This window comes from Nostoc linckia z4, from assembly GCF_002608075.1.
Lineage (GTDB): Bacteria > Cyanobacteriota > Cyanobacteriia > Cyanobacteriales > Nostocaceae > Nostoc > Nostoc linckia.
On the sequence record NZ_LAHA01000042.1, the window covers coordinates 1 to 57,671 of the forward strand.

General features: G+C 38.9%; 37 protein-coding genes, 1 pseudogene and 1 CRISPR repeat array (1 of these 39 running past the window's edge). Of the genes and pseudogenes, 24 read left to right on the forward strand and 14 right to left on the reverse strand.

What is annotated here, in order from left to right:
• Positions 1-58 precede the first annotated feature (58 nt).
• Entirely contained in the window at positions 59-2,101 is a 2,043-nt protein-coding gene (locus VF06_RS26420; protein WP_099072689.1) for a tetratricopeptide repeat protein, read from the reverse strand.
• 518 nt (positions 2,102-2,619) lie between these two features.
• Here VF06_RS26420 and VF06_RS26425 point away from each other — a divergent pair.
• From VF06_RS26425 to VF06_RS26435, 3 genes are all read left to right on the forward strand, one after another.
• On the forward strand, positions 2,620-2,880 hold the full coding sequence (locus VF06_RS26425; RefSeq protein WP_099072688.1) for a hypothetical protein: 261 nt from the start codon (positions 2,620-2,622) through the stop codon (positions 2,878-2,880).
• A 432-nt stretch (positions 2,881-3,312) separates the two neighbouring features.
• Positions 3,313-3,705 (forward strand): VanZ family protein, encoded by a 393-nt coding sequence (locus VF06_RS26430; protein WP_099072687.1) that lies wholly within the window; start codon positions 3,313-3,315, stop codon positions 3,703-3,705.
• 142 nt (positions 3,706-3,847) lie between these two features.
• The gene (locus tag VF06_RS26435) at positions 3,848-4,504 is read left to right on the forward strand and encodes a class I SAM-dependent methyltransferase (RefSeq protein ID WP_099072686.1); all 657 of its coding nucleotides are present in this window, start codon (positions 3,848-3,850) and stop codon (positions 4,502-4,504) included.
• 430 nt (positions 4,505-4,934) lie between these two features.
• Positions 4,935-5,350: direct repeats of the CRISPR family, unit length 36 nt; unit sequence GCCGCTTCTCTTCTGAGAAGTGGAATTAATGGAAAC.
• A 3-nt stretch (positions 5,351-5,353) separates the two neighbouring features.
• On the opposite strand, the pseudogene VF06_RS26440 reads toward VF06_RS26435, so the two are convergent.
• A pseudogene (locus VF06_RS26440) lies at positions 5,354-6,286 on the reverse strand (1-aminocyclopropane-1-carboxylate deaminase/D-cysteine desulfhydrase); the annotation flags it as partial.
• A 509-nt stretch (positions 6,287-6,795) separates the two neighbouring features.
• Positions 6,796-7,263 carry a hypothetical protein gene (locus VF06_RS26445; RefSeq protein WP_099072685.1) on the reverse strand — a complete coding sequence of 156 codons (468 nt, stop codon included), beginning with the start codon at positions 7,261-7,263 and terminating at the stop codon, positions 6,796-6,798.
• A 776-nt stretch (positions 7,264-8,039) separates the two neighbouring features.
• On the opposite strand from VF06_RS26445, the gene VF06_RS26450 reads away from it, so the two are divergent.
• Together VF06_RS26450 and VF06_RS26455 are read left to right on the forward strand one after the other, a co-directional pair.
• Entirely contained in the window at positions 8,040-8,447 is a 408-nt protein-coding gene (locus tag VF06_RS26450; protein ID WP_099072684.1) for a DUF2267 domain-containing protein, read from the forward strand.
• Between the two features lie 32 nt (positions 8,448-8,479).
• Entirely contained in the window at positions 8,480-9,142 is a 663-nt protein-coding gene (locus tag VF06_RS26455) for a phosphoribosyltransferase (RefSeq protein WP_099072683.1), read from the forward strand.
• On the opposite strand, the gene VF06_RS41270 is transcribed toward VF06_RS26455, so the two are convergent.
• Positions 9,132-9,314, reverse strand: a complete 183-nt coding sequence (locus tag VF06_RS41270; RefSeq protein WP_180267940.1) for a hypothetical protein — start codon at positions 9,312-9,314, stop codon at positions 9,132-9,134. The two genes, VF06_RS26455 and VF06_RS41270, sit on opposite strands and share 11 nt — an antisense overlap.
• 31 nt (positions 9,315-9,345) lie before the next feature.
• Between VF06_RS41270 and VF06_RS26460 the strand changes: the two genes are divergently transcribed.
• The 5 genes from VF06_RS26460 (at position 9,346) to VF06_RS26480 (ending at position 13,926) form a co-directional block, all read left to right on the forward strand.
• Positions 9,346-9,975: an HPF/RaiA family ribosome-associated protein gene (locus VF06_RS26460; protein ID WP_099076453.1), complete on the forward strand. Its 630-nt coding sequence runs from the start codon at positions 9,346-9,348 to the stop codon at positions 9,973-9,975.
• Between the two features lie 4 nt (positions 9,976-9,979).
• On the forward strand, positions 9,980-10,189 hold the full coding sequence (locus VF06_RS26465; protein ID WP_099076454.1) for a hypothetical protein: 210 nt from the start codon (positions 9,980-9,982) through the stop codon (positions 10,187-10,189).
• Positions 10,170-10,460, forward strand: coding sequence for a hypothetical protein (locus VF06_RS26470; protein ID WP_180268979.1), 291 nt, complete (start codon positions 10,170-10,172; stop codon positions 10,458-10,460). Before VF06_RS26465 ends, VF06_RS26470 begins: the two co-directional genes overlap by 20 nt.
• Positions 10,461-10,580: 120 nt before the next feature.
• On the forward strand, positions 10,581-13,166 hold the full coding sequence (locus VF06_RS26475; protein ID WP_099068006.1) for a GAF domain-containing protein: 2,586 nt from the start codon (positions 10,581-10,583) through the stop codon (positions 13,164-13,166).
• 250 nt (positions 13,167-13,416) lie between these two features.
• Positions 13,417-13,926, forward strand: coding sequence for a hypothetical protein (locus VF06_RS26480; RefSeq protein WP_099073047.1), 510 nt, complete (start codon positions 13,417-13,419; stop codon positions 13,924-13,926).
• A gap of 63 nt (positions 13,927-13,989) precedes the next feature.
• Here VF06_RS26480 and VF06_RS26485 read toward each other — a convergent pair whose 3' ends face one another.
• From VF06_RS26485 to VF06_RS26495, 3 genes are all read right to left on the reverse strand, one after another.
• Entirely contained in the window at positions 13,990-19,794 is a 5,805-nt protein-coding gene (locus VF06_RS26485; RefSeq protein WP_099069807.1) for a trifunctional serine/threonine-protein kinase/ATP-binding protein/sensor histidine kinase, read from the reverse strand.
• Between the two features lie 75 nt (positions 19,795-19,869).
• A complete protein-coding gene (locus VF06_RS26490) occupies positions 19,870-25,659 on the reverse strand; it encodes a trifunctional serine/threonine-protein kinase/ATP-binding protein/sensor histidine kinase (protein ID WP_099069808.1) in 5,790 nt (1,929 codons plus the stop codon).
• A gap of 73 nt (positions 25,660-25,732) precedes the next feature.
• On the reverse strand, positions 25,733-31,648 hold the full coding sequence (locus tag VF06_RS26495; protein ID WP_099069809.1) for a trifunctional serine/threonine-protein kinase/ATP-binding protein/sensor histidine kinase: 5,916 nt from the start codon (positions 31,646-31,648) through the stop codon (positions 25,733-25,735).
• 644 nt (positions 31,649-32,292) lie between these two features.
• On the opposite strand from VF06_RS26495, the gene VF06_RS42935 reads away from it, so the two are divergent.
• The 3 genes from VF06_RS42935 (at position 32,293) to VF06_RS26505 (ending at position 34,709) form a co-directional block, all read left to right on the forward strand.
• Positions 32,293-32,427 carry a hypothetical protein gene (locus VF06_RS42935; protein ID WP_257207601.1) on the forward strand — a complete coding sequence of 45 codons (135 nt, stop codon included), beginning with the start codon at positions 32,293-32,295 and terminating at the stop codon, positions 32,425-32,427.
• Between the two features lie 724 nt (positions 32,428-33,151).
• A complete protein-coding gene (locus VF06_RS26500) occupies positions 33,152-34,261 on the forward strand; it encodes a response regulator (protein WP_099069810.1) in 1,110 nt (369 codons plus the stop codon).
• Between the two features lie 58 nt (positions 34,262-34,319).
• Positions 34,320-34,709 (forward strand): response regulator, encoded by a 390-nt coding sequence (locus VF06_RS26505; protein ID WP_099069811.1) that lies wholly within the window; start codon positions 34,320-34,322, stop codon positions 34,707-34,709.
• 143 nt (positions 34,710-34,852) lie between these two features.
• Here the strand turns inward: VF06_RS26505 and VF06_RS26510 are convergent, their stop codons facing one another.
• Positions 34,853-35,332, reverse strand: coding sequence for a YbjN domain-containing protein (locus VF06_RS26510; RefSeq protein ID WP_099069812.1), 480 nt, complete (start codon positions 35,330-35,332; stop codon positions 34,853-34,855).
• A gap of 196 nt (positions 35,333-35,528) precedes the next feature.
• On the opposite strand from VF06_RS26510, the gene VF06_RS26515 reads away from it, so the two are divergent.
• The 4 genes from VF06_RS26515 to VF06_RS26530 all read left to right on the forward strand — a co-directional run bounded on the left by VF06_RS26515 (position 35,529) and on the right by VF06_RS26530 (position 38,682).
• The gene (locus VF06_RS26515; protein WP_099069813.1) at positions 35,529-36,584 is read left to right on the forward strand and encodes an aromatic ring-hydroxylating dioxygenase subunit alpha; all 1,056 of its coding nucleotides are present in this window, start codon (positions 35,529-35,531) and stop codon (positions 36,582-36,584) included.
• 21 nt (positions 36,585-36,605) lie between these two features.
• Positions 36,606-36,950: a type II toxin-antitoxin system RelE/ParE family toxin gene (locus tag VF06_RS26520; protein ID WP_099069814.1), complete on the forward strand. Its 345-nt coding sequence runs from the start codon at positions 36,606-36,608 to the stop codon at positions 36,948-36,950.
• Positions 36,922-37,221: a helix-turn-helix domain-containing transcriptional regulator gene (locus tag VF06_RS26525; protein ID WP_099069815.1), complete on the forward strand. Its 300-nt coding sequence runs from the start codon at positions 36,922-36,924 to the stop codon at positions 37,219-37,221. Before VF06_RS26520 ends, VF06_RS26525 begins: the two co-directional genes overlap by 29 nt.
• Before the next feature lie 324 nt (positions 37,222-37,545).
• Positions 37,546-38,682, forward strand: a complete 1,137-nt coding sequence (locus VF06_RS26530) for a serine/threonine-protein kinase (protein WP_099069816.1) — start codon at positions 37,546-37,548, stop codon at positions 38,680-38,682.
• Between the two features lie 104 nt (positions 38,683-38,786).
• Here the strand turns inward: VF06_RS26530 and VF06_RS26535 are convergent, their stop codons facing one another.
• Positions 38,787-40,199 (reverse strand): hypothetical protein, encoded by a 1,413-nt coding sequence (locus VF06_RS26535; protein ID WP_099069817.1) that lies wholly within the window; start codon positions 40,197-40,199, stop codon positions 38,787-38,789.
• 232 nt (positions 40,200-40,431) lie between these two features.
• Positions 40,432-42,513, reverse strand: a complete 2,082-nt coding sequence (locus VF06_RS26540; RefSeq protein WP_099069818.1) for a cation:proton antiporter domain-containing protein — start codon at positions 42,511-42,513, stop codon at positions 40,432-40,434.
• A gap of 604 nt (positions 42,514-43,117) precedes the next feature.
• Here VF06_RS26540 and bchM point away from each other — a divergent pair.
• Positions 43,118-43,804, forward strand: coding sequence for a magnesium protoporphyrin IX methyltransferase (gene bchM, locus VF06_RS26545; RefSeq protein ID WP_099069819.1), 687 nt, complete (start codon positions 43,118-43,120; stop codon positions 43,802-43,804).
• A gap of 55 nt (positions 43,805-43,859) precedes the next feature.
• Here bchM and VF06_RS26550 read toward each other — a convergent pair whose 3' ends face one another.
• Together VF06_RS26550 and VF06_RS26555 are read right to left on the reverse strand one after the other, a co-directional pair.
• Positions 43,860-45,332, reverse strand: a complete 1,473-nt coding sequence (locus VF06_RS26550) for an AAA family ATPase (RefSeq protein ID WP_099069820.1) — start codon at positions 45,330-45,332, stop codon at positions 43,860-43,862.
• A gap of 186 nt (positions 45,333-45,518) precedes the next feature.
• On the reverse strand, positions 45,519-48,539 hold the full coding sequence (locus tag VF06_RS26555) for an ABC transporter substrate-binding protein (protein ID WP_180267418.1): 3,021 nt from the start codon (positions 48,537-48,539) through the stop codon (positions 45,519-45,521).
• 369 nt (positions 48,540-48,908) lie between these two features.
• On the opposite strand from VF06_RS26555, the gene VF06_RS26560 reads away from it, so the two are divergent.
• From VF06_RS26560 to VF06_RS26575, 4 genes are all read left to right on the forward strand, one after another.
• Entirely contained in the window at positions 48,909-49,388 is a 480-nt protein-coding gene (locus VF06_RS26560) for a hypothetical protein (protein ID WP_099069822.1), read from the forward strand.
• Positions 49,389-49,488: 100 nt separating this feature from the next.
• The gene (locus tag VF06_RS26565) at positions 49,489-49,869 is read left to right on the forward strand and encodes a DUF423 domain-containing protein (RefSeq protein ID WP_099069823.1); all 381 of its coding nucleotides are present in this window, start codon (positions 49,489-49,491) and stop codon (positions 49,867-49,869) included.
• 269 nt (positions 49,870-50,138) lie between these two features.
• A complete protein-coding gene (locus tag VF06_RS26570; RefSeq protein ID WP_099069824.1) occupies positions 50,139-51,029 on the forward strand; it encodes a phosphate/phosphite/phosphonate ABC transporter substrate-binding protein in 891 nt (296 codons plus the stop codon).
• Between the two features lie 19 nt (positions 51,030-51,048).
• Positions 51,049-52,917 (forward strand): sensor histidine kinase, encoded by a 1,869-nt coding sequence (locus VF06_RS26575; RefSeq protein ID WP_099069825.1) that lies wholly within the window; start codon positions 51,049-51,051, stop codon positions 52,915-52,917.
• Here the strand turns inward: VF06_RS26575 and VF06_RS26580 are convergent, their stop codons facing one another.
• Both VF06_RS26580 and VF06_RS26585 read right to left on the reverse strand, forming a co-directional pair.
• Positions 52,918-54,378, reverse strand: a complete 1,461-nt coding sequence (locus VF06_RS26580; protein ID WP_099069826.1) for an ABC transporter substrate-binding protein — start codon at positions 54,376-54,378, stop codon at positions 52,918-52,920.
• Positions 54,379-54,422: 44 nt separating this feature from the next.
• On the reverse strand, positions 54,423-55,799 hold the full coding sequence (locus tag VF06_RS26585; RefSeq protein WP_099069827.1) for a serine/threonine-protein kinase: 1,377 nt from the start codon (positions 55,797-55,799) through the stop codon (positions 54,423-54,425).
• Positions 55,800-56,066: 267 nt separating this feature from the next.
• Between VF06_RS26585 and VF06_RS39550 the strand changes: the two genes are divergently transcribed.
• Both VF06_RS39550 and typA read left to right on the forward strand, forming a co-directional pair.
• Complete coding sequence (locus VF06_RS39550; protein ID WP_143861766.1) at positions 56,067-56,234, forward strand: histidine kinase; 168 nt, start codon at positions 56,067-56,069, stop codon at positions 56,232-56,234.
• Positions 56,235-56,440: 206 nt separating this feature from the next.
• Positions 56,441-57,671, forward strand: partial view of a translational GTPase TypA gene (gene typA / locus VF06_RS26590; RefSeq protein WP_096537843.1) — the 5' portion only. Its footprint extends 560 nt past the window's final position; 1,231 of the gene's 1,791 nt are visible here — the first part of the coding sequence; its start codon is at positions 56,441-56,443; the stop codon falls past the right edge of the window.

Here is a 57,671-nt window from a genome sequence, read left to right on the forward strand (position 1 = left end):
CTTGCCTTGCCCTGAGCGAAGCCGTTCGCGTAGCGTCTCGCAGAGAAGGGATGCCCAATCAACCCTTTAACGAAATTAATTGCTGAAAACGTTGGTCTTGGGCGATATCATCAAAATCTAGGTCGGTTGCGGCTTCTTGTTTGTATCTGGGATTTATTTCGATTGCTTGTTGCAGGCTTGTTAAAGATAGTTCTATTTGTCTTTGGAGTGCGTAACAAGCTGCTTTGTTGTAGTAGGCTCTGGCATAATCTGGTTTAATTTCTAAGGCTTTATTAAAACTGACGATCGCTTCGTCGTCGCGTCCTAATCTCACTAGGGTATAGCCGTATTTGTCCCAAATTTTAGGAGAATTGGGTTGCAGTTCTAGGGCTTTTTCTAAGGATGGAATTGCTTGTTCGTATTGTTCTAAGGCTATTAGAGAAAGACTACGATTTAGCCAAGCAACTGCATCGTCTGGTTTGATTTGTGTGGCTTTATCAAATGAGTCAAAGGCTTGTTGATGTTGTTGTAAATAACCAAAGGCAACGCCGCGATCGCACCACGCTTGATGATATTCTGGTTGAATTTCAATGGCGCGATCGTAGCAAGCGATAGCATCTTTGTAGCGTTTTAATCTTGCAAGAGTTAAACCGCATTTTAACCAAATAATTGGGTCATCAGGTTGTGTTTTTACTGCTTGGTTGTAAATGACGATGGCATCTTGATAAAGTTTTTCAGAAAATAGTGCATCTGCCTGTTTTATATATTCTTCAGCCGTGAATTTTGGTTGTTGTGGCTGTTCTTGGTTTATTTCTTCAACTTCCTGAGAAATGGATGTTGATGTCATTTCTGTTAATTTTTGCAGAATGATATCTTTTCTTTGTTGGGCATCTGATTGCAATTCTGATAATTGAGAAACAAACTCTGTTTCTAACTTTTCTAACTTTTCTAAAAGCAGAATTTTTTGTTGTTGGGCGTTGATTTGTAATTCTGAAAATTGGGAACTAAATTCATAGCCAGATTTTTGTAAATTCTCAATAATTGATTCTTGAGATTTTTGGGTTTCTACTTCTAATTGAGATAGGCGATCGCTAAATTCTGATTGTAATACTATTAAGCTTTCTAGAATTTGGTTTTTTTGCTCTTGAGCATCTGTTTGGAGTTGCGATATTTGAAACTTCAATTCATTATCTAACTTTTCCCAAGCCACATTTTTTTGCTGTTGAATATCTATTTCTAAGTTGGATAATTGAGAAACAAATTCTGACTGCAATTTAGTTAAACTTTCAAGAATTATATCCTTTTGCTGTTGAGTATCAGATTGCCATCCAGATAATTGAGATGTAAATTCAGATTTGGATAATTCTAAATCTGCTGCTGCTAATTCTTGCTGTTGTTGGATAACCGATTTGAAATTGGATAGTTCTTCAGACAAACTACTTGCCAATTTTTCCATATTTTCCAGCGCTAAATCTTTTCCTTGTTGAGCTTCCAATTCTAAATTAGATAGCGCCACAGCAAATTTTGACTCTAAAGATAATATATTTTCTTGAGATTTTTGAATTTCTGATTCTAAGCGATTTAATATCTGTGTTTTAATTAAATTTATTTCAGATGTCACAAGAGACACATTTTCTGATTGATTTTTAACTTTTTTTTGCAGAGCAGTGGTTTCTTCTTCTAAGTCGTAATTAATTTTTTGAACTTCTTGAATCAAGTTTTCTGTATCTTGCTTAACAGTAATTAATTGATTTTGTAATTTTTCCACTCCGTCTAATTGTTGCATTGCGCGCTCAACAATTTCACGGATAATGGCTCGTCGCAATAGCCAAAGTAAAGCAATAATCGCTAAGGGAAATAAACTTAATATAACTAGCCAGATATTGATTAAAATAGTTGTACGGCTAAAAGCACTCTTCAAATCAGATTGAACTTGCTTTTCAGCTCGTAATCGCGTTAATTCTTCGCGTTCCTGATTTGATAACACCGCAGCAGGAGTTGTGGCTGGTTTGGATAATGGCGCAGATTGTCCACTGGCAATACTAACAGATAGTAGTAAAGGTGAGAAGATAATAGCGCTTTTTACAAATAAAGCGAAAATAGCTTGATTTTTCGTCTTCATAACAACCATCTCAATCTTTTGGTCAATTCTTGAAGCGGCGTGCCTCTCTCCAATCTATAACAAAATTAAGTAGTAATCTGGTGAAATATACTAAAGGATAGGCATTAAGTCGATTCTGTCATACCTGATATCTCAGTAACTACCTCTTTTGGGATATTTAATTTTTTACAATATCTACTGACAACTGATACAGTTTTTTATGAGGCTGCGCCAAATACTAGATTTTTTCAACGCATAGGCGCTTCTCTACGAAACGCTACGCCAAGGCCTTAGGTACGCTGAAGTTAGGGACTTCCAAGTAAAAAAATATTCCAGAGAAGACTGTTAACGGGGAGATGGGGAAAGGGGAAAGGGGAAAGGGGAAACTTCCAAGTAAAAAATATTCCAGAGAAGACAGCCTAAATCGGAATAATTTATTTTTTGGAGTTCCCTTAGTTCACTCTATCTACACACAAAAATTAAACTGGATTACTATAATATTTTCGGAATTCTTCTTTAATTAAAAAAGGCGGTAGAAAATGGGTCGCATTAATCCTTTTACACTGCAAATGCAGATTACCCGAATGTTTGAGCAGGGACAATCATTCTTTGCCACAACCAAAGTGCAAGAATGGTTGAAAGAACGCCAACACAATCCACTAGATTATGATATTATTTTCCATCAAAAACCTGCGCCTCCTGGTTCCAAACAAGTGATAGCTGTGGAAATTGAATTACGCCGCAAAGATGGACAACCAGTAGATCCTTGGTTGCAAGAACAAGCCAACCTTCATGCGTGAGACAATTTTGAATTTGAGATTTTGGATTTTCGATTGTGAACAAAATGTAGGGTGTGTCAAGACTAAAATAGTGGATTAATAAACTCTTGTGGGGTGGGCATCCTGCCCGCCCGGACGGGTGAGGACACCCATCCCACAATAAAATCTATTGCAATATTTAAGACTTGTTACGCCACTACATTAATTTGATTTTCACTGAATTCTGACTTCTGACTCCTGAATTCTGTTTGATAATTTTTTAATTTTTAAAATTCACAGTATCTTAACAGAATTTACGAAAATCAAGAATTATAAATTGCGGAAAGCTTTTTGTTGAATTTGTAGTAGTTATGTAAGAATTTAGAATGATTCAAAAATCTCATCTGTGATGAATGATGTGATTTTCAAGCTGATTAATTCTGAATTTTAACATTACTTTGGCAAATAATAAAAATGAAATCTAATCGATTTTGGGTTTTTGCGTTTTGGTTTTACTTTGGGATTTTAATGTCCATTTCCATATCAGCCTACCTAAAAATTATTCCAGTTGAACTTTCTCAATTTCCGTATTTCGATACAATAATGCATTTTTTGTTGTTGGGAATTGCTGCATACTTGGGACACCTAGCATTAAATAAACGTAAAATTGAGATATTTAATATTTCACTGCCATTGACACCATTTCTTGTCATCTTTTTTTGTATCGTTGACGAAATCATTCAATTATTGACACCCCATCGCAGTTTTGATTTAGTTGATTTAGCTGCTGATTTATTTGGTGTTGTATTATTTACTTTTTTGGCAGAAATACAAAATCTGCATAAATCTCAAAAGAATCAAATTTGAAAAGTAGTGAATATTTATCTAAAATCACCCAATCAGGTGAATCGCTTGGGTGAAGTTAAACAAAAGTAAATATAATATCTTGAGGCTATAAATGGTTAAACGATACACCAATTTGTAGCCTTAAAAATTAGGAAGTGGATAAATGAGTGTAAACCAAATTTGTGGAGAATTATCAAATCAAATTTATGTAAATTTAGGTAAATTTTTTTTGAGACGGATGATGGCTGGACATAGCAGCACCTATGATAAAAAATTAGGCGATCGCAAATTTTCACTTTTTGCTAATCTCCAAGGTAAAGTATTAGAAATTAATCCGCGAAATGGCTCTAATTTACCCTACTATCCTAACAATATCGATTTAATAGCTATTGAACCAAGCTTACAAATGCATTCCTCTCTGCGAAAACAAGCAAAAAAACTTGGTTTGAATATCGATATCCGCTTTGGTAATGCTGAATGGCTAAATGTTGAAGATAATAGCGTTGATACCGTTGTTGCTACCTTTGTTTTGTCTTCTGTGCCGAATATCAACTATACATTACAGGCAATTTTAAGAGTACTAAAACCAGGCGGGCGCTTGTTATTTATTGAACATATCCCTGCACCCCAAGGAAGTTTTTTGCGAAAAATACAAAATACAATTAGTCCGATTTGGAAAACTTTAGCTGATATTTCTCATCGAGATAGGGAAATTGATGTTGCTTTAGAAAATGCTGGTTTTACTAGTGTTAGTTATGAGCAGTTTCAACTGGGATTGTTTATGATGAGTCAGCATATTATTGGTGTAGCTACAAAATGAACAAGTAAGTTTTTAATAATTATTTTTTGGTAATATAAAGTTAATTTTTCAATATTACATGGGGAAAAATCGAACCGCAAAGTACGCAAAGAGATAAGAGTTGAAGTAGGTAGCTATGATTAAACAAGTTGCAAGTGGCAAGTATAGTTTTGTAATGGGGATTTTAACGCCACAACAAAATTTGCTGGTTATAAAACTGGGGGACTTAAACCCCCAGAATTTGTTAAATCTCAGAAATTATTGTTTCTGTGCGGCGGGGTCGAGTCTATGGTGCAAATGCTGATTCTCTCGTTAACCCGGCCGATATCCTTCTACACAAGGGTTTCAGAGTTTTTCGCCTCTGCTTTTTCTCTGGAAACAGCCTTCGGTTTCTACCCCGTCGCAAATGGCGTCTGGACATTAGGTGGTGTCAGGGTTTAAATTAATAGGGGCCGCTTCTCTTCTGAGAAGTGGAATTAATGGAAACTTGTTCCATCTGAATGCTGATAGAACCTATATCTTGTAAGTTGCCGCTTCTCTTCTGAGAAGTGGAATTAATGGAAACATATTTGAAGGTAGAGATTTTGTTGGAAGTAAACATTTACGCCGCTTCTCTTCTGAGAAGTGGAATTAATGGAAACTTTTTAGTCGTTTCAGTTGTTAGTCGCTCTTGCTTCTTGCCGCTTCTCTTCTGAGAAGTGGAATTAATGGAAACTTAGAAGCCGTTGAACGATACAAGGTAGATATAGGCCGCTTCTCTTCTGAGAAGTGGAATTAATGGAAACAGGACTCATCTTGTCTAAAAAGCCAGTTCCATTTTTTACAACTACAGCCGCTTGTCTTCTAAGAAGTGGAATTAATGGAAACCAGCAATCTTTGTTCCATACCAACATTACCCTGCAAGCCACCTGTGTGTACCAGCAGCAAACTTTTGCCTTTAGCAAAAAAACCCTGCTGTAATAAATCCATCACGCCATAAAACATTTTGGCAGTATATACATAATCAAGAGGTACATTGTGCGCCGAGCTAAATTCTTGGCTGAATCGTAGCAACTCCTGATTGACTTTTGCATAGCCGCCGAAGTGATAATCACACATTAATTCCCAACAAGCGGGAGAATTATATGGACTCGGTAAACCAGAGGCGAGGTAATTTGTCAAGAGATTTTCTATTTCTTTTCCTAGAAAATTGCCATTTTTCAACACCGGAAAAGCGATCGCTTTTTGTCTTTGATTTAAAGAAAGTGCAATTCCAGCCAGCGTTGTTGCAGTACCGCAGGCTAGGCAAATATAATCAAAGGCGTAGCCAGCGGTAGACATCCCTTGATTAATTATCTCTGTACAACCGCGCACGCCGTTTAAATTATTACCACCTTCAGGAATGATAAACACCTCACCAAAACGCTGTTGCAGAGATTCATGTAACTCTGCTGTGTTGCGTTGTCGATACATCTGGCGCGAAAGATACACAAGTTCCATACCCTGCTGTACAGCAAAACTCAGCGTTGGATTCAATGGTAAATTTTCCTCGCCACGAATTACGCCGATGGTATGAAATCCCAAAAGATTAGCGGCGGCTGCGGTTGCATAAATGTGATTAGAATAAGCGCCGCCAAAGGTAAGCAGTTTAGTGAAATTTTTTTGCTTTGCTTCTAATAAATTATATTTCAACTTATACCATTTATTCCCATTAACCCACGGGTGCATAACATCAAGGCGTAGCACACACAAATTAACACCAGCTTCACGGGTAATTTTGCTGTTGATTTGTTGAATAAATGGAGGAATAAATATTAATGACATCAGATACAGCAAATTGCAACTTTGTGAGGTACAGGTAATTGTAAGGGTGAACGGCTGTACCCTGCGGGAAGGCGAGCCTACGCCCTTACGCTTGTATTTGTATCATTTAAGTAGATGGACATAAATAAATATAATATGTTCTGTCATTATGTTCTGTCATTGCGAGCGAAGCGAAGCAATCCCAGAGACTTTGCGATTGCTTCGCTTCGCTCTCTACGAGACGCTACGCGAACGCAATGACATCTTAGATTTAATCATGACTATCTACTTATAAAGTGAAATGGTATGACACCTTTCATTGAAGGATTTTTCGTCATTCCACCCGATGTAGAGACGTAGCAATGCTACGTCTCTACTTTTGCGCCTTCAACCAAAATATACGATTTTCCTTTGCGTCCTTGCACCTTTGCGTGAGATTATCCTTAAGCGAACCCCATAGCCCTACTTGCTGTTTCCTATGTTTTTGAACAAAGTTAGGCACTAATTACTTGTTGTTCGGGTTCGACTAACTAATTATTAACTACATCAAATCTAATGGTAGTAGATGCCCAATCTTTGAAATCGGGTGCTAACCAGACTAGCTTGCAGAGAATTTCGTCATTAACCCACAATACCAAGGGAAACTTAAACTGTTTGCGAAACTCATCTCGCATGATGTTAGTGCTAATGATTAATTGATTAATTGCCTCTACAGATTCTAAGCCCCGTACCATTAAAGCTTCGGGTTGAGTAGCACCAATTTTATTGGCAATAGGAGTGTATAACGTATCTGTTGCTGGTGTCAGCTGGATTTCGGGAATGTCGGTTGATGAAAATTCTGTTAACCAATTCAGGACTTGCTGCTGTCTTTCAATGCTGTTACAACACGCTAAAATCAGTGAAAACTCTCCAGCTGCAACCATCATCGCCCTTGCCAATCTTTTGCTAGTTGCTGTGCTGTTAACTGTAGTGTTTTCCGAACTAGTTAAGCCGATCATTTATAAAATCCTGCTTTCAAATTAAAAATAGCGGATCGTTATTCAGTTATTCTACCCTATTGATTTTTACTCAAAAATGTTAAAGGATAATTTTTACTATCTTTATGGGAATAATTTTAACATAATTTTATACTGGCTTCAAATAATTAGAGTATTGTGAACTATTGCAAATTTACAATTCAGAATTAATGTGAAGACAACATCAATAATTTGATTCAAGAAAACCAGAAAAGCCTAAAATGAGGACTTTCATCATTACTTTATCCTCTATAAATTTTCGTATCTGTGAGTAATTAAGTAATTTTATATTTAAATTTTGTTAAAATATATACTCAACATAAGTCTAATAACAAGTATTGGCAAGTGGGAGAAAATTCATCGCAATTTCGGGAGCATAGTTAGCCGTGTTCTTTAGTTTTTAGCTTATTCAAAGAGAAAAATCTTCCTCCATTGGTTCATAAGACTTCTTGCAGAAGTCGGGAAAAGGGGGTGCATGTTTGGTATTTTCCCTTTCCCCGGTTGGTGAGCTTGCCTGTCCTGAGCTTTGTCGTTGGCGTTGGCGAAGCCTCTCGTAGAGAAGGGTCGAACTATTAACCTTTTCCCAGACCACAAGGGAAGTTCATACTGCTTATCCGAACCGTATTGAGTGTCATCCTTTTGATAGAACTATAAATTGAAGATGTCGCCCCATTAGTCAGAGGACACGGTATTTTTCGCTTTCTAAGATTGGTTCAGAACGTCAGACCATAACAAGTCATGTACGATCTGGAGGAAAAATGCAACACGATGAGTTTATTGGACAGGTGCAAAATCGTGCCCGTCTGAGTTCGCGTGGTGACGCAGAACTGGCAACCCGCGCGACTCTAGAGACGCTAGCAGAAAGGTTAGCTGGAGATGAGCCTTTTAATGCTGCTGCCCAGCTGCCAAGAGGCATTGCAGAATACATGCGACATGAATATGCAGGTGCTGGAGAACGCTTTTCTATTAATGAATTTTTTGAGCGAGTAAGTCAAAGAGAAAGTGTGCAGCTGCCAGATGCTGTTCATCATGCCCGTGTAGTTATTGAGGTATTGAGTGAAGCCATTAGCACAGGCGAAATCGATGATATTCGCTCTCAACTGCCATCAGAATTCGATCCGTTGTTTGAGGCAGGCAGTAAAGGACGAATGCGGATAAATACTTAAAATTTTTGTCAATTCATTAGGAGTGTTACACCATGCTATTTAAAAACAGGAGGTTTGCAGGCCAAGTTTTAGCTCAGGAGTTAGCTGCTTATGTTAATCGTTCAGATGTTGTGGTTTTAGGGTTACCAAGAGGTGGCGTACCCGTAGCCTTTGAGGTTGCTCAAGCCTTAAATGCTCCCTTGGATGTTTTGGTAGTACGTAAATTGGGTGTACCCGATAGAGAAGAATTAGCAATGGGAGCGATCGCTCCTGGTGGTGTGCGGATACTCAATACAAATATTATCAACATGGTGAACATCTCCGACGAAGTAATCGCCAGGGTAGCAGTGCAAGAAGAACGAGAGTTACAGCGTCGAGAAAACCTTTATCGAGGACAGCGTCCTTTTCCAGACTTACACGGACGCACCGTCATCTTAGTAGATGATGGCTTAGCCACAGGTGCAACCATGTGGGCTGCCGTTGTGGCTGTGCGAAAACATCAACCAGCTGCCATTGTCATTGCTGTGCCCGTAGCCGCAGCTGAAACTTGTCAACAGTTAGAAACTGAAGTAGATCAAATCGCTTGCGTCTCTTCACCCAGCCCTTTCTACAGTGTTGGTCTTTGGTACGAAAACTTTCCTCAAACTACAGATGAAGAAGTCCGAGAATTACTCACAACAGCAACAAAGAATGGTCAAGCCTTGTTTACTGGGTGACTGTTGACTGTTGACTGTTGACTGTTGACTGTTGACTGTTGACTTGTGAGTTATTATTCTCCTCTGCCCCATCTCCCCATACTTCGGCTCCGCTCAGTACAAGTCTCCCCATCTCCCCATCTCCCCCATCTCCCCCATCTCCCCATCTCCCCCATCTCCCCCATCTCCCCATCTCCCCCACCTCCCTCATCCCCACTCTGACAATGAAAGTTACACCAGAAATTACCTATCGCAATCTAGAGAAAACTGATGCGATCGCTGCTTTAATTAATCAAAAAATAGCCAAACTAGAACATATTTGCAATTACATTAATAGTTGCCATATTGCAATTGAAAAGATACATCATCGTCCCCGCAGTGGTTCTCCTTATAGAGTCAGAATTGATATCACCGTACCTCCTGGGCACGAATTGGTAGCAGAAAGTAATCCCAGCGATGGCAAGCAGTATCAGCCGCTGAATGTAGTAATTAGAGATGCCTTTGACGCAGCTTGTGGACAACTTGTCAAACTCACCCAACGCCAACATGAAAGCGATAAAGCCTTGAGCAGTGAAGCAGCCCAGGATACAACGGCGCTTGTTACCAAGTTATTTCGCGATCGCGGTTATGGCTTTCTTAAAGCCTTAGACGGCCAGGAAATCTACTTCCACCGCAATAGCGTCCTACATGATGACTTTCAACGCCTAGAAATTGGTACTGGTGTGTATTTTTCCGTAGAAGAAGGTGAAGAAGGACTCCAAGCAACCACAGTCAAAATTGTTGACAAACCAGGGGTGCGTGCTGGCAAATCTGAACAAACTCTAATTAAATTACCGTTGGACTGGAGGGAATAGAGGTGTGAGCCTACAAGTCTATGAATTAAAACAAACAGCATCGCAACTCCTAGCTGCCATGCTATCCAATCCCCACATTTACCCCCAAATCAGCAACGAGGGAGGCTACGGAAAAATGGAACAACAGTTAATTATCGTCGCTGTTGAAATGGCTGAAAGCTTGATCGAGCATATTGAAAATGTTCATCCTGGGAGTGGGGAGATGGGGGGATGAGGGAGATGGGGAGATGGGGAGATGGGGGAGACAGGGGAGATGGGGAGATGGGGAGACTTGTACTGAGCGGAGCCGAAGTATGGGGAGATGGGGAGATGGGGGAGACAAGGGAGACAAGGGAGACAAGGAGAGAAGTCTGAGCGGAGGTTTCCGACCATCAGAACTTCGGAGAGAAAGATTGCTACCTTGTCTACCTTGTCTCCCTTGTCCTCTTCCCATCCCCAATGCCCAATGCCCAATGCCCAATGCCCCATACCCAATGACAGGATGACGCTGGCTGAACAAGCGATTAAACTATGGATAATATCAAATGTTGCTTTTAGCACCTCTTACATAAATTTAATCGCATTGTTAAATCTAACATCTCATTCTGTTATATCTAATACTAATTATGTCAGTGTATCAAGGAAGTTGTGGGGAGACCGCCGATGTGATGATTGGCGTTCACAACCAAGAAAACGCCGAATCACCAGCAAATTCCGCTCCTGTAGGCGCTCTTGCCACAAGACAAGGAACTTTTTCTACGTTTCTTGCTCCCTTGACTCAAGATACTTTTAAACAGGTTGTTAAGGATGTCGAGCAAAAATTACAAATTGTGCATCAAACCCTATCCATGCTGGATTCTCAGGGGTTTGAAAACATCTTGCAAGAAATGTTGCATTCGATTACCTTAAAAACCGGGGAATTACTGGGGGCTGACCGGACGACAATATTTTTATTAGATGAGGAAAAACAAGAACTCTGGTCAATTGTAGCTGAGGGGGAGGGCGATCGCTCTTTAGAAATTCGCATCCCCGCCAATAAAGGTATCGGCGGTGAGGTGGCTACTTTTAAGCAAGTTATCAATATTCCCTTTGATTTTTATGACGATCCGCGATCGCATTTTGCCCAAGCCCAAGAAAAAAGAACTGGCTATCGCACTTATACAATGCTGGCTTTGCCGTTATTAAACGAACACGGGCAATTAGTGGCAGTAGTACAATTACTGAATAAATTAAAATCTGGTAGTAATCCCAATGCCCCGCTTGCAGAGCGCATTGATACCAATGGTTTTATCTGTGCTGACGAACAGTTATTTCAAGAATTCGCTCCTTCGATTCGACTGATTTTAGAATCATCCCGCTCTTTTTATGTAGCTACGCAAAAACAAAGGGCAGTGGCGGCGTTGATGAAAGCCATCAAGTCCCTTTCTCAAAGCAGTCTTGATTTAGAAGATACCCTCAAGCGGGTAATGGATGAAGCCAAGGAATTAATGAATGCCGATCGCAGTACGCTATGGTTAATAGACCGCGATCGTCATGAATTGTGGACAAAAATCACTCAAGATGACGGTTCTACTAAGGAGTTACGCGTCCCCATCGGTAAAGGATTTGCAGGGATAGTAGCCGCATCCGGTAAAAAGTTGAATATTGCCTTTGATTTATACGACGATCCCGACTCGGAGACAGCCAAACAACTCGACCAGCAAAATGGCTATCGCACCTGTAGTTTACTTTGTATGCCAGTATTTAACGCCGACCAAGAATTAATCGGTGTTACCCAATTAGTAAATAAAAAGAAATCAGGGGATTTTCCGGCTTACGATCCTGCTTTTTGGCCGAAGGCTCCCGAATGCTTCCAAGCTAGTTTTGACCGCAATGATGAAGAGTTCATGGAAGCTTTTAATATTCAAGCAGGAGTAGCATTACATAACGCTCAGTTGTTTGCCACCGTCAAGCAACAAGAACAAATGCAACGAGACATTCTCCGCAGTCTTTCCAATGGAGTAGTTTCTACTGATAAATCTGGGTTGATTATCGCCGCCAATGAAAGCGCTAAACGTTTGCTGGGATTAGAACCAGAAGACCGTTTAGAAGGTAAATCAGTTAATGATGTCATCGCCATTAAAGAAAGCGACTTTAGCAAGTGGTGTCAGGATGCTTTACATGGAACTGACTCGAAACGCCGCCAGCAGTATTATCCCGATCGCACTCTTTTAAGTGCTGGTACCGAACAGCATAGTATTAATTTATCGATTAATACCATTGCTGATGCCACCGACCACGAACAAGTGCGTGGGGCGCTGGTGGTGATGGAAGATATCAGTGATGAAAAGCGGCTCAAAAGTACGATGTACCGCTATATGACCCAGGAATTGGCAGAAGAATTGCTAAAGTTGGATGACGCTAAACTAGGAGGCGATCGTAAAGAAGTTTCTATTTTATTTTCGGATATCCGCGGCTACACCACTTTGACAGAAAATCTAGAAGCAGAAGAAGTGGTGAGTATGCTCAATGAATATTTTGAATCAATGGTGGAGGCAGTTTTTAAACATAAAGGCACCCTTGATAAATACATCGGTGATGCCATTATGGCTGTTTTTGGTTCTCCTTTACCTTTAGAGGAACATGCTTGGATGGCGGTGCAAACATCTTTGGAAATGCGCCAACGCTTGTATGATTTTAATCAACGTCGCCACGTACTTAATAAACCCAGAATCAACATTGGTATTGGTATCAATTCCGATACAGTGATTAGTGGAAATATCGGCTCTAGTAAACGAATGGAATTTACAGCCATTGGTGATGGTGTAAATCTCGGCTCTCGATTAGAAAGTGTTAGTAAACAGTATGGTTGCGATATTATTATTAGCCATAACACTTTTAAACCATGCCAAGAAAATATTTGGGCGAGAGAACTAGACTACATTCGCGTCAAAGGCAGAAATGAGCCAGTATCTATATATGAATTGGTGGGTTTGCGTTCCGATCCCATTAGTGGCGAAAAACTACAAGTGATTGAGCATTATCATAAAGGACGCGAATATTACCTCAAACGCGATTTTAATCGTGCTAGAGCCGAATTTGCCTTAGTTTTAGCAGCAGATAACCAAGACAAAGCCGCCATGTTACATCTGTTGCGTTGTCAGCACTGGTTACAAGCACCCCCAACAGAATCAGATTGGGATGAAGGAGTTTGGACATTTCAGGAAAAATAAGTAGGGGCGTACAACTGTACGCCCCTACTTATGGGATTGCTAACACTAAAATTGAGCTTTTTCATAGATAAAATTAGTTTTTAAAGGTTTTTAATATTTCTTAAATCTCTTTAAAATAACTTGGGATTGAGTGAAGAATTAAGAGCGATCGCCCTCTATAATTGGCAATCAATGTAAAGGTTAATTGATATTTGTTGTCAAAGTAACTGTTGAAGTTAGAAACTAAGAATACAACACAGGCAATTATTATATGACTGCTATTTCTAACGTTGCATTCAAACGGCCAATTTGGCAAACCGCTATCATATTGACTTTGGGCTTTTGGCTCAGTGCAAGCCTAGTTTTGGACTGGGTAATTATGCCTAGCCTTTATCTTTCTGGGATGATGAACCAAGGTGGTTTTACTACAGCTGGCTACGCGATTTTTTGGAATTTTAATCGTATGGAATTATTATCTGCTGCTGTAGTTTTAACTGGAGCGCTAGTTTTAAGTAAAACGCAATTTCAAAGGGGTATTAGCAGTATTGTGATATCTGTGCTACTGCTGAGTGTAGCTGTGCTTGACACCTACTTCTTGACTCCGCAAATGTGTGCCATTGGAATTCAGCTAAATTTATTTGAAGCTGCTGTTGCTATTCCATCAACAATGGGTTTACTACACGGTAGTTATTGGCTACTGGAAGTAATTAAGCTGGTAGCAGGTAGCCTGCTTTTAAGCTGGTACTGGCGCGATAAAGTTTCGCTCAATGGTGACATATAACGCCGAAAATGCCCATTTTTAAATCCCTGTTCAAGACGCAAAGAAATTCTTTGCGTCTTTTTGCTATGACACAGGAATTTCAATAATAAATTCTGTACCTTCACCTAAAACAGAGTTGCAACTCAATTTACCGCCATGTTTTTCTTCGACAATTTGTCGAGCGATCGCCAACCCCAACCCCGTACCTTTTCCCACAGATTTCGTAGTAAATAAATGGTCAAATATTTTCTGTTTAACTGATTCACTCATTCCTTTACCATTATCAGCAATGGTAATTTTAACGAGATTATCTGCCATTGAAGTGGTAATTGTAATGCGGTTGGGATTAACTTTAATATCTTCAAAACTCCGCCCAATATTCGACTCTTCTAATGCGTCAATGGCATTTGCCAGAATATTCATAAATACTTGATTTAGTTGCCCAGGGAAACATTCTATTTGAGGGAAATTGCCATAGTTTGTGACAACTTCAATCGCCAGACGTTCAGGGTTAGCTTTCAGACGATGCTTGAGAATTAAAATCGTACTATCGATACCTTCGTGGATTTTGAATAGCACTTTATAATCTTTATCGGCACGAGAGAAAGTGCGAAGACTAGTGCTAATATTTTTGAGCCTGTCGCACGCCAAAGTCATAGAATCAATTACTTTAGATAAGTCTTCTATACTATATTCCAAATCAATCTCTGCGGCATGGTCTTCGATTTCTTCACTCTTGTTTGGGAAAGTTTCTTGATATAACTTCAGGTGTTCGGTAATATCAGCAATGGTGGGTTTAGTTTGTTGAAGACTGGCAGAAATAAAACCTAAAGGATTATTCATTTCGTGAGCGACACCAGCAACTAAGTTACCCAAAGCAGACATTTTCTCACTTTGGATGATTTGTAATTGTGCTTGTTGCAAGCCAAGTTCTGCAATTTTGCGATCGCTAATATCCAAAAACAATCCATCCCAAACCAATGAGCCATCAGCACGCTGTTCAACTCTGGATTCACCGTGAAGCCATTTGACGATTCCTGACGGAGTGACGATTCGTCCTTCCCAGCACCAGGAAGATCGAGCTTGAACGGTGTCAGTGTAAGTTTGCAGGTAAGAAGCCAGATCATCTGGATGTATCATTTTGTCGAGAAAATCGGGATCGACAGCAGCTTGTTCTGGGGTGATTTCGTAAAAATTGTAACAGTCGGCACTGATGTAGTTTAATGAGAGAATGCCATCAGCACTCATCTGGTATTGACAAACGACTCCAGGCACGTTGTCTACCAGATTGTGGAAGCGAGACTGGGACGCATTCAACTCCGATAGCGATTCTAAGGAACGTTCGTAAAGTTGGGCGTTTTCCAAGGAAATTGCGGCTTGAGCGCAAAGTAAGTTGAGAAGTTCGACGCGTTCGCTTGTAAATGCCCCCATTGCTAAATTATTTTCGAGATATAAAATGCCCAGTAATTTGCCTTGATGCAAAATCGGGCTGCATAAGATACTTTTCGGCTGCTGACGCATGATATAAGGATCGTTGGCTAGAGTCGGATCGGCACTCGCATCCAGTAGCACAACAGTCTGCTTGTCATGTTTGACTTTGTAAATCAGTCTGTGGGGAATGTCTTGACTATCTTCAATGGGGAGACGCTGCAACACAACTGGCTTTGAACCTGTGGTAATTGAGCCTTTGATTAACAGGCGCTCCTCTCGCAACAGCATAAACACGCATTTATCAGATCCTGCATTTTCAATTACGATCTCAAGCAACGATGAAAGCAGTTTTTCTAGTTCGATTTCGCCAGAGATAGTTTGAGAAGCTTTGAGAATGGCTTTTAAATCTAGGATATCTGAGACACTACTGCTAGAAGTTGCAGAACTAGTGGAGGTGACACTCCCCAAGGCAAAGATGGTTTCGTAGTTGGAGAAGGGAGAACGGGTTTGCTGTAATATGGCAGCCAGCAGTTGCGGGTAGCGTTTTTCTAAGTCGGCGACTTTGGCTTTTGCACCCCAGCGGGCATAACAATAATAGGCTTCCTGCATATAAGTTACAGCAAATTTTTCTTTGCCCCAGTCAAGACAGAATTTAGCGGCGAGTTCGTTAGCTAAGGCTTCTTCTTGGATGTATTCGTTGGCTTTGGCTCCTGCTATGGCGCGATCGTAATGTTCAATGGCTTCAGTTTTGTTACCCAAGATTTGATGTCTCTGAGCTTCTACTAAGTCATACTTATGCAAGAAGTTTGTGGGAGCGCAATCTGCCCAGTGCTGCATTTTTGCTTGATTTTCCAAGACACGAACCCAGATTTTCTGTTTTTCCTCCACATCTGTTAATTCAGAATATCTAGCTAATTGAGTTAATGTATCATACCAATAAAAAACAGGAACCCAGATCATTCCTGGAACTCCGTCTAAATATTGCTCGGCTATGGCTGCAATTTTCTGGGCTTGGGCAACCTCTCCAAATAAGTAACTTAGCATGAGTTTTTGAATATATAGAAAAGCCAAGGCAGTTCGATCGTTAGATTGTTTGAGCCTGGGTATTTCTAAATTTTCACTAAAAAAATCACCTTCCAAAAACTGGGGATTTTCTACTTTAATAACTAAATTTATGACAGTTTGTTGAAGGCTGTTGATGTTTTGTAGGCAAGATTTCTGTTTCAGCTTGGCAAGAACTTCACCATACATTGACATTTCTCGTTCGAGTTCAAATAGTTCTTTGCCATAATGATAGGAATAACTGAAATAATTCATGATACAGTGGGAAGCATTTTGAATGTCACCGCTTTCTAAACCACTTTGATACCCTTCTACAAAAAGCTGAGTTGATATTCTGAGGGATTTTTTCCAAAACTGAACTCCAGCGCAAGCTACATTGATTGTTTGAGCTTTACTGTCTTTGACTTTGACATCTTCTAATAGCCCTAAAGCTAACTCACTAAATTGATATCCCAGATCGATATTGTTGGCGACTGCACACAAAAGTAGCCCGTATTTAGTATAAGCAGAGGCAGACTCAGAGGTGTTTCCGTACTCTAGGGATAAATTAACTTGCTTTAAGACAATCAACGGTAATAATTTAGGACTTGAGAGATAAGTGGCTGCAAACATTGTTGACAGAATCTGCATCGTTACCAGCTTATACGGATCTGTCATCTCTGGTAAATCGATTAGGCTTAAGGTATCTCTGTTGTCTAGAATTAATAAGGTTTCTTTGAATGCTTGCTCAATTTCAGAATTGTCTGGTTCTAGGGAAAATCTCTCTCCTAAAAGTTCGAGAACATCAAGAGCTAGTTTGACACCATCAAGCAACTTATTCTGAGCTTGAAATTTTTGGATTTTTAGATCGTAGGATTTGATTTTGTCGAGAAGCGGATTGTCTTGTTGCAATACCACTTCAGTCAACAAATCCGTCTGTTCAAAATCGCCACAGAGATATGTAGCTTCTGCGGCTGTTTCATACAGTGCTAATGCTAAAGGATATTGATGTTGCCAACAGTTTTTCTCTAGTAATTCGATCCCGAAAAGAGCATACTCCGCTCCAGCAGTATAAGCTGTAGAAATGTTTGCCTTTTGTCCAGCAGCTAAATTTAACCTAGCTAACTCCGGTTTCTCTGTTGAATGAAGTAACTCAACACCTAGATTTAAATGACCTACAATGTCAAATAGACGTTCTTCTTGTTCGCTCTGAGAATTTCCTTGCAACAAAAGTTGCCCAATTTTTAAATGTGTTGCTTGTTTTTGGTTATCGGGAATTAAAGAGTAAGCCGCTTGCTGGACGCGATCGTGTAAAAATCTGTAAGCGCAGTTAAAGGTATTGTGTTCGGGAACTTCTGAACTTAGTGTGGAGGGTTGATAAAATTTGTAGACCTCACTAATTGGTAGAATTAATCCTTCTTGCAGTGCCTTCCACAAATCCACCCCAAGCTCGGAGAGCGAGCGTTCAGAGACAATCGCCAAGGTTTCTAAATCAAATTGTGCGCCAATACAGGCAGCAAGTTTGAGGACATTTTGAGTTCGAGCGGGCAATTTTTGCAATTGCATTGCCATGAACTGTACGACATCATCAGTGAGCACGAGTGTCTTCACTACTGCAATATCGCACTGCCACCCCCCTTCTCTTCCCCCCTTGCTCAGGGGGGACTGAGGGGGGTCAAAAGTAATGTATCCTTCCTCATGCAAAGCTTTGAGAAATTGGGTGGCAAAGAAGGGGTTGCCTTTGGTTTTTTGATAGACTAACTCTGTCAGTGGTAGTGCTGTTATTTGCGAACAACTGAGGGTGTCGGCTATCAAATCATTCAGATGGGTTTGGCTCAAAGGATTGAGAGTCAGGGTATTGACGATCGCTGAGACTTTTTCAATCTCCTCTAGCATCAGCATCAGGGGATGTGCTTTTGAAACTTCGTTATCTCGATAAGCTCCAATGATGAACAGATAGCCGACCTCGCTTTGACTCATCAACACCTGTATTAAGTTGAGTGAAGCTGAATCTGCCCACTGCAAGTCATCGAGAAACATTACTAAAGGATGCTGCTGTGTCGCGAACAAGGCTATGAATTTGCCAAATAACAAGTTGAAGCGGTTTAAAGCTGCACTACCGCTAAGTTCTGGGGCTGCTGGCTGTTTGCCGATAATTTGCTCTAGTTCGGGAATGACATCGATTAAAACTTGCCCATTTTCACCTAAAGCCGACAAGATTTTCTCTTTCCACCGCAACAATTGAGTATCGCTTTCACTCAATAGTTGTGACATCAAGTCGCGCAATGCTTGGACAAAAGCACTCAAAGGAATGTTGCGCTTGAACTGGTCGTATTTGCCTTTGATGAAGTAGCCGCGTTGCCGCACAATCGGTTTATGAACTTCGTTGACAACGGCGGTTTTGCCAATTCCCGAAAACCCTGCAACCAGCATCATTTCTGTTGCGCCAAGGCTAACTCTTTCAAATGCTTGGAGGAGAGTTTGAACCTCCATGTCTCTGCCATAGAGTTTATCAGGGATCGTGAAGCGATCGCACACATCCCTACTGCCAATTTCAAAACTCTCAATCTTACCCGAAACTAGTAGTTGATGCAGACATTTTTCTAAATCAAATTTCAACCCCAATACACTCTGATATCTTTCTTCGACATTTTTCGCCATCAATTTCATGACGATATCATCTAGGACTTGGGGAATTTCTTTTTCGGATTTGCTCGTCAATTGTTCGGGAAGTTTGGCAATATGAGAATGTACCAACTCCATTGGGTCGTTAGCTTTAAAGGGTAATTCTCCCGTGAGTAATTCATAAAAAGTAACTCCTAATGAATAAAAATCCGTGCGATAGTCAATCCCCCGATTCATTCTGCCTGTTTGTTCTGGGGAAATATAAGCTAGTGTCCCTTCTAAGATATTAGGATTTACTAGTGTTTGAGTTTCTCTTGGTAGTAAAGATGCAATACTAAAGTCAATTAATTTAACTTGTCTGGTTTCGGGATTAATTAATATATTGCTGGGTTTGATATCTTTATGAATAATCCGCTCGTTGTAAAGTAAATTTAAGGTGTCGCAGAGGGCGATCGCAATTTCTAAAAACTCCTGTAGAGATTGGAGATTTCCCCTAACTCTCCATTCCTTGAGAGAAATCCCGCCGAAATCTTCCATGACCAACATATAGCCATTGTGGTACGGTTCTAGGCTATAAGTTTGGACAATTAGAGGTGAATTCAGATTTTTGGCAATGGTATACTGATTGCGAAATTGTACTAGTTCAGAGAAGCTGGGATAAGGATTTTTTAGCAGTTTGATTGCTACAGGTTTTCCATCTTTTCGATGACCTCGATAAACCACGGTTCTTGAACCGTTGTAAATTTCTTGGGTAACGTTATATCCGGGAATTCTCACAAAAGTGGCTACCATACTGCGTTATAAGTAATGATTTACAGAGATAGTGTTCCCAGATATCTAAAGTTATTTATGAATCCGAACAAAAATTTACAACGGAATTTCAATAATAAATTCTGTACCTTCACCCAAAATAGAGTTGCAATACAATTTTCCACCATGTTTTTCTACAACAATTTGCCGAGCGATCGCCAACCCCAACCCCGTACCTTTACCCACACATTTCGTAGTAAATAAATGGTCAAATATTTTTGATTTGACTGATTCACTCATCCCTTTGCCATTATCAGCAATGGCAATTTTCACGAGATTATTTTCGATTGAAGTTGTAATGTTAATTTGGTTGGGATTAGCTTGGATGTCCTGAAGATTGCGTCCGGTATTCGATTCATCTAAAGCATCAATACCATTAGCCAAAATATTCATAAACACCTGATTTAATTGCCCAGGGAAGCATTCAACTGGCGGTAAATTGCCGTAGTTTGTAACAACTTCAATCGCAGGACGTAGTTCGTTAGCTTTCAGACGATGTTTGAGGATGAGAATAGTGCTATCAATACCTTCGTGGATATTAAACAAGACTTTGTAATCGCGATCGGCACGAGAGAAAGTTCTCAAACTGGTGCTGATATTTTTCAACCTGTCGCACGCCATCGTCATGGAATCAAGCATTTTGGGCAAGTCTTCTAAGGTATAATCCAGGTCAATTGATTCTGCATGGTCTTCGATTTCTTCACTCTTATTTGGGAAAGCTTCTTGATATAATTTCAGGTGTTCAACAATATCGGCAATGGTGGGTTTAGTTTGTTGAAGACTGGCAGCAATAAAACCTAAAGGATTATTCATTTCGTGAGCGACACCAGCAACTAAGTTACCCAAAGCAGACATTTTCTCACTTTGGATCATTTGTAATTGTGCTTGTTGCAAGGCAAGTTCCGCGACTTTGCGATCGCTAATATCCAAAAACAATCCATCCCAAACCAATGAGCCATCAGCACGCTGTTCAATTCTCGATTCGCCGTGAATCCACTTGACAATACCTGATGGAGTGACAATTCGCCCCTCCCAATGCCAGGGAGATAAAGTTTGAACGGTGTCAGTGCTTGATTGCTGGTAAGAAACTATATCGTCAGGATGTACCATTTTTTCAAAAAACTTCGGTTCGGCAACGGCTTGCTCTGGCGAAATTTCGTACAAGCTGTAACAGTCAGCACTAATGTAGTTTAACGATAGGATTCCATCAGCACTCAGAGAGTATTGAAAAACCACCCCAGGAACATTATCTACAAGTTTTTCAAACCGAGAGTTACTCGCACTCAATTCAGCAAAGGAGCGCTCTAATTCTTGGGCATTTTCTAAGGAATGTTCGTAAAGTCGGGCATTTTCCAAGGAAATTGCGGCTTGAGCGCAAAGTAAGTTGAGAAGTTCGATGCGTTCGCTTGTAAATGCTCCCGTTGCTAAATTATTTTCTAGATACAAAATACCCATCAACTTACATTGATGCAAAATCGGGCTACACAAGATACTTTTCGGCTGCTGACGCATGATGTATGGGTCGTTGGCTAGAGTCGGATCGGCAGTTGCATCCAGTAGCACAACAGTTTGCTTGTCATGCAAGACTTTGTAAATCAGCTTGTGGGGAACGTCCTGGCTATCTTCAATGGGAATACGCTGCAAGACAACTGGCTTTGAACCTGTGGTAATTAACCCTTTGATTAACAGGCGCTCCTCTCGCAACAGCATAAACACGCATTTATCAGCCCCCGCATTTTCAATGACGATCTCAAGTAACGATGAAAGCAGTTTTTCAAATTCGATTTCACCTGAGATAGTATGAGAAGCTTTGAGAATGGCAGCTAAATCTAAAGCAACAAATACATTACTACTATGGGAAGTGCTGGAACTGATGGATGTAACATTTGCCAATGAGAAGATTGTTTCGCTAGTAGAGAAGGGAGTATGGATTTGCTGGAGGATAGGGGCTAGCAGTTGCGGATAGTGTCTTTCCAGATCGGCAATTTTGGCTTTTGCTCCCCATTTTGCGTAACAATAGTAAGCTTCTTGTATATAGCCTGCGGCGAATTTTTCTTTGCCCCACTCCAGGTAGAATTTAGCGGCCAGTTCGTTAGCAAGTGCTTGTTCTTGGAGGTAGCCATTGACTTCAGCTAGAGTTATAGCGCGATCGAACAGTTCAATTGCTTCTGTTTTCTGTCCTGATAAAACGCTTAAAACTGCATTCACGAGATCGTACTTATGAGCAAAGTTTTCCGGACAACTAGCTGCCCATAGACTTAGTTGCCCTTGGTTTGATTTAACTTTTTGGATGTAACTATTATCTAAACCTAGAGAATGAGTCCGGCAGTATTCAGCTATAGCAATAGATTGATAGAAATTGATCGCTGCAACCTGATATTTTCCAGTAATTGTACCAACGAGGTCTTCAGCCCCCTGAGCCGATGCCAATGCTTCTTCATAGCGCCCGTAAAAACAGAGAATTTTAGTTTTTAGGAGCAAATAGTGGCAAATTGCATAATCGCTGTTGTTTATCCTACACGCTTCAAGATGCTGCTGCTCAGTCGGTAAATCCTCAGCAGAACTAGCTGTAAGTTCAGCAAGGGCAATGTTTAATCCAGAGAGCACATCCACAGGAAGCTGATAGTTAAGTTTCTTGACACAAAATTCTAAATATTCAGGAAGATTTTGCTGAATTTCTAATAGGTTTTCCCCTGCATAAAATGGAATGAGCAGCTTGTACATCAAAAGATTACCTGAGAAAACCATCTCCCCAGACTGTAGCCCAGCCACTAATCCTCGATCGAAAATAGGCCCTGAGTAACGCAAGGGACGCACCCAGGAAAGCAGATTATTCCCCAGCATATAGCAAGCTTTACATAAATTATCTGCTTGCTTAAATCGGTTGGCTAAACTTTCTGCAAGTACTCCAAATTCATAGCCAGATTGATAGTTGCTTTGATAATATCCGAGATACATTCCATAGGCGGAAAATCCGTTTCCTGATTCAGCGATTACGCCAAAATTGAGAGATACTGAAACCATCGATAACGCGACGACAAAGTATAGCTCTCCCTTTTGGAGAACATAAACGGGTACGATTAAATTATTCAATATTTTGATAATCAGGCGTTTTTCTGGATCGGTGGCTTCTGGTTCATCAACGAGCTGCTCTATTGTGCGATCGCCTAATTTCAATTGAATCTCACGTTGGTAAGATTCAAGTTTCTCTGGTAAATCTATTTGTGATAAATCAAAATTCAAGCAAGACAATGCCTTTTGTCCATACTGAAGTGCTTGGAGGTACTGGCCTTGCAATGTAAACATCAAAATCGCTAGGTTAAAGGCTTCAGCTCTTTCAATTTTTTGTCTTGCAAAGCGAGAAATCGCTTCAATAATGGCTAGAGAAGATTGAAAATCCCCAGACAAATACTTAACTTCTGCGAGATTGAAATAAACATCTAAGGACTTTTCATAGCATTGCTGCCAACTATCTGGAGGTAACAAGCTTTGAGCTACCGTAAAGTAGTTAACAGCAACCCCATAGGCAGTAGACTCTTTAGCCTTTCTCCCGGCAATAGAGTTTAGCTCTAAAAGTTCTGAACGTTCTTCCTGGCTTTGATGAAATACCAAGCCTTCATTTAAGTGATTGACGATCGCAAAAATTTTACTGCCTTGTTCTTCTGGCGAAACATTAGCAAGCAGAAGTTTGCCAATTTGGAAGTGAGTTGCTTGTTTCAAAGTCTCAGGAATGAGAGAGTAAGCGGCTTGCTGTACTCGGTCGTGGAGAAACAGATAACTAACAGTAATGTTATCAACCGCTTCCACATCATGCCCCTTTCCTTGGAAAAACTTGTAGGTTGAGTTTTCTGGAATAACTAACCCGTCTTGAAGCGATCGCCACAAGTCTGCTGCTACACTATCTTGAGTAGCTTCACAGACTACTGCTAATGTTTCTAAATCAAATCGATTACCAATGCACGCCGCTAGCTTTAATACTTGCTGTGTTGCTTCTGGTAGCCTCTGCAATCGTCGGATCGTAAATTCCACAACATCATCCGTCAAAGCCAACTGTGTCACTTGGGTTAAGTCACACTGCCAATAGCCGGAGGAACGATTGAAAAAAATACATTCTTCCTCGTGCAGTCCGTACAAAAACTGAATGGTGAAAAATGGATTTCCCTGAGTTTTTTGGTAGACCAAGTGCGAAAGCGGCGCTGCGATATTATTTGCACACTGCAATGTATCGGCAACTAAACAAGTAATATCTAATTCATTCAAAGCAGCCAACATGAGAGTATTGAGATTGACACCTTGTTTTCTAATCTCATTCAGGGTTAGCATCAACGGGTGGGCTGGAAAAACTTCATTATCCCGATAAGCTCCAAGTACGAGTAGATAGCCTGTTTCTGACTCGCTCATCAACAATTTCAAAAGGTTCAAAGAAGCGGAATCTGCCCACTGTAAATCATCGAGGAAGATCGCTAAGGGATGTTCTTTTTTGGTAAATACCTGAATAAATTTGCCAAAGAGCAGATTAAATCGATTCTGAGATGCACTACCAACTAGCTCAACGATTGGAGGTTGGGAACCAATGATGTATTCTAGTTCGGGAATGACTTCAATTAGAACTTGTCCGTTTTCACCAACAGTAGCAAGGATTTGCTCTTTCCAGCGAGCTAGTTCTATATCGGATGCGCTCAGGATTTGTCCCATCAAGCTGCGAAAAGCTTGGACAAAGGCTGAAAACGGAATGTTGCGATTGAACTGGTCGTACTTTCCTTTGATGAAATAGCCGCACTGACGGGTGATGGGTTTGTGGACTTCATTCACCACCGCAGTTTTGCCAATACCGGAGAAACCAGCCACCAGCATCAGTTCTGAACTGCCGCTAGCAACACGCTCGAAGGCTTTCAGTAAAGACTGAACTTCATTTTCCCGTCCGTAGAGTTTATCGGGGATAATAAAGCGATCGCACACATCATGCTGTGCAATTTCAAAGCTTTCAATCTTACCCGAAACTTGCAACTGAGTTAAACAATTTTCTAAATCAAACTTCAGTCCTAATGCACTCTGATATCTCTCTTCAGCATTCTTCGCCATCAATTTACTGACAATTTTTGATAGTACAGATGAAATTTCTGGATTAATTTCGTGTACTAATGGTGCGATTTTTGCCAGATGAGAATGTACCAACTCCATTGGATTGTTGGACGAAAAAGGTAACTCTCCAGTGAGTAATTCGTAGAAAGTTACACCCAGGGAATAAAAATCTGTACGATAGTCAATTCCACGATTCATTCTGCCTGTTTGTTCGGGGGAAATGTAAGCAAGTGTTCCTTCTAAAACATTAGGATTGACGAGGGTTTGGGTTTCTCTTGGTAATAAAGATGCAATACTAAAGTCGATTAATTTAACTTGTTTGGTTTCGGGATTAATTAATATATTGCTGGGTTTAATATCTTTATGAATAATGCGCTCTTGGTAGAGTAAATTTAAGGTGTCGCAAAGGGCGATCGCTATTTCTAAAAACTCTTGTAGAGAAGCTATATTTAGCGTATGGTGAGAGGTGAAATAATCTGTCAGAGAAATTCCCCCAAAGTCTTCCATGACCAAAATATAGCCATTTTGGTAGGGTTCTAGGCTATAAGTTTGGACGATTAGAGGTGAGTGGAGATTTTTCGCAATGACATACTGATTGCGAAACGACAAGAGTTCGCTGAAATTGGGATAAGGATTTTTCAGCAGTTTGATTGCTACTCTTAAGGAGTCAGTTTCTCGAACTGCTCGATAAACCACGGTTCGAGAACCGTTGTAGATTTCTGCGGTAATGTTATATCCGGGAATTCTCACAAGAGTGGCTACCATACTGCTGAAGAAGTGATGATTTACTGATATAGTGTTCCCAGATATGTCAAGTGATTTACATCACAGTAAAAATTTACACTGGAATCTCAATAATAAATTCTGTACCTTCACCCAAAACAGAGTTGCAATACAATTTTCCGCCGTGGGTTTCTTCAACAATTTGTCGGGCGATCGCCAACCCCAATCCAGTACCTTTACCAACAGCTTTTGTAGTAAATAAATGGTCAAATATTTTCTGTTTAACTGATTCACTCATTCCTTTACCATTATCAGCAATGGTAATTTTAACGAGATTATTTGCCACTGAAGTGGTAATTGTAATGCGGTTGGGATTAGCTTTAATTTCTTCAAAACTGCGTCCGTTATTTGATTCTTCTAAAGCTTCGATGGCATTAGCCAAAATATTCATGAACACTTGATTTAATTGACCGGAAAAACATTCTATTTGCGGTAAATTTCCATATTCAGTAATAACTTCAATCACTGGACGGTGTTCGCTAGCTTTGAGGCGGTGTTTTAAAATTAAAATTGTGCTATCAATGCCTTGATGGATATTAAATGGCACTTTGTAATCGCGATCGGCACGAGAAAAAGTGCGGAGGCTGGTGCTGATATTTTTCAGTCTTTCGCAAGCGATTGTCATGGAATCAAGCATTTTAGGCAAGTCTTCTAGGCTATAATCCAAATCAATTTCTGATTCGTGTTCAAGAATTTCATCGTTCTTATTGGGAAAACTTTCTTGATAGAGTTTTAAGTGTTCAAGAATATCAGCGAAAGTGGGTTTAGCTTGTTTGAGACTAGCGGCGATAAAACCCAAAGGATTGTTCATTTCATGAGCCACACCAGCAACTAAGTTACCCAAAGCAGACATTTTTTCACTTTGGATGATTTGTAATTGAGCTTGTTGTAAGTCTTGTACTGCTTGTTGTAATAAGAGAGATTTTTGTTCCAAAGCAAGTTCAGCAATTTTGCGATCGCTAATATCGAAAAACAATCCATCCCAAATGAATGAACCATCAGCCAGTTGTTTGGTTCGCGATTCTCCGTAAATCCACTTGACAATGCCGGATGGAGTGACTATTCGCCCTTCCCAATGCCAAGGAGCAGAGTTTTGAACGGTGTCAATATAGGCTTGTTGGTAGGAAGGCATATCATCTGGATGTACCATTTTGTCGAAAAAATAGGCATCGGCAGCGGCTTGTTCTGGGGTAATTTCGTAGAAATTGTAACAATCGGCACTGATGTAGTTTAAGGATAGGATGCCATCAGGACTCATGATAAATTGGTAGACCACTCCAGGCACATTGTCTACAAGTCTTTCAAAGCGAGAGTTACTTGCACTCAATTCGGTAAACGATCGCTCTAGCTGTTGGGCATATTCCTGAGAACGTTCATACAATCGGGCATTTTCTAGAGAAATGGCGGCTTGGGCGCAAAGTAAATTCAATAGTTCGACGCGATCGCTTGTAAACGCCCCCTTTGTTAAATTATTTTCCAGATATAAAACACCCATCAATTTCCCTTGACGCAAAATCGGGCTACACAAGATACTTTTCGGCTGCTGACGTATGATGTATGGGTCGCTGGCTAAGGTGTGATCTGCTGTTGCATCCAGCAGCACAACAGTCTGCTGGTTGTGCAAGACTTTGTAAATCAGCTTGTGGGGAATATCCTGGCTATCTTCAATGGGAAGACGCTGCAAGACGACAGGCTTTAACTCTCCAGTAATCGATCCTTTGATTAACAGGCGATTGTCCAGCATCAGCATGAACACGCATTTATCAGCCCCCGCATTTTCTATGGCAATGGAAAGCAACGATGAAAGCAGTTTTTCTAGTTCGATTTCGCCAGAAATAGCTTGAGAAGCTTTGAGAATAGCTTTTAAATCTAGGGTATCTGAGACACTACTGCTAGAAGTTGCAGAACTGTTGGATGTGACACTCCCCAAGGCAAAGACGGTTTCGTTGACCGAGAGGGCGGCGCGGGTTTGCTGTAATATCGCAGCCAGCAGTTGCGGGTAGCGTTTTTCTAAGTCGGTGACTTTGGCTTTTGCACCCCAACGAGCATAACCATAGTAAGCTTCAGTCAGGTATTCCTTAGCTATGCGTTGTTTGCCCCACTCCAGGTAAAACTTTGCTGCCAGTTCGTTGGCTAAAGCTTCTTCGTTGATGAACTGATGTTCTTTAGCAAGACTTATGGCTTGGTCATAACATTCACTGGCTGCGGCTTTTTCACCCAAAACTCGATGACGTTCAGCCTCCACTAGATACCATTTATGCAAATGATTCATCGGTGCATTTTGCGCCGATTGATAAAGAGCAGTTTGATGAGTTACGGCAACAGCAAGCAGCTTGGCTTGTTCTGCATCTGGTTGGGTGGGGAAGAGTGCTAGATGAGTTAGCGCAGCATAAAAATGGAAAATAGGAATAAAAAACATTCCCGATACTGCCATCAAATAAGACTTGCCTTGGATGATGTAGTCCAGGGCGGCTTGATAATTGCCAAAATAGTAAGCAAGCAGGAGTTTGTAGGTGTAAACAATGGCGATCGCTGTGAAATCGTTATCCTGGTGGTGCTTTGGCAGCATTACCGTTTCATCGTAGATATTGCCCATTAAGCAATCTGGTTGGCTCACCGTTTCTCTCAAATGCTCCACCGTTTGCAACACCATATCCGAATAAATATGCGCGGATTCTTGTTTCATCTGAGCTAGGACAGCATTGTAAGCAGTTAATTCAGATGACAACGCCTCCACCTCTACACCTGCGAAAAGCCCATTACAGGCGTAACCTGCTACGTTGTAGCCAGCGTAGAGAAAATCGCCTGTTTCTATGCCAGTGGTGTAGCCATCTTTGAGCGTCGGTAGCGTTGCCAAGAGTCCTTGCTGGTGATGTTGGATGAAAGACCCAAACAAGTTGAGAGTCACGGACTTCATGGACTGAGCATTCAACCCTTCCAGCAACAAGAGTGCTAATCTACCAAACTTGTAGCCTGTTTCGACTTCGCCCAAAAAGGCACACAATATCATGCCATGAAGCCCATATCCTGCCGTCGAGGCGGGGGCATTGCCAAACTCAAGCGACAACCTCACCATCGTCGCGCCCAACAGGGGCAGTAAACCTGGCATTCCCAGCAACATCGGTGCAAACAACACTCCTAATAGTTGCATCGCGGCTTCGGCGGTGCGATCGCTCATTTTGGGTAAATTAACTAGGGCAGATGGATTGTTGCTGCCCTCAAGGCTTGCAAGGTCTTCTAGCGCTTTGCTGATTTGGGCTTCATCTGGTGTACTGGGGAGATCCACCCCTAATTGACTCAGTGCATTTCTTCCCACTGCGATCGCTTCTAATATTTGGCTTGCAGCCATTTGGGCTGCAATTTGAATTTCGTAGATTTTCACTTTGTCGAAAATTGTCTGCGCTTGCTGCAATACTAATGCGGCTAGCTGTTCCATGCCCTCCAAGTCACCATTCAAATAAGCAACTTCCGCAGCCGTAACATACAGATTCAGAGTCAATTCATATTGATGTTGCCAGCAGTTTGTCTGGAGTAGCTTTATCCCCGTTTGCAAATAAACTCTTGCTGCGGTGTAAGCTGTAGAATTTCTCGCTTTCACTCCAGCTTGCAAATTCAGTTTAGCTAATGCTTCGCGTTCCCTTGATTGACTAATTAACTCAATTCCTAAATTCAAATGCCCTACAATATCGAACAGTTTTTCTTCTTGTTCTAACTCGGATAAATTTTCTAGGAGTAACTGTCCGATTTTGAAATGAGTTGCTGTTTTTTGGTCATCGGGAATCAGAGAATAAGCAGCTTGTTGGACGCGATCGTGTATAAATTTGTAAGAAACTGTCATTTGTCCTTGGTCAGCGGTCATTTGTTCGCTTTTATCTAATGACAAATGACCACTCGCCCTGAGCGGAGCCGTTCGACGAAGTTGTTCCCGAAGGGTAGGGATGACTAATGACTCTTGTTGATAAAATTTATAAACATCACCAATCGGTACAATCAATCCTGATTGTAATGCTTTCCATAAAGCAGCTGCCGTCTCAATTTGGGATTGTTCGGAAATAATTGCCAAAGTTGCTAAATTAAATGAGTTACCAATACAAGCAGCTAACGGCAATACATCTTGAGTTGATGGCGGGAGTTTTCGCAACTGAAAACTCATAAAATTTACCACATCATCTGTAACCGCTTGCGTTGTTACTTGGGCAATATCGCATTGCCAACAGCTTAATTCCACATCAAATTTAATTAGTCCATCTTGATGTAGCGCTTTAAAAAATTGCGTGACAAAAAATGGATTTCCCTGAGTTTTTTGATAGAGCAATGTAGAAAGATTCAATGCCAAATTTTCTGGACATTTGAGTGTATCAGCAACTAATTTATTTACTTTTACTTGACTTAGCGATTCTAAAATAATTGTATTAATTATTGCTTGATTTTTCTGAATTTCACTCAAAGTTAGCATTAATGGATGTGCTGGCTGCACTTCGTTATCGCGGTACGCACCAATGATGAAAAGATGACCTGTATCAGCCATTAATAACTGGATTAATTTCAGCGATGCCGAATCTGCCCATTGCAAATCATCTAAAAAAATTACTAAGGGATGCTCTGCACTGGTAAAGACTTTAGTAAAATTTTGAAATAGTAAATTAAAGCGATTTTGTGCCGCCGTTCCTGATAATTCCACTGCGGATGGTTGTTCGCCAATAATTCTTGATAATTCGGGAATGACTTCAATAATGACTTGCCCATTTTCGCCAACAGCTTCTAAAATTTTATTTTTCCATTGTTCTAGTTGGACATCGCTTTCGGTTAATAATTGCTCCATTAAATCCCGGAATGCTTGCACAAAGGCACTGAAGGGAATATTGCGTTGAAATTGGTCAAATTTACCTTTAATAAAATAGCCGCGTTGTCTGACAATTGGTTTATGCACTTCGTTGATAACTGCTGTTTTACCAATTCCTGAAAACCCAGCAACGAGCATCATTTCTGTTGCCCCATTACTGACTCTATCAAATGCTTGCAGGAGAGTTTGAACCTCTATGTCTCTACCATAGAGTTTATCAGGAATGATGAAGCGATCGCACACATCCCTAGTGGCAATTTCAAAGCTTTCAAGGGAAGCCGTTTCTCTTAGCTGTTGTAAACAATTCTCTAAGTCAAATTTTAATCCCAACGCACTCTGATACCTATCTTCAGCATTTTTGGCCATTAATTTGCTGATAATTTCTGAGATTACCGAAGGAATTTCTGAATTAATTTGGTGTACTAATTTCGCTGTTTTAGCAATATGAGAATGTATCAATTCCATTGGGTCATTTGATGCAAAAGGTAACTCGCCTGTGAATAATTCGTAGAACGTTACACCTAGTGAATAAAAGTCTGTGCGATAGTCTATTCCCCGATTCATTCTCCCTGTTTGTTCTGGGGATATGTAACTAAGAGTTCCTTCTAAGACATTGGGATTGACTAGCGTTTGTGTTTCTCGTGGTAATAAAGATGCAATACTAAAGTCGATTAATTTAACTTGTTTTGTTTTGGGATTAATTAATATATTGCTGGGTTTGATATCTTTATGAATAATCCGTTCTTGATAGAGTATATTTAAGGTATTGCACAGAGCTATGGCAATTTCTAAAAAATCCACTAAAGATTGTCCACTTTGTCTAACTCTCCATTCTTTAAGAGAAATTCCCCCAAAATCTTCCATCACCAGCACGTAACCATTTTCATAAGCTTCGAGACTATAGGTTTGGACAATTAAAGGTGAATTGAGATTTTTAGTTATGGTGTACTGATTGCGAAACGACAAAAGTTCGCTGAAACTGGGATAAGGATTTTTCAGCAGTTTAATCACTACCGATAAACAGTCACTTTCTCGATACCCTCGATAAACTATGGTTCTGGAACCATTGTAAAGTTGTTCGCTCAAACTATATCCGGGAATACTCGCAATAACTAGATTATTGACCATACTGTTTTTTGGTAATTTGTGAATTTATTGTTCCCAAATCAGTAATTGCGATCGCTAAATGAAAAATTTCTTATAAATCCTGTCAGGTAAATATTCTAGCTATAGACTTTCACATTACAAAATCAGCTAACCAAGGCTTTTATTTTCCACCAATATCTGAATATAAATATCATTTAAATTTGGTATAAATTTAATATTGGAGTTTTTCAACAATGAATAAATACTAAATTAGTAAAACAACATGATTTTTCAAATATATATGTAATTTATTAACAGTTAATGTTGGAGATATTATTTTTTAATTGTCAGAATTCGTTTTTTTCGATATTCAATGTATAATTAAGACATTTTAAATCTGAATTTCAACGGAATCAAATAATACCAAATACAGAACTTTAATTTTTACATGTAAATTAACTTTTACAAGAAATTTTGAGGCTCTCCGGATATATTAGAAAATAAATATTTATAACAATCATCTGGAGAATCTATTAATTAATATTCATATTTTCTTTACTTATTTCTCATCAAGTTTATATATTTCTACTATTTTTTTGGAAAAATTATAGTAACCTGAATTTTAGTGAGTACATTACTTGCAATCTACCATCTAGCTAAAAATCCCTATTTTTCAGGTATGGGCGTTGCTTGCATTGCAGGATGATTTAAGAATTTGGGCGTTGCATAATCCCCGTGTCTTTGCGTCTGGTGTGTCCGGTGTCAGCGTCAATCATCCCAGCTATGTACCACAACCCCACGACTTAGTTTTCAGTTCTTGAATGTGTCACTCAAAATCCTCCAGAGTGACTATTTATCCCCACACAACACTAGAACCCGTTTGCAGTAGTTATGAAAAAATTTTCTTGTGCTGAGTCAGTCGCCTCTGTTCGCTACACACCATCATGGCGTCAATTATCAGCTAACTCATCTTTAGTTCCCATACAAAGAAATTCTACAATCGCCAATTTAAGTAAGATATTGAACTGATTTAGTGCTGAGTTTTAAACTATACTTTTTATCAATGAAGTTAACCTCAAGAACAAACTTCTTATAAAAGTTAGGATAAATAAGTTACTCAGGTTTTCTTTCCTCAAGAATTACTTATAATTTCAGACTGTAAAATACGGATAACGGTGATATTTTTGTGACTGATGGGCGAGAGCCAATGGTCTGTGCGTCGCTCTTGAGTTACTGTTAGATTGGCTAGATTAGCGAAAGATACAGAAAGTCAATCTGATTTTTGAAATACTATTTCCTGACAACAGTCGGGTCAATTTGCTATTGGGTAATAGCATCGACATGGATTGATTTATTTGTATTCGTGCATATAGCTTAGCAGAGATTGGTGAATTACGAGTTGGGGGGTGTGGAATCTCTGTACTAACTAAAATGTCACCGCTATATTTATCTCAACAGTGCTTCTAATTAATATCGCTGTGAATTCCGAAAAGGAAATTCACCGATTTCGCTTGCAAATATTAATTTTATTCCAGAGCCATCCCGATGAAGACACTTCCAATTAGTAGATACAGATTTTTCCAAAAACTCCAACCCTTATCTTTATTGAAAAAAATCACGAGTAAGTCCGTTAGTGGTTGTTTGCAAGTGTTTAGCACTTCAGGTTCCTGGTCAATATATGTAGACGGAGGTAAACTGATTTATGCGTGCTATTCAGAAAAAATGTTTGAGCCGCTTTACAGAAATTTGCAACGCTTGAGTCAGCAAATTTCTACTCTTCCACGCGGTATTCACGAACAATTGCGAGCCATATTTGAAACTGGTATTGAAAATCAAGCGATACCAAATCCAGATTATTTGGCTATTTGCTGGTTAGTCAATCAAAAATATATCAGTCCCTCTCAAGCAGCAATTTTGATTGAGCAATTAGCACTAGAAGTTTTGGATTCATTTCTGAGCTTAGAACAGGGGAGTTATGAGTTTATCCCTGAAAGCTTTTTGGATGATATGCCAAAGTTTTGCCATTTGAATCTTCGTTTACTAGTCGAACGATGTCAATCACCCAGAAGCAAAGCAGAGAATTTTTCTGTCAGGGTAGGAGGTAATAGCCAGACATCAACAGTATCCTCCGTACAACCCTCACAATTTTTGCGAAAAAATCAGCCGCAACCCCAAACAAACACTACACAAAAGTTTCCCAGACCGCACAATGGTAATCAACCAGGAACATATATTTTCAATACTACCGATAATACAACTCAGCAAGTTGTACAACCTGCAATAGAGAAAAAAGTCTACACAATCTTCTGTATTGATGATAGTCCTACTGTATTAAGTATTATTCAAAGTTATTTAGACGAACAAACCTTTTCTGTTGTCGGAGTCAGCGATTCTTTCAAAGCTTTAATGCAAATTATCCGCACAAAACCCGACATAATTTTCTTGGATATTTCTATGCCTAATTTAGATGGATATGAACTTTGTTCTTTGTTGCGTAAACACTCATATTTTAAAAATACACCTGTGATTATGCTGTCAGCTAAATCAGGATTGATAGATAGAGCTAAAGCCAGAATAGTGGGAGCATCAGGCTATTTAACCAAGCCTTTTACTCAAGGAGATTTACTCAAAGTCATATTTAAGCATATTGTTTAAAGTTTTTCATAGATAAAATTACTAAATTTGATTAATATATCTTTCAGGAGACTAAAGCTTGAGTATTAACTGGGTGGCTACTATTCTAGTTGTAGAAGATTCTCGGCAAGAATTGGAATTAATTAGTTATTATCTCAGAAATCAAGGTTACAACGTTATTAAGGCAACTAGCGCTAAAGAAGCTCTAGAAATAGTTTTAGAAGAAAAACCTGATGCCATTGTTACTGATGTTGAAATGCCAGGGATGAGTGGATTTGAATTATGTCGCTTCCTGAAAACAAATCCCACTCATCAGAAAATACCGATTGTAATTTGTAGTAGTAAAAATCAGGCAATTCACCACTTGTGGGCAAAGAAGCAAGGTGCTGATGCTTATATAACTAAGCCCTATACGCCTGAACAGCTAGTGCATGTGATTGAATCAGTAGAGGCTGTTGCTTGGCTCTAAGTACAACAAGGTAAATAATTAAAGGTTTGTAGTGAGAACTAAAGTTGTCAAAAAAGGACTAAAGTCCTGACTACGAACTGAATCTTTGATATAAAATTTGGGATTTTGAATTATTCAATAGAAAATCCCAAATTTAAAATTCTTTAAGTCGTGCCAAACTCAGATTGTAAAGCTTCGTCGTTGTTATCGGCGATGGTTGCCACAATGGTGATTAATCGAGAGACTTCCCCTGGAGACAACTCTGCTAAGGTGCGTGTGGATATTACAACCACCCGGTTTTCAATAATACCGAAACGTGCTTCAAAAGTGCTAGAGCAGTTTAACTCCAAAAGATGTCGCATTAATTTCGGTTCTTCTTTGGCAGGTAGATCTAACACCGCAGACCAAACCGTTATGGTGTCTTCATCGCTTGTTCCACTGAGTTGGACAAATACTTCCACACTCCCGTACTTAAATTTCCAGAGATGACCGCCCTCTGGCGTGTGGTTAACCATTGCACTGTCATCTTGTTCTAGGCTGTCAATGACATTTTCGATTACTTCTAGATGGTTGAGACCCGTTGTCTCGGCGATTAACTCGTTGATAGCTTCGTCACTTGTTTGGGTTTCTTGGTAGCTTGTCATACAGATTTTTTTCTCAATATACTCGCTGTTTCATCTACACATAATTTATAGCTTGTTGTCACGGTTAGTTTGAGCTTCCTGAGGTGATAGTCTTGTCATCAGTCATACCAAAACTGGTACTTGGAAATAAATACCGTCAAAAATATTACTTCAAGTTAATTAATCAAGTCTAACGCCGAAAAGGATGTGCAAACTTATGACCTCTGTTTTTGAGACTATACAAAATAGTGATGTCCGTCAGTTGGCTATTAACCCAAATCATTGGTATGTAGTTGCACGTAGTTATGAGGTGATAAATAAGCCTGTAAATGTGATACTTTGGAAGCAGGCGATCGCACTTTACCGTGATAGTCAAGGACAAGTCCACGCCTTAGAAGACCGTTGTCCCCACCGCCAAGTCAAACTCAGTCACGGGCAAGTCGTAGGTAATGAATTGGAATGTGCATATCATGGCTGGCGCTTTAACTCAGCAGGTGAATGTGCAGCAGTTCCTTATTTAGCAGCCAATCAAAAACTCCCAAATTGCACAATTCGCCGTTACCCAGTTAAAGAACAAGACGGTTTTATCTGGCTATTTCCTGGAGACGTAGAGACGTTGCATGAAACGTCTCTACAGCCGATGGGTTTACCAGAATGGGAACATTTGAATTATATTGCCACAGTTTCAGTGATTAATTGTCAGGCTCATTATTCTTATTTAATTGAAAACTTGATGGATATGTATCACGGGCATTTACATCAAGATTTACAAGCTTGGGCAGAAGCAAATTTGCAAGATATTGAGGAAGATATGAATCGTGTAGATGCCCATTATACAGCACAAAGTTATTATAAAATAGACAAAATTTGGTCAATATCCCAATTATTTTTTCCGGCTTTGCGGAAATTACATCCCGAACCATTGGATGTGAGTTATGTTTATCCGCATTGGGTTTCTACATTAGGCAAAGATTTTAAAATTTATTGTTTATTGTGTCCGGTGAATGAGACGCAGACCAAAGCTTATTTAATTCATTTCACATCATTAAATGCCTTTTGGCGATTGCACAAATTACCAGTATGGTTTCGGCGGTTTGTGAAAGATAGTTTGTTTGGTGCAGCGCAGAAATTACTTGATGGTTTGGTAATTCAAGATGTGCAGATGATTGAAGAAGAACAGCAAGCCTATTTGCAGAATTCCCAAAGGCGGAATTATGAATTGAATCGGGCATTGGTGAGCGTGCAAAAGTTGATGAAAAGTCAAGTTAAGTAAATAACTGATTGCGATCGCATCATGGAAGTACAACCAAGGGAGATTAGGCGTTACATTACAACTGATGGTAAAATTCCTTTCGGAGAGTGGCTTGATTCGCTGCGAGATAGGAGAGCCAAAGCTAAAATTAAAGAGAGGTTAAAACGTGTCAGTCTTGGCAATTTGGGAAATTGTAAATCAGTTGGAGAGGGTGTTTTTGAACTCAAGATTGATTATGGCCCTGGCTACAGAGTGTATTTTGGACAGATAGGGACAACGATTGTGCTTCTGCTGTTGGGTGGAGATAAAAGCACCCAAGAACAAGATATTTGCAAAGCTCAGGAGTATTGGGCAAACTATGAAAAGAGTGAAAACGCCGACCAGTGATAGCTATCAAGAATATTTGATTGAATCTCTCAAAGACCCCGAAGAGGCAGCAGCTTACATTGAGGCAATATTAGAAGCAGAAGAGCCTGAAGCTGAACTCTTAACCTCTGCTTTAAAAGATGTTATTGATGCACGGCTGAAAATGAACAGTCTGTCAGAACAAGCAAAAAAGAAGTGGGAACAACTTTCAGAAAGTAATGGTGCTGAAATTTACAACTTGGTGGCGCTACTGGATGCCCTTGGATTTAGATTAGCAGTTACTCTCAAGTAAGTTTTTTTGTTAGTGTATTTGCGTAGGTACTGAAACTATACTTAGTTGGGTATTTAGAGGCAAAATAGTTAGTAATATGCCCAAATCCTCATTATGAGTTATTGCCTCAATCCCATCTGTCATTAACCACACCTGCTAAATCGTTGACTGTTGACGGTTCACAGTTAACAGTCAACGCTTTAATAGTGACAATTTATCTCATTATCAGAGGATTCAAGCATTAGGCTACAACTTGAAGCTGGATAATTAGCGAATATAAATGCCCTTTTCTTGAGGACAGTGGAAAATAAAGATAAGTAAGAACGATGCTGGGCGCTATCATCCATGAGTTATTGCCTTAATCCCCGTTGTCCGAAGCCTGAAAATTCTGGTAATGTCAATTTTTGTTTGACTTGCGGTTCTAAGTTGCTTCTCAAAGAACGATACCGTGCTATTAAACCAATAGGTCAAGGTGGTTTTGGCAGAACTTTTTTAGCTGTGGATGAAGATAAACCATCAAAGCCGCGCTGTGTAATTAAGCAATTTTATCCGCAAGCCCAAGGTACGAATACTGTGCAAAAAGCGGTGGAGTTGTTTAACCAAGAAGCGGTACAGTTAGATGAATTGGGCAAACATCCGCAAATTCCAGAATTATTAGCATATTTTACTCAAGAAGACCGCCAATATCTCGTACAAGAATTTATTGATGGGCAAAATTTAGCCCAGGAACTCGCACATAAAGGTGCTTTTAGTGAAGCACAAATCTGGCAATTACTCAATGATTTATTACCAGTATTGAAATTTTGTCATGTTAGACAAGTGATTCACCGCGATATTAAGCCAGAAAATATTATTTTACGTAGCAACGATGGCAAATTAGTTTTGGTAGATTTTGGTGCTTCTAAATCTGCTACTGGCACTGCCTTAAATCGAACAGGTACTAGTATTGGTAGTCCGGAATATGTCGCCCCAGAACAAATGCGAGGTAGGGCTGTTTTTGCCAGTGATATTTATAGTTTGGGTGCGACTTGTATTAACTTATTAACCAGGCGATCGCCTTTCGATTCCTATGATACAAATAATGATACTTGGATTTGGCAAAAATATTTAAAAACTCCTGTTAGTCATGCATTAAGCCGCATTTTGAACAAGATGCTAGAAAGTGTCCCAATGCGCCGTTATCAAACAATAGATGAAGTTGTAAAAGACTTAAATCAACATTCCAAAGCAGCGACACCAGCGAACACGGCAAAGCCTATTCCTCAACCTCAGGCTAATTCTACACCTCCTGTAGTTAGCCAATCACCTAGTCAAATCGATTTAGAATTAGAGGAAATGAAAACTCAATTTCTCATTGGCGGTAAACCACAGCAAAATAAAGTTCAATCGCCAAATTCAACACCTCAACCTTCTAACAAAAGTCAAATAGACAAAGAATTAGAAGAACTAAAAGCTAAATATCTTGGCAATAACAATCCCTAATAAAAAAACTTTGAAAAACTCTTTGCGCCTTTGCGCGACGCCAGTTGCTTCAAGTCGGCAGAGCCGCCCAACGCACTGGCTCCTCTGCGTGAGAATAAAAACAACTAAACCCCTCTTCTCGGCTTACGAACTACACCTTGCCAGCGAATAGTTTGTTTAGCAGAACGTTCTCCCAAAGAACGAGTCGCTACCACTTCAATTTCAACATTCACACCAGGACGTAAAACGTCGTTAGGAATTTTCAGCTTACCTAAAGCGAGAGTAAAGCGGTTGTAATCACGAGTCACAAATTCATTGGGAATATCACCTTCGTATTCAGTTTTGTAGTCAGAAAAACCGTAGGAGCTATCTTTGGCGCGGAATTTAACACGAAACTGAGTATTAATAGCATTAGATTTTGCTGCTAAATCAACTATTTTTAAATTTAGGTTTTGTCCTGCATCGGCGAATTCGGCCACAGCTAACCGTGTGACATCTTTTTTAGCAATGGCATAGTTAACAGTGAAAGTTGTCAAGTTAGCTTCACTTTTGCTACTACCATCAATCCATAAATCTTCAGAAAAATTAACCTCTACTTGTTTGCTATCAGTTAAATTTGCTGTTACCAATTCATTGGCAAAGCTTGTGATTGGTTGTGTTTCTTGCCAAATTATTTGAAAAGCTTCTTCTAAACGCGCTTCAAACTCTCGATAATTATCTGCGATCGCTGAACCAGGCGCAAGTAGAGAAAGGGAACCTGGGCGAACGTTCCATTTGTTTTTCGAGAGTTTAAATGGTTTATTTGTTAGTTCTGAAATTGCTAATTTCACAGTGGGGTTATCATCAGCCAAGGGTTCTTTGCTGTTGACAATACTCAAAGTTCCTAAGCTTCCGTTCCTACCATCTCTACCATCCCTACCATCTCGCCCATCACTACCATCAGTGCAACGATAAACCTTGTTAGTACACTTGTAGTTGGGACTACCGGGAGTTCCTTCACAAGTTTGCACTTCCCATTTCCGTCGGCGACATTTACAACCGTCCGTACCATTTCCACCTCTACCGCCGCGTCCGCCTTCGCCGCCAGTGGCGCGGACAAAAATGTTTCGCAAGTCTGCCAAATTTGTGTAGTAAACCGTTATCGAACCACCATTACCCCCATTTCCTCCTTTACCACCATCACCACCACTACCACCATCAGGTGCATTGATATCGTGGCTGACATTATCTGGTTGGTTTCTACAGTTAGGTCTATAACCCGGTTCTCCATCTTCCCCATCTTCACCATCTGTCCCAGACAGTTCAAGATTTACAGGTGAACCATTGACAAAAAGACTTTGATTTTGACCGCTAGAACCATCTCTACCAGAACGCCCACTGCTTCCCGTGCGTCCATCTGTGCCATAATTTCTAGCTAGTTGATAGTTTTTGTCAGAGGCAAAAGCTGGACATAACAGTGAATCAGAAGCAGGCAAAAAGTTAGTAAATAAGCACAATGTAAAAAGAAGTGGTAGCTTACTTGTCAAACCCTTGTGCATCTGGTTACACCTAAAACCTCACTGGAATTAAGTGTATCTTATTTTTTGAAGGGAACAGGGAACAGGCAACAGCCAAGATAACTTCGGAGAAACCAGAGAGATTTTAATCATAAATGATTACCCGGACATGATATTTAGGAGTAGGCGGAATAAAGGGAAGAAGAACTCCCAACTCCTAACTCCTAACTCCCAACTCCCAACTCCCAACTCCCAACTCCCAACTCCCAACTCATTACGAATTAGGTTCCCCAACCAAAACAATTGAACACTTCAATTCTCGAATCATCTGGGTTGTGACTTGGCTAACGGCTAGTCCACCGGCTGTGCGATAACGCACGGAACGCAACACGACTAAATCAAATGCTTGGGCTTGGCGAATTACTGTTTTAGCGACATCATCACCTTTGATGGTGACAATGTTGGTTTTTACCTGTAGCTGGCTTTTAGAGGCGATATCAGATAATTGAGAGACAAATTTTTCTACTAAATTTGGGCGGGTGTTGCGATCGCAAACATGCAACAATACTACTTCTGCTTGATTTACATCAGCTAAAATCTGGGCAAACCTTAAAGCACCTATGGTTTGGTGAGTTAAATCTCCCACTGGTACGAGAATTTTTTGGATTGTCTTAGGACTGCTCAAGAGGCGTGTGACTGCAACCGGACAGTGAGAAGACCAAAAGACGCTATCAATTACATTACCAAATAAGCGGGCACGTAAACCTGTTGTTCGCGACCAACCCATCACCACTAAATTAGCGTTTTGTTCTCGACTAGTGCGGCTTATTGCTAAAGCTATATCATCGTCAATTCGATTTGTTGGTGATACTTCCACATCAAATTCTTGACTGATGTCTCTAGCTAACTTCAATCTTTGGTGACTTTGTTCGAGTCCTGTTACTAACTGTGGATCGTCCATTTGGATATGCGCTTTCGTAACAGCCAATGGCACAATTCTTCCAGATTCATGACTAGCTAATAATGCTGCCATTTCTATCAAATAGCGCTGTGTTTGAGGGTTGTATATTGGCACTACAACAGTGAATGAATCTTGTTTTTTTTCTGCTAATTCTTCTTCATTACCTCCCCACCAAGTCGTGAGACTATCTGTTTGAAAATCTGTCTCTTGCAACTGTAAAGAAGAAGCAAATCTCGCTGTGATTACCGGGCCTAATATTGCAGTCACCAGCATCAAGACAATGACGCTGTTTAACACACCTTCATTGATTAGCCGTTCGCCCGCAGAATTCATACTTTGATAAGCTACCAAAGTTGCTGCTAGTGTAGCTGCTACCTGTGGCAGTGACAATGACCACATTGTTAGTAATTCAGCCGTATTATAGCGGTACAAGAGTTTGGCTAAAAATGCTGCGATAAATTTGCTACCAATTAAGGCTGCTACAATGGCCACAGTCAACCAAATTGAACTAAGAGTTTTCAAAAATGCCGGAATATTAATTAATAATCCCATGTCCACGAAGAAACAAGGGATAAACAAAACACTGCCGATAAATTCAATTTTCTCTTTGACTGGGCTACGTCCTAGAACATCATTGACAGCTAAACCTGCTAAAAAAGCACCAACAATTTTTTCAACTCCAATAATCTGCGCTCCCACAGATGCCAAAAATAATGCTAGTAATATAAACAAAAATTGATTGCTTTGTTCGTCTCCCGAACGACGAAAAAATTCTTTTCCTGCCCAATCAAAGCCAAATAGAACAACAACAGAGTAAATTGCTAATCCACCTAACAAAGTTGCTAAACTCAAGGCGGAGAATTCTCCTCCATGAATTCCTACACAAATTGCTAATACTAGCAAAGCTCCTGTATCAGTAAAAATTGTGGCACCAATTGTCACAGTTACAGCTTCATTTGTAACGACACCGAGACGACTGACAATTGGATATGCTAATAAAGTATGTGACGCCAGTAAAGAACCAATTAATACTGAAGAATTCCAACTAAAATTAAATAAACGTCCGACAAGAATTCCAGCAATTAATGGAACTAAGAATGTAAGCGCGCCAAACCCCATTGAGCGATTTTTAGTTTTCTTGAACTGCTGTAAATCAATTTCTAAACCTGCTACGAACATCAAATAAAGTTTACCGATATCGGAAAGCAATTTAATAGTTTCAGATTCGGAGTTTAACAACTTTAGCCCGTTTTCTCCTAGTATTATTCCTGCCAGTAATAATCCCACTAAGCCAGGGAGTCGCAGACGTTCAAATATAGGGGGTATAGTAAATATTACTATTAAGAGAATAGTAAATGCAATGATAGGACTGTTTATTAGGGAGCTTTCTGGCATTTGTAATAAATAAACCTAGCTTGTAAGTGTACTATTTAGATACAAAAATTCATGGAAAATTTTCGTAGAGTTAGGGTTTATCGAATTCTGGCAATTAAATCCTTAACAGCATAAATGTTCGATAGCAATCCTAATTCTATCTTAAGAATGGTTTATTTATATCCACAGACAGAAATAAATATGGATTTGGAAATTGCGAACATGCTCAATATTTTTATAACCATAAATCATAATCATCAATCTATCAACGGTGATATTTTAGTAAAATGTAAGTTTTTATAGAAAATAATTGCAAATTTTAGCTTCTGGGTAAGCCTAATTTATAAATAATCCCAATAATTGCTAAAGTTACAACATTAATTTTAGTAATTTAGCGCCAGATAAACTAATACAATGACTTTGGGGATGTTGTAATATCAAGCTCGGTTAATTACTTAAAATTGAGAATTCAAAACTTCCCACGTCGCTACCTTGGTGCGTTTCCAGTTTCTATAAGAATATTTGCTCATAGCCTAGCCAGATCTAGAAAAATCTGGAAAAGCGCTCCTATGTGTTCCTATCAATGATAATTTTAAGCATTGGGAACCCCTAAAAATCAGAGTTTATGAACGCAGCCGACGATAAAACAATTGTTCGCGAGTATTTCAATTCCACAGGGTTTGACCGTTGGAGGCGGATTTACGGCGATGGTGAAGTCAACAAAGTCCAGCTGGACATCCGCAATGGACACCAGCAAACAGTAGATACAGTTATCGACTGGCTAAAAGCTGATAACAATTTACCAGAACTATCAATCTGCGATGCTGGCTGTGGTGTAGGTAGTCTCAGCATTCCCCTGGCGGTAGATGGAGCCAAGGTCTATGCGAGCGATATTTCTGAAAAAATGGTGGAAGAAGGCAAAGATAGAGCAAAGCAAACCTTGGGAAATAGTGAAAATCCTACTTTTGCGGTGCAGGATTTGGAATCCTTGAGTGGTAGTTACCATACTGTTATTTGCTTGGATGTCCTCATTCACTACCCCCAAGAAAAAGCAGATGAAATGATTTCTCACCTCTGTTCTTTAGCACAGTCGCGGATAATTCTCAGTTTTGCACCTAAAACCTGCGCCTTGACTATACTCAAGAAAATTGGCAGTTTCTTTCCTGGGCCGAGTAAAGCCACTCGTGCATATTTGCATCGTGAGGCTGACGTGGTGAGAATTTTGGAAAATAATGGATTTTCAGTGCAACGTCAAGCCATGACTAAAACTCGCTTTTATTTTTCTCGCTTACTGGAAGCTACCCGTCAGTAATACCGAACTGTGTTTAGTAGGGTGCGTTATGGTTTGAGCCTAACGCACCGCCATATTAACTATTGGTGGGAGATGTTGAATTTTGTAGGAAGTTTTGCTTTTGATTTTTGCTGTCACTGCCATTGGGAGCATAAAAAAATATCATAAAGGAAGCGATGGCGATCGCACTTAGTCCCAAGAAAATCATTCCAGCAATTAACCAAATTTCTCCCTTAGTCCGATGAATTTTGACTCCAGAAGGTTTAACAGAAGGTAAACTCTGTTTAAGATTTGCAGATTTGTCACTCCCAGTAAGGCTTTTAGGAATGGTGATTTGCTTGGGATTTTTGTTGATTTGAGGTAATTGATTCGCCGTTTCGTAGGTGTCTTTAATTTCTTGTTTATCTAATTTTTCTAATTCCCTAATTTCGTGCCATAACGGGTGACGTTGTATTAACCAACGCTGGACTAATTCGATTTTTATTTTATTGCCTTCCTCGTTTAAAAAGCCTTTTGATGTTAATTCTTTAGTTAATTTTTCTAGCGAATCTCTGGACAAGACATTGTCATAATTTGCAAGTAGCTTCAATGGGTCTTTTTCTAACTCGCGATCGCTTTTTTCCAAAACTATTTTTTGCGCCTCAGCCACAGCCGAAAAAACTACCTTCTCCAGCGCAGACAAAGCCTCCCAGTACCAGGCAAACCCAGCTTCTGCAAGCTCAACTGCCTTATCTATAATATTTTCTACATCTTTTCGTTCAACTTCCCATTTTTGCAGTTCCCTAGCTCTACTGAAAACCGCAAAACACAGAATTTGAATGAAATAAGGATGTCCTGCTGATAATTCAGTAATCGCTTCTATAGCTTCTGGTTCGTAACTCAAAGAACCTGCAACAGGTCGGATAATTAGCTGTTTTATACTTTCGTTATCTAAAAAACCAACTTCTTCAATGGGTACTTCAGGAAATATTTGCAGCAAATTTGATACATCTGCTGGTTTTCTTCCAGCAAATATTATCGCAAATAATTTGGGATTTTTATAGACAACATTTTTTAATTGCTTGAATAATGATTCAAGTTCTACACCAATATGTTTATTGTTTAAAGCATCAAATTCGTCTAAAAGTAATATTAAATTTTTATCTTTTAGATGCTCATAAATTTGAGGTAGAAATTTATTACAAAAAATATGCTTTTCTTCTTCTATTTCTTGAGCTTTTGGGATCGCTACTTGTTCTTGAGGTATTTCTAATTGTTCGACAATAGCTTCTGCTAAATTCTCTAACAGATTGTCGAGTTTTTCTTGGCTATGATATTCTAAATCAAAGCTCACAAAAACAGAGTTATCTACTTTGACCAGTTGAGGAATATTTTGAAGTAGAGATGACTTGCCTATACGCCGCTGACCGTGCAATAATATTACTTTCTGACCTTGTCTCAGATTTTCTTCAATAAACCCTAATTGCTTCTGCCGTCCAAAAAATATTGCCGATTCACTAATCGGACGACCGATAACATAGGGGTTTCTCTGAGATTTTAGTTGTATCATAATAATATCTGCGATGGGTCTAATGAGTAGCCTGTGATTTTTTGTAGTCGGTATGGCCACAAGCCTTTGCAGCACAACAAATTCTCGAAGGAGAAGCTTTCTTTTCGCTTTTACCCACAAATTTCATTATAACATGACTCGCTGTGGCTGACTAATGCACATGCATCTTGTTATATTGCCCTATTTTTACTCTGCATTAACAAACTGACCATCTTGAACCATGATTAAAGTTGCTGGTTTGTTAATTTCTCTGGATGAATCAAATTTCAGCGGTTCTCCAGAAGTGTTTTCTGAAATATTGATTTTTGGTAAATTATTTAAAACTGTTGCCCTAGATACTTCCGGGGATAGTTTGAAAGACCCAATAAAAGCTTGGGTAGCGTCAAAGCTCGTTGCAGTCCGCCAACTTACACCACCACCCCATTTACTTTGAGCTTCTTGTGCAAATCTCCTTGATTTTGGTGCATCTCGAAACCAAGGTACAGCTAAAATCAAATTTTTTAGAGTATTAGCAACCTCTGGTTTATAGAGAGAATCGCCTGCTAATATTTTGATCTGTTTGAGTTGTTCGACATTATTATTGCTTTTTTTCAGGTTGTCTACGGAGTCATTGTAAGTCTTAATAATGCCCATAGCAACTTCAATACTCTTATCGGTATCTGGAAACAATGCTATTGCTTCTACGAAAGGATCCTTCAGTAAATTTTTTACTTCCTGGGCTGGATTTAAATTTGGATCGGCTAAGTTAATGCATGAAGAAGGAACCACTTTTTCGCGCTGATTTTTAACAAATGTCAGTCTAAATTCCTCTTTGATACTTCTACTATATAAATCGACAGGATTACAGAAAATTACTATTTTTTTGAAGTTATTTGTTAATGCATATTGAGCTAGTTTTTCACCAGTCGCTTTATCTGAAGGTAAAATTCTAAAAAATACAGAACCTCGTAAGTCTATGCTAGTGCTAGTAGATGATACGATTGCTAAATTAGGTGTATATATAGGCAAAGCTGTGTTGGTGACTTTGCTAGAACCATGTCCGATAACTCCTAATATTGATCGATCTTGTACTATTTCCTGGGCTATTTGTTTTGCTGTATCTTCGTTGTTATCATCGTCAGCAATCACAATCTCTACTAATCGACCTTGTAATCCATTTTGTTGATTAAACTGATTTTGTGCTTGTGCTACCCCACGTAATATTTCTTGAGCAGAGTTTCTTCTTTTTTTGGCTGGTACTACAACTGCCAAAGTTAAAGGATTTCCCTTTTTATGGGCAAGAGCATTATTGTAGTAAATTAGTATCTCAGGGTCATTGGGATTATTTTTGACGGCTTCTCCAAAATGCTTTTCTGCATCTGAGTATTTTCCTTGTTTAAAGCTGTCAATCCCCTTATCACGATCGCTATTTTGTATGTCTGGAAATAAAGTGCGATCGCCTCTACTTATATTCTTGCTAACTGGATTCTTTGGTTCAGGGCTATTTTTAGGAAGAGGAGTATTAATAGTATTTATAGAACGTACATCTGAAGATGTTTGTGGCTCTTTTGTAAAATTATTTAATACATAATTAATAATCAATATAATTACAATAGCACCAATTAATCCTATAAAAATTAATATCGATAACCTAGAATTAGACCTGATTAAATTGCTCATATAATTAATACTAGTACTAACCATATGACTATTAGCTTGATAAGCTTTTATTTCTGCTAGTTTCTGTTGAGCTGAAGTATTTCCAGGTTGAATTTCTAAAATCTTTTCATACTGCTGCTTTGCTGCTACGTAATTTCTTTTAATTATTAACCAATGTCCATAACTATTTAATGCTTCTAAAAATTGTTGTTGATACCTTCTTGAATCTAATTTATAAACCCTCTCGTAAAGCTTTAAAGCTATATCAAATTTTTCGATTTCCAAATATTTTTCTGCTAGCTCTACTATAGTGCTGAAGTGATTAGGATTTAACTGTAAAATTTGTTCGTAGATAGCTAATGCTGCATCCTGTTGTTTATCTCCCATCCAACAACTACGAGCCACAGGCAATAGTTGATTAATTTTTTCTTCTTCTAGTGTCTCCAAAGTCCTGATTTCGTTCCTTAATGGATGACATTGCAGTAACCAAAGACGCACTAATTCTACTTTTAGTTTGACTGAATTGCTATCTAAAAAACCCTTATTAATTAATAATTGAATTGCTTCTTTCAAGGAATCTGTTACTACCAATCCATAGCCTTCAAGTAACTTTAAAGGATCTTCTATAGTATTATGTTCTTGAGCTTCAGCCACTGCTGAAATTACTACTTTTTCCGGGATACTTAATCCTTGACAAATACTATCTAACCCACCTTCAGCACTATTAATCGCGTTGGGTATGGCTTCAAGTACATAATCGGCTACTATCTTAATCTGGCTAAAATTATTTTCATTTCTTACTAGCTGAAAAATTTGATAACATAAGGCTTGTGTACATAAAGGATGCCCTGATGAAATTTTTAAAATTTCTGCAATTGTTTTTTCCTGATATTCCAAAATTTGAGCAGTAGGTTGAATAATTAGTTGTTGAGCATCATTGTTATCCAATAAACCTATTTCATGAAATGGTGCGCCTCTAAATGATTGCACCAAATTTGGCATAGAATTGAGATATCTTCCAACTACTGCAATCACAAATAATTCTTCCTGTTGTCTAACAAATGTTTCTAAAAAGCGTAAAAATTCCACAGAATTTTCTGTATCGTTATGACTAACAACATCAAATTCATCTAACAATAACACTAGTTTTTTATTATCTAGTTTTTCATCAACTTGTGCTAGGACTCTCCGGTTGAAAATTCGACGAATATTTTCTGAATTTGCATTTAATAAAGGTTCTAGGATATTTGTATTTAATTCCAGATGTTGAAAAATTTCCCTAGCGATCATATACAATATTTGATTTAGACTTGCAGAACCATATTCTTGCAAATCGCAATGCACAAAAACAAATTCATCTGGAGATACAAAAAGAGGAATATTTCTGAGTACAGAAGATTTTCCTATACGTCTTTGACCGTGTAATAAAATAAATTGTGCATTTTGTTGCAAATTATCTGCTATGTCTTTTAAAAGAATTGCTCGCCCAAAAAATTCGTCTGGCATTTGAACAGGACGACCAACAATGTAAGGATTTCTGATGAAATAATTTTGTGGGTTTGGAGACATTCTGGTTTTGCTGGTTCTACAGTATTTAAAGTTGAATTTTGAGTTTTGTATATTTCTGAGATGATATTTATACTTTTGTAGTATGAATATGTAACTCATGCTGAAATTGCTGAACCTGGCAAAATGCCTGTCCCACAATCATCCTGAAATTTGTAACGCCGAATTATTATAGGAAACTAAGTATATTAAAATATTACATGATTACTAGATTATCTTGTACGCGCTTAATAACCTTGTTTTTTAAGCAAAATACGCTAGAAAGCGTAGTGGTTTCGCTAAAAAACTGTCCCAAGAAGTAGATTGATATACTGGAACCTCAGAGAAAGTCAGGTTAAAATCTCTAGCAAAGTTCAAATCTGAAGTGGAACTATGAAAACTGCTGAAAAATTGGCTGCCGGTTGGCTACTAACACTCGGATTCATGTTTTTAACGCTATCAGCATCAGCAGCATTAGAAAAATTTGCTACACGTAAGGTATTCTTACCTGTGAAAGATGCGTATGATTTTTCTGCGCCAAATGCTACTTATCAAGATAATAATACTGTTGCTGGTGGTCTAATTTTTGGTGTCCCTACCTTCACATTGGGTGCATGGTTAGCATTGGGATTGTATCGTCAAAGTCGGCAAGAGAAAAAAGCACTGAATCAACAGCGTAGCGAACGTTTGCAATCTCTTTTTTATCAGATGTTACAAGAAAATCAAGGACGCGTAACTGTTTTAGGCTTTGCTATGCAATCACAATTACCCCCAGCAGATGCCAGACTATATTTAGATCAAAAAGCTAAAGAATTCAATGCAAATTTTAAAGTGAATGAAGAAGGGGCTGTATCATATCATTTTGATGTCTAATTGTCATTAGTTATTGGTCATTAGTCATTAGTCTAAAACTAATACACCATATCCAATGCCCAATGCCCAATGCCCAATCTTCATCTTACAGCTAAGTGTAATGACACAAATTTTCTTGAGCGTAGCTGCAATTTTAGGCGGTTTGTCAGTTGCGGCTGGTGCTTTTGCTTCCCATGCTTTGCGAGAAAAAATTAGTGAGCGATCGCTAGAAATTTTTGAGACTGGCGCTCGTTATCAAATGTATCATGCTCTCGCACTTTTTTTAGTAGCACTACTAATTAGTCGTACCGAATTACCCCAACCCACCCTCGTAGCCAGTGGATGGTTATTCATTATTGGTATTGCTATTTTTTCAGGAAGTTTGTACGCCTTGAGCTTAACTGGTGTCAAGTCTTTAGGAGCAATTACACCATTAGGTGGCGTAGCCTTTCTTGCTGGTTGGGGTGCTTTAGCTTTTGCTGCTTGGAATTTGAAGTTGTAAAAAATCAAAATTAGAATTCAGAATTCAGAATTCAGTAATCAGAACAATTAATCAGGAATAACTGCGGAAAATCAAAATGGTAATACTTCACGATTATTGAAATCCGCTGTAATTCATTCTGAATTTTGAATTCTGGCTCCTGAATTCTTTTTTTTTAAATTTATTTCCGTAATTTTACAGAAGCCAGTAATACAATAAAACAATAAACTTCACAAGTATATGACTAACTAACAACTAAAAATTATACATTTGTAATAACATTTAAACCTATGAAACGGCGGAACTTGCTTTGGTATTCGCTACTATTTACTGCTGGCTGCACAACAGGAATAAATTCTACTAATAATAACTCAGAGCAATTGCCAATAACTACACCAAAGAATTTAAAATTTGCAGTTACAGATATCTCTGGAATTGAAAATTTACAACGAGATTTTGGATATTTTAAGACTACATTAGAAGAAATATTAGGTCTTAAAATTGAGTTTTTTCCTGTAGAAAATCCCATAGCAGCAGCGCCAGCACTGTTATCAAGAGAAGTAGATATTGTCTTTGCAGGCCCTTCAGAATACTTAATTTTAAATGCTAGAGCCAAGGCTATTCCGATAATTGCAATTGAGCGCATTAACTACCATTCAATTATTGTAGTTCCTGCCAATAGCCAAATTAAATTATTATCTCAATTGAAAGGCAAAACAATTGCCATGCGGAAAATTGGCTCCACTTCTGGTCATATTGCTCCTACAAAGCTATTAATTGATGCTGGATTAAATCCCCAAACTGATTTCAAAACAGTGATGTTAGATGATAAAGGAGTACAAGCATTAAAAAAAGGTGAAGTAGATGCTTGGGCCACTGCATCTGATAGATACAAAAATATCTTGGAATCTGAGGGTTTATCTGAGAAAGATTTTTCCATAATATTTACTAGCAAATTATTGCCTAATGATGTATTTGTTGCTAGTAATCAATTGTCATCTAGCTTTATAGAAGATATGCGATCGCGCATGATTAATAATCAAGATAAACTCATTCAAAGTTTACTAACTGCTAAAGCAAATCAAAAGTATAAGGGTAGTAAATTAATTACAGCAAATGATAGTGATTATAATATGATTCGAGAAGTTTATCAAAAAATTGGACAAGGAAATTTCCTTTAATAGTATGGTCTCTAAATAAATGATAGCTGGTATAAAACGCTATTTTAAAAGAATTTTTATTCTCCTGAGCCACTTAACTGATAACTGGAATATCGCTAGAAAAATTAGTTATGGCTATACTGTGGCAGGTAGTATTACTTTTATAGGCACAATCAGTGGTTTATTAATTGCATATCGTTATGAAACACTTGCTCAGCAACAGTTGAATTTATCTGAACAAAAACAATCTCTTTTAAAAGATTTAGAAAATAAAATTACTAGAGTTAGGCTACATCCACAAAGATTAGTTACTGTTTGGGAAAATTCTATTTGGTTAGAATTTGAAAAAAACAGATTTGTAGATGAAATGAGTCAAGTTAATCAACAGTTATCTAAACTAGAAGTTTTTATCAAAAATTATACTAATGATTCAACTATTAATAATTCAAATTTATTATATTTATTAAACAATTACCGCAAAAATACGAAAGTATATATTCAAGTAGTACAAAATTTTTGGCAACAAATTGACCAACATGAATCACTAACAAAAGTTGGAGAAGAAAAACTAATAAATTTTTTCCAAAAAGAAGTTAATGTTTCTATTGAATTTGAAAAACTCTCAGATGAATTAATTTTGATTATCGGTTATGCTGAAATTCAAAAACAAAAAGCAATTTCTAGTTTTGAAAATGCTCAAAAACTACGAATTAAAATTATAGTTGGAAGTATGCTGTTAACAGCAGCGATCGCAATTATGTTAGCACTATATACTAGTAGCTTAATTGCTCGTCCTTTACAAATAGTTACTAACGTCGCTAGAAAAATTACTCAGGAGTCAAATTTTCAACTCCGAGCCAATATCAGAAGCAAGGATGAAGTAGGGACATTAGCTGCTTCTTTGAATCAATTAGTTGAATGGGTGGGAGATTATACCCAGGAACTACAACTAGCTCGCCAAAATTTAGAACATCGAGTAGAAGAACGAACCCAAGAACTAGAACTAGCTCGTCAAAATTTAGAACATCGGGTAGAAGAACGAACCCAAGAACTTAAAAAAACTTTGCAAGATTTAAAAGAAACTCAAGGTCAATTAATTCAAAGTGAAAAAATGTCTTCTCTTGGGCAAATGGTAGCAGGTATAGCTCATGAAATTAATAATCCTGTAAACTTTATTTATGGCAATATTCAATGTATATCTGAGTATACTCAAGATTTATTTAGCCTCGTGAGTTTATATCAGGAACAATATTCAGATTCAATTTGTGTAATTGAAGAAAGAATTCAAGAAATTGATTTAAATTTTATTAATCAAGATTTACCACTTGTACTTTCTTCAATGAAAGTCGGCGCTGAACGTATCCGAGAAATCGTCTTGTGTTTGCGGAACTTTTCGCGATTAGATGAAGCTGAGATGAAAGAGGTAGATATTCATCAAGGAATTGACAATACATTGTTAATTTTAAATCACAGATTTCAACCAGAAATTGAAGTCATTAAAAATTATGGTAATTTACCCTTAGTTGAGTGTTATCCAGCGCAATTAAACCAGGTATTTTTGAACATTTTAAATAATGCGATCGATGCTATTTTAGACGAAAAAAATGATAAATATAAAAACCAACAAATTATTATACATACATTAAAAATAGATGATACTTACATTAAAATAGGAATCAAAGATAGCGGCTATGGCATTTCAGCAGAAATCAAAAATAAACTATTCGATCCTTTTTTCACAACCAAAGCAGTTGGTAAAGGTACTGGATTAGGTCTAAGTGTTTGCTATCAGATAGTTGACAAACACAAAGGTAAAATAGAAGTAATATCAGAATTAGAAAAAGGGGCGGAATTTGTCATTATCTTACCAATTAAAACACAATATCACTTTTCTGTCCCTACTTCCTAACTACTTCCTAGTCAACAAAACAAAATCGTAATTAGTTCCAGAAGAACAACGTTCGCAACGCTCAATTTTGACTAACAAAGCTTCTCCTTGACGCTTACCTGAAGGAGAAAACATAATATTTCCTGTAGCTCCAGAAGTTGAAAAATCAGGATTAGACAGTGCCTTTTGCAGGCCTTCACGGGTGCTATCTCGTTCCAAACCGGCGATAATTACTTGCATTGCATCATAAGCTCCGGCTGTTCTTTGATTTACCCTCGCCTTCCAAAGTTCAAGAGCATTTTCGGCAAATGGGTTATTTTTATTAGCATCACGATGCCAAAATACAGGTACTACCATTCCTTCCACATCTCTGCCATTTTCTAAAGTTTTCGCACTATACATAGTTTCGGAACCAAATAGTGGTTTTCTACCTTTAACTTCTTGTGCGACTTTAGTCGCATAATTTATACTCCTAAGTGAAGGTATTAGTAAAAAACCACTAGCATTATCTGTTTCTATAGCTCGATCTACAAAAGCTTTAGGATCGAAATTTTTATCTGCTAAATTACAAGACGTACTAATAACTTTACTGCCATATTGTTCGATGGCTTGAGTGTACTGTTCTACAAGAATTTTACTAGATGAAAAATTTGAATTATTTCCTGAGTTACGAATATCGCCGCAAATAGCAATATTTCTCCCTTGTCGAGCAATATAACGAGCATGAGTATCTATTAAATTGTCATATAAAGGATTTATATGAAACAAGTAGTTGTTTTTAACAGTATTCTGCTGATTATTTAGTAAATTTTGTTCTGTGTTTTCTGGATTTTCTGCTTGATTTGGACGCTCTACGGGGAAGACTAACACCAACCCTTTATCATTATAAATTTCAGTATCACGTCTGACACCAACTGCGGCTACAATACTCCGGTCTTCAACCAATTCCTTATCTAGCTTTTGGGAATCTTCTCGATTTTCAACACTTGCAATGACAATTTGCAATTTTTTACCATTGATTCCGCCTCGTTCGTTAACTTCATTTTGAGCTTGAGCTACACCACGCAAAAGTTCTTCTGCTAAATTCTGATCGAAATTAACTGGCGCAATCACAGCAACTTTTAGATTTTCTGAATTGTCTCGTGCAATTTTGGCATTATTTAAATAAATTAAACTTTCTGGATCGTTGGGGTTATTTTTCAAAGATGCGGTAAATTTTTCCACAGCAGTGCTGTAATTTTTCTCAGAAAAAGCTTTAACTGCATCTCTTTTTTCTGGATATGTTTGTACTTTTACTAAAATCTTCGTTCCCAAATTGATTATTGAAGGTTTATTGGAGAATTCTATAGATGAAGGTTGTCCAGGATTTGGCGATATAAGTGTCGAAGAAACTTTACTAATTAGCCAAAAAAGAATTGCTACCATTACTCCAGCCAGACCCAGAGAAAGAAGCAGTTTCAAGTTTTCTTTTTTATTTGTCATAAATAATTTCTCCAATTATAGAAAGTTAATTAAAATATCTAATACTAAAAATATTGAGAAATTACTTTGTTGATTATTTCCCACGTACCTACAATAATAACTGTGACAAACCCGGCGAGTACAACCAATAAAATTACAAGTAGCAGCCCATTTAACCCAGATAGTATAATATTTGTATTTAGGAGATTTTTGAAACTCAAAACTAGAAGTAAATTTGCCATAACGGCAATGATAATTAAAGAGACTTTTTCCACGAGAGAACGAGATTGAATAAATACTAAACCGGCTAAAATTACCAACCACAATCCTGAGCTAATCCAAGTGGTTCCGAGAAAAGTGAACAGAGCGATCGCCAAAAACGAACTACCACTTGCAGTAATTATTGCTCCCGACAATAATTGATAATTAGAAAATAACCGTAGATATCCAGAACCAGTTGTTTTTTGTTCAAATTGTGGCTGTGATTCTAATATACCAGATGGTGAAAGAACTGTAGGAGGTAATGTATTTCTCAATCGTGGTAACTTCTTCAAATCTTCCAATACAGCCTGGGCAGACTGATAACGCTTTTCATGATTTTCTTCAATTAATTTATCAATAATTAACTCTAATTCATGACTTATTGGTTGCTTTAAATACTGTCGCCAATTAGAAGTCCAGCTATAACCTTGTTTCATCCATAAACTTGATGGAGAAATATTAGTTAATAAATGAAAACAAGTAATTCCTAAACTATAGAGATCGCTGGCAGTAAAGACTTTACCTAATTGCATTTGTTCAATAGGTGCATAACCCAATGAACCAATAATCGTTCCTATTGCAGTGTTGCTAGTTTCTCTCCTTTGCTTTGACACTCCAAAATCAATTAACACTAATTTATTATCGTTTTGTCGGCGAATAATATTTTCTGGCTTCAAATCCCGGTGAATTATTTCTTGTTCGTGTACCGTTACCAGCACAGATAATAAATCGTGCAAAAAATATCGAATTTTAACTTCATCAAAAACTCCCTGCTGTTTTAGTTCCTGCAACAGATTTTGTCCTTCAATAAACTGCTGCACTAAATACAGATATTCGCCTTCCTGAAAATATGCATACAAATTGGGAATTTGCACATGTTCCCCTAATTCTTTAAGGCGTTTGGCCTCTCGTTCAAACAACTCAGTTGCTTTTTTATGTGCGTTGGTACCTTGAGAACCATAAAATTGACTTAAAACCAACTGTTTAACAACACATTGTTCATTGAGCTTATCTATATCTTCTGCCACATATGTGCGTGCAAACCCCCCTCTCCCTAACAGTCCAATAACCCGATAACGATTTCTCAGTAGGGGTATCAACTTTACCCCGCAACTAAGACAAAAATTTGTCCCGTCAGGATTTTGGGGATTTTCGCAATTAGGATTCAGGCAGCAGATCATAATAATTATTTTATCGCTGTCATTTTATTAATTTTTAAAATATACCTTAAAACCAATAGAAACTTTGTACTGCAACGTTTCTACATGGATAACAAATAAGCAGGCATAAGTGAAACCCGCTGTAGGTATCGCCCCCTTGCAAACTAACTCGATATGTAGTTAACAGCACAATTAACGTTCTTTCTTTAAAATAGCCCCAATTCTTATCAGTGATATCGCCTTTGAAGAAACAGAGGAGATGAGAGAGAGACAAGGGAGACAAGGGAGATGAGGAGGCAGGGGAGCAGGGAGCAGGGGAGAAAATCTTCCCCTCTACCCCCGCCCCCTGCCAAGAACTGCTTCTTCACAATGCCCCATGCCCCATGCCCCATGCCCAATGCCCAATGCCCCATGCCCAATCATCAGTTAACAGTTAACACTCAACAGCACAGCTAACATCAGCTTTTTTTCATCCGTTGACCGCCGCAATTACCTCATACTCGCCATTGTGGTCTTGATAAAAGTCTCCGCAATTGTGACGATTACGCTAGAATTATTAAAGGTTCTTTACAGAATTTGCCGATCGCCCCCAATTCTGTTAGAAAAGCCTAGCACTGAAATGTAAATCTATAAACCCCCTCTAAAGTTCACCCAAAGCTTCTATGACGCTCCCAATTCGCAACGTCGCAATTATCGCCCACGTTGACCACGGCAAAACCACCCTGGTTGATGCACTCCTCAAACAGTCCGGCATTTTCCGTGAAGGTGAAGACGTTCCGGATTGCGTCATGGACTCCAACGCCCTAGAACGGGAACGGGGAATTACAATTTTGTCCAAAAACACGGCGGTTCGCTACAAAGAAACGCTGATTAATATTGTTGATACACCCGGACACGCTGACTTCGGTGGCGAAGTAGAACGCGTACTCGGCATGGTTGACGGATGTCTTCTAATTGTCGATGCTAACGAAGGCCCCATGCCTCAAACGCGCTTTGTACTCAAAAAAGCCTTAGAAAAAGGCTTACGTCCCATCGTTGTGATCAACAAAATCGACCGTGCCAAAGCCGATCCACACGTCGCTGTTGATAAAGTACTGGATCTGTTCTTAGAATTAGGCGCAGATGAAGACCAGTGTGATTTTACCTATCTGTTTGCCTCCGGTATGGGAGGTTATGCCAAAGAAAGCATGGAAGCAGAATCGGTAGATATGCAACCACTGTTTAATGCGATTCTGCAACACGTTCCACCACCAGTAGGCGACGTGAATAAGCCGCTGCAATTGCAAGTCACAACCCTAGATTATTCTGAATACCTGGGACGAATTGTCATTGGCAGAATTCACAACGGTGTGATTCGCGCCGGACAACAAGCGGCCTTAGTAACAGAAAATGGTACAATTGTCAAATCTAAAATTAGTAAATTGCTAGGTTTTGAAGGGCTGAAGCGGGTGGAGATGGAAGAAGCATCCGCTGGTTATATTGTCGCTGTTGCTGGTTTTGCAGATGCCAACATTGGCGAAACAATTACAGACCCCAACGAACCGCAAGCTTTACCACTAATTAAAGTGGACGAACCAACCTTGCAAATGACCTTCTGGGTGAATGATTCACCTTTTGCAGGTCAAGAAGGCAAATTGGTGACATCAAGACAAGTGCGCGATCGCCTTTTCCGCGAATTAGAAACCAACGTTGCATTGCGGGTAGAAGAAACCGATTCCCCCGACAAATTCCTGGTTTCCGGTCGTGGCGAATTGCACTTGGGTATCTTAATTGAAACCATGCGCCGGGAAGGTTTCGAGTTTCAGGTATCTCAGCCACAGGTAATTTACCGCGAAGTCAACGGCCAACCTTGCGAACCTTACGAACTGTTGGTGTTAGACGTACCTACTGATG

What these genes read in the sequence shown, in the direction of transcription:
- VF06_RS26420 (WP_099072689.1), bottom strand. Translation starts at nt 2,101, where the DNA reads ATGAAGACGAAAAATCAAGCTATTTTCGCTTTATTTGTAAAAAGCGCT.
- VF06_RS26425 (WP_099072688.1), top strand. Translation starts at nt 2,620, where the DNA reads ATGGGTCGCATTAATCCTTTTACACTGCAAATGCAGATTACCCGAATG.
- VF06_RS26430 (WP_099072687.1), top strand. Translation starts at nt 3,313, where the DNA reads ATGAAATCTAATCGATTTTGGGTTTTTGCGTTTTGGTTTTACTTTGGG.
- VF06_RS26435 (WP_099072686.1), top strand. Translation starts at nt 3,848, where the DNA reads ATGAGTGTAAACCAAATTTGTGGAGAATTATCAAATCAAATTTATGTA.
- VF06_RS26445 (WP_099072685.1), bottom strand. Translation starts at nt 7,263, where the DNA reads ATGATCGGCTTAACTAGTTCGGAAAACACTACAGTTAACAGCACAGCA.
- VF06_RS26450 (WP_099072684.1), top strand. Translation starts at nt 8,040, where the DNA reads ATGCAACACGATGAGTTTATTGGACAGGTGCAAAATCGTGCCCGTCTG.
- VF06_RS26455 (WP_099072683.1), top strand. Translation starts at nt 8,480, where the DNA reads ATGCTATTTAAAAACAGGAGGTTTGCAGGCCAAGTTTTAGCTCAGGAG.
- VF06_RS41270 (WP_180267940.1), bottom strand. Translation starts at nt 9,314, where the DNA reads ATGGGGAGATGGGGGAGATGGGGGAGATGGGGAGATGGGGGAGATGGG.
- VF06_RS26460 (WP_099076453.1), top strand. Translation starts at nt 9,346, where the DNA reads ATGAAAGTTACACCAGAAATTACCTATCGCAATCTAGAGAAAACTGAT.
- VF06_RS26475 (WP_099068006.1), top strand. Translation starts at nt 10,581, where the DNA reads ATGTCAGTGTATCAAGGAAGTTGTGGGGAGACCGCCGATGTGATGATT.
- VF06_RS26480 (WP_099073047.1), top strand. Translation starts at nt 13,417, where the DNA reads ATGACTGCTATTTCTAACGTTGCATTCAAACGGCCAATTTGGCAAACC.
- VF06_RS26485 (WP_099069807.1), bottom strand. Translation starts at nt 19,794, where the DNA reads ATGGTAGCCACTTTTGTGAGAATTCCCGGATATAACGTTACCCAAGAA.
- VF06_RS26490 (WP_099069808.1), bottom strand. Translation starts at nt 25,659, where the DNA reads ATGGTAGCCACTCTTGTGAGAATTCCCGGATATAACATTACCGCAGAA.
- VF06_RS26495 (WP_099069809.1), bottom strand. Translation starts at nt 31,648, where the DNA reads ATGGTCAATAATCTAGTTATTGCGAGTATTCCCGGATATAGTTTGAGC.
- VF06_RS26500 (WP_099069810.1), top strand. Translation starts at nt 33,152, where the DNA reads ATGAAGACACTTCCAATTAGTAGATACAGATTTTTCCAAAAACTCCAA.
- VF06_RS26510 (WP_099069812.1), bottom strand. Translation starts at nt 35,332, where the DNA reads ATGACAAGCTACCAAGAAACCCAAACAAGTGACGAAGCTATCAACGAG.
- VF06_RS26515 (WP_099069813.1), top strand. Translation starts at nt 35,529, where the DNA reads ATGACCTCTGTTTTTGAGACTATACAAAATAGTGATGTCCGTCAGTTG.
- VF06_RS26520 (WP_099069814.1), top strand. Translation starts at nt 36,606, where the DNA reads ATGGAAGTACAACCAAGGGAGATTAGGCGTTACATTACAACTGATGGT.
- VF06_RS26525 (WP_099069815.1), top strand. Translation starts at nt 36,922, where the DNA reads ATGAAAAGAGTGAAAACGCCGACCAGTGATAGCTATCAAGAATATTTG.
- VF06_RS26530 (WP_099069816.1), top strand. Translation starts at nt 37,546, where the DNA reads ATGAGTTATTGCCTTAATCCCCGTTGTCCGAAGCCTGAAAATTCTGGT.
- VF06_RS26535 (WP_099069817.1), bottom strand. Translation starts at nt 40,199, where the DNA reads ATGCACAAGGGTTTGACAAGTAAGCTACCACTTCTTTTTACATTGTGC.
- VF06_RS26540 (WP_099069818.1), bottom strand. Translation starts at nt 42,513, where the DNA reads ATGCCAGAAAGCTCCCTAATAAACAGTCCTATCATTGCATTTACTATT.
- bchM (WP_099069819.1), top strand. Translation starts at nt 43,118, where the DNA reads ATGAACGCAGCCGACGATAAAACAATTGTTCGCGAGTATTTCAATTCC.
- VF06_RS26550 (WP_099069820.1), bottom strand. Translation starts at nt 45,332, where the DNA reads ATGATACAACTAAAATCTCAGAGAAACCCCTATGTTATCGGTCGTCCG.
- VF06_RS26555 (WP_180267418.1), bottom strand. Translation starts at nt 48,539, where the DNA reads ATGTCTCCAAACCCACAAAATTATTTCATCAGAAATCCTTACATTGTT.
- VF06_RS26560 (WP_099069822.1), top strand. Translation starts at nt 48,909, where the DNA reads ATGAAAACTGCTGAAAAATTGGCTGCCGGTTGGCTACTAACACTCGGA.
- VF06_RS26565 (WP_099069823.1), top strand. Translation starts at nt 49,489, where the DNA reads ATGACACAAATTTTCTTGAGCGTAGCTGCAATTTTAGGCGGTTTGTCA.
- VF06_RS26570 (WP_099069824.1), top strand. Translation starts at nt 50,139, where the DNA reads ATGAAACGGCGGAACTTGCTTTGGTATTCGCTACTATTTACTGCTGGC.
- VF06_RS26575 (WP_099069825.1), top strand. Translation starts at nt 51,049, where the DNA reads ATGATAGCTGGTATAAAACGCTATTTTAAAAGAATTTTTATTCTCCTG.
- VF06_RS26580 (WP_099069826.1), bottom strand. Translation starts at nt 54,378, where the DNA reads ATGACAAATAAAAAAGAAAACTTGAAACTGCTTCTTTCTCTGGGTCTG.
- VF06_RS26585 (WP_099069827.1), bottom strand. Translation starts at nt 55,799, where the DNA reads ATGATCTGCTGCCTGAATCCTAATTGCGAAAATCCCCAAAATCCTGAC.
- VF06_RS39550 (WP_143861766.1), top strand. Translation starts at nt 56,067, where the DNA reads ATGAGGAGGCAGGGGAGCAGGGAGCAGGGGAGAAAATCTTCCCCTCTA.